The organism is Streptomyces cucumeris (assembly GCF_024295805.1).
Classification (GTDB): Bacteria; Actinomycetota; Actinomycetes; order Streptomycetales; family Streptomycetaceae; genus Streptomyces; species Streptomyces cucumeris.
In genome coordinates this window covers 1-53,900 of the sequence record NZ_JANCLX010000047.1, presented here as the reverse complement: position 1 = coordinate 53,900, position 53,900 = coordinate 1, and the positions used below count along the sequence as shown (strand labels likewise).

Annotated in this window: 54 protein-coding genes, 1 tRNA gene and 1 pseudogene; 28 read left to right on the top strand and 28 right to left on the bottom strand. The window is 70.8% G+C overall.

Translation table 11 applies throughout. From position 1 onward, the window contains the following. Window positions 1-127: pseudogene (locus NMK44_RS38550) on the top strand (IS481 family transposase); the annotation flags it as partial. Window positions 128-399: 272 nt separating this feature from the next. Here NMK44_RS38550 and NMK44_RS38545 read toward each other — a convergent pair. Continuing rightward, window positions 400-828 (bottom strand): MarR family winged helix-turn-helix transcriptional regulator, encoded by a 429-nt coding sequence (locus NMK44_RS38545; protein WP_254752272.1) that lies wholly within the window; start codon window positions 826-828, stop codon window positions 400-402. 101 nt (window positions 829-929) lie between these two features. Here NMK44_RS38545 and NMK44_RS38540 point away from each other — a divergent pair, with 101 nt between their 5' ends. Continuing rightward, complete coding sequence (locus NMK44_RS38540; protein ID WP_254752270.1) at window positions 930-1,949, top strand: NADP-dependent oxidoreductase; 1,020 nt, start codon at window positions 930-932, stop codon at window positions 1,947-1,949. A 314-nt stretch (window positions 1,950-2,263) separates the two neighbouring features. Further along, window positions 2,264-2,812: an IPT/TIG domain-containing protein gene (locus NMK44_RS38535; protein ID WP_254752268.1), complete on the top strand. Its 549-nt coding sequence runs from the start codon at window positions 2,264-2,266 to the stop codon at window positions 2,810-2,812. A gap of 126 nt (window positions 2,813-2,938) precedes the next feature. On the opposite strand, the gene NMK44_RS38530 is transcribed toward NMK44_RS38535, so the two are convergent. Continuing rightward, a complete protein-coding gene (locus tag NMK44_RS38530; protein ID WP_254752266.1) occupies window positions 2,939-3,679 on the bottom strand; it encodes a hypothetical protein in 741 nt (246 codons plus the stop codon). Window positions 3,680-3,830: 151 nt separating this feature from the next. Here NMK44_RS38530 and NMK44_RS38525 point away from each other — a divergent pair, with 151 nt between their 5' ends. Then, window positions 3,831-4,739, top strand: a complete 909-nt coding sequence (locus NMK44_RS38525; RefSeq protein WP_254752264.1) for a Vgb family protein — start codon at window positions 3,831-3,833, stop codon at window positions 4,737-4,739. Between the two features lie 69 nt (window positions 4,740-4,808). Then, on the top strand, window positions 4,809-5,624 hold the full coding sequence (locus NMK44_RS38520) for an EI24 domain-containing protein (RefSeq protein WP_254752262.1): 816 nt from the start codon (window positions 4,809-4,811) through the stop codon (window positions 5,622-5,624). Here the strand turns inward: NMK44_RS38520 and NMK44_RS38515 are convergent. Then, a complete protein-coding gene (locus tag NMK44_RS38515) occupies window positions 5,621-6,916 on the bottom strand; it encodes a pyroglutamyl-peptidase I (protein ID WP_254752260.1) in 1,296 nt (431 codons plus the stop codon). The genes NMK44_RS38520 and NMK44_RS38515 overlap by 4 nt on opposite strands. A gap of 63 nt (window positions 6,917-6,979) precedes the next feature. On the opposite strand from NMK44_RS38515, the gene NMK44_RS42290 reads away from it, so the two are divergent. The 4 genes from NMK44_RS42290 (at window position 6,980) to NMK44_RS38500 (ending at window position 9,676) form a co-directional block, all read left to right on the top strand. Beyond that, window positions 6,980-7,105 carry a hypothetical protein gene (locus tag NMK44_RS42290; protein WP_302889117.1) on the top strand — a complete coding sequence of 42 codons (126 nt, stop codon included), beginning with the start codon at window positions 6,980-6,982 and terminating at the stop codon, window positions 7,103-7,105. Between the two features lie 94 nt (window positions 7,106-7,199). After that, a complete protein-coding gene (locus NMK44_RS38510; RefSeq protein WP_254752258.1) occupies window positions 7,200-7,640 on the top strand; it encodes a hypothetical protein in 441 nt (146 codons plus the stop codon). Between the two features lie 64 nt (window positions 7,641-7,704). Then, complete coding sequence (locus NMK44_RS38505) at window positions 7,705-9,021, top strand: alpha/beta hydrolase family protein (protein ID WP_254752256.1); 1,317 nt, start codon at window positions 7,705-7,707, stop codon at window positions 9,019-9,021. A gap of 157 nt (window positions 9,022-9,178) precedes the next feature. Beyond that, window positions 9,179-9,676, top strand: a complete 498-nt coding sequence (locus NMK44_RS38500) for a DUF6299 family protein (protein ID WP_254752254.1) — start codon at window positions 9,179-9,181, stop codon at window positions 9,674-9,676. A 108-nt stretch (window positions 9,677-9,784) separates the two neighbouring features. On the opposite strand, the gene NMK44_RS38495 is transcribed toward NMK44_RS38500, so the two are convergent. Then, entirely contained in the window at window positions 9,785-10,723 is a 939-nt protein-coding gene (locus tag NMK44_RS38495; protein WP_254752252.1) for an SGNH/GDSL hydrolase family protein, read from the bottom strand. A gap of 326 nt (window positions 10,724-11,049) precedes the next feature. Between NMK44_RS38495 and NMK44_RS38490 the strand changes: the two genes are divergently transcribed. Both NMK44_RS38490 and NMK44_RS38485 read left to right on the top strand, forming a co-directional pair. Beyond that, complete coding sequence (locus NMK44_RS38490) at window positions 11,050-11,544, top strand: DUF3145 domain-containing protein (protein WP_254752250.1); 495 nt, start codon at window positions 11,050-11,052, stop codon at window positions 11,542-11,544. Window positions 11,545-11,578: 34 nt separating this feature from the next. After that, on the top strand, window positions 11,579-12,475 hold the full coding sequence (locus NMK44_RS38485) for an NAD(P)-dependent oxidoreductase (RefSeq protein ID WP_254752248.1): 897 nt from the start codon (window positions 11,579-11,581) through the stop codon (window positions 12,473-12,475). Window positions 12,476-12,557: 82 nt separating this feature from the next. Here the strand turns inward: NMK44_RS38485 and fabF are convergent, their stop codons facing one another. The 5 genes from fabF to NMK44_RS38460 all read right to left on the bottom strand — a co-directional run bounded on the left by fabF (window position 12,558) and on the right by NMK44_RS38460 (window position 17,496). Continuing rightward, window positions 12,558-13,820 (bottom strand): beta-ketoacyl-ACP synthase II, encoded by a 1,263-nt coding sequence (gene fabF / locus NMK44_RS38480; RefSeq protein ID WP_254752246.1) that lies wholly within the window; start codon window positions 13,818-13,820, stop codon window positions 12,558-12,560. A gap of 68 nt (window positions 13,821-13,888) precedes the next feature. After that, window positions 13,889-14,137 carry an acyl carrier protein gene (locus NMK44_RS38475; protein ID WP_020871568.1) on the bottom strand — a complete coding sequence of 83 codons (249 nt, stop codon included), beginning with the start codon at window positions 14,135-14,137 and terminating at the stop codon, window positions 13,889-13,891. An 82-nt stretch (window positions 14,138-14,219) separates the two neighbouring features. After that, window positions 14,220-15,230 carry a ketoacyl-ACP synthase III gene (locus NMK44_RS38470; RefSeq protein WP_254752244.1) on the bottom strand — a complete coding sequence of 337 codons (1,011 nt, stop codon included), beginning with the start codon at window positions 15,228-15,230 and terminating at the stop codon, window positions 14,220-14,222. Continuing rightward, window positions 15,227-16,222 carry an ACP S-malonyltransferase gene (locus NMK44_RS38465; RefSeq protein WP_254752242.1) on the bottom strand — a complete coding sequence of 332 codons (996 nt, stop codon included), beginning with the start codon at window positions 16,220-16,222 and terminating at the stop codon, window positions 15,227-15,229. Before NMK44_RS38465 ends, NMK44_RS38470 begins: the two co-directional genes overlap by 4 nt. Before the next feature lie 89 nt (window positions 16,223-16,311). After that, window positions 16,312-17,496, bottom strand: coding sequence for a PucR family transcriptional regulator (locus NMK44_RS38460; protein ID WP_254752240.1), 1,185 nt, complete (start codon window positions 17,494-17,496; stop codon window positions 16,312-16,314). 98 nt (window positions 17,497-17,594) lie between these two features. On the opposite strand from NMK44_RS38460, the gene NMK44_RS38455 reads away from it, so the two are divergent. Further along, a complete protein-coding gene (locus NMK44_RS38455) occupies window positions 17,595-18,275 on the top strand; it encodes a pirin family protein (protein WP_374215402.1) in 681 nt (226 codons plus the stop codon). Window positions 18,276-18,349: 74 nt separating this feature from the next. Here the strand turns inward: NMK44_RS38455 and NMK44_RS38450 are convergent, their stop codons facing one another. After that, window positions 18,350-19,168: a serine hydrolase domain-containing protein gene (locus NMK44_RS38450; RefSeq protein ID WP_254752236.1), complete on the bottom strand. Its 819-nt coding sequence runs from the start codon at window positions 19,166-19,168 to the stop codon at window positions 18,350-18,352. A 128-nt stretch (window positions 19,169-19,296) separates the two neighbouring features. Between NMK44_RS38450 and NMK44_RS38445 the strand changes: the two genes are divergently transcribed. Continuing rightward, window positions 19,297-19,755: a MerR family transcriptional regulator gene (locus NMK44_RS38445; protein WP_374215401.1), complete on the top strand. Its 459-nt coding sequence runs from the start codon at window positions 19,297-19,299 to the stop codon at window positions 19,753-19,755. Between the two features lie 86 nt (window positions 19,756-19,841). Here NMK44_RS38445 and NMK44_RS38440 read toward each other — a convergent pair whose 3' ends face one another. The 7 genes from NMK44_RS38440 to NMK44_RS38410 form a co-directional block, all read right to left on the bottom strand. Next, window positions 19,842-20,030: a hypothetical protein gene (locus NMK44_RS38440; RefSeq protein WP_254752234.1), complete on the bottom strand. Its 189-nt coding sequence runs from the start codon at window positions 20,028-20,030 to the stop codon at window positions 19,842-19,844. Then, window positions 20,017-21,216 carry an alpha/beta hydrolase gene (locus tag NMK44_RS38435; protein WP_254752232.1) on the bottom strand — a complete coding sequence of 400 codons (1,200 nt, stop codon included), beginning with the start codon at window positions 21,214-21,216 and terminating at the stop codon, window positions 20,017-20,019. The genes NMK44_RS38440 and NMK44_RS38435 overlap by 14 nt, the downstream gene beginning before the upstream one ends. A gap of 429 nt (window positions 21,217-21,645) precedes the next feature. After that, window positions 21,646-22,329: a response regulator gene (locus NMK44_RS38430; protein ID WP_254752230.1), complete on the bottom strand. Its 684-nt coding sequence runs from the start codon at window positions 22,327-22,329 to the stop codon at window positions 21,646-21,648. Continuing rightward, window positions 22,326-23,690 carry a sensor histidine kinase gene (locus NMK44_RS38425; protein WP_254752228.1) on the bottom strand — a complete coding sequence of 455 codons (1,365 nt, stop codon included), beginning with the start codon at window positions 23,688-23,690 and terminating at the stop codon, window positions 22,326-22,328. Before NMK44_RS38425 ends, NMK44_RS38430 begins: the two co-directional genes overlap by 4 nt. 106 nt (window positions 23,691-23,796) lie before the next feature. Continuing rightward, window positions 23,797-24,720 carry a DUF4429 domain-containing protein gene (locus tag NMK44_RS38420; protein ID WP_254752226.1) on the bottom strand — a complete coding sequence of 308 codons (924 nt, stop codon included), beginning with the start codon at window positions 24,718-24,720 and terminating at the stop codon, window positions 23,797-23,799. 74 nt (window positions 24,721-24,794) lie between these two features. Beyond that, entirely contained in the window at window positions 24,795-26,000 is a 1,206-nt protein-coding gene (locus NMK44_RS38415; RefSeq protein WP_254752224.1) for an alpha/beta hydrolase, read from the bottom strand. A 94-nt stretch (window positions 26,001-26,094) separates the two neighbouring features. After that, entirely contained in the window at window positions 26,095-26,766 is a 672-nt protein-coding gene (locus NMK44_RS38410) for a TetR family transcriptional regulator (RefSeq protein WP_254752222.1), read from the bottom strand. A gap of 150 nt (window positions 26,767-26,916) precedes the next feature. On the opposite strand from NMK44_RS38410, the gene NMK44_RS38405 reads away from it, so the two are divergent. Both NMK44_RS38405 and NMK44_RS38400 read left to right on the top strand, forming a co-directional pair. Continuing rightward, window positions 26,917-28,521, top strand: coding sequence for an MFS transporter (locus NMK44_RS38405; protein WP_254752220.1), 1,605 nt, complete (start codon window positions 26,917-26,919; stop codon window positions 28,519-28,521). Between the two features lie 221 nt (window positions 28,522-28,742). After that, a complete protein-coding gene (locus tag NMK44_RS38400) occupies window positions 28,743-29,120 on the top strand; it encodes a peptidase inhibitor family I36 protein (RefSeq protein ID WP_374215400.1) in 378 nt (125 codons plus the stop codon). A 76-nt stretch (window positions 29,121-29,196) separates the two neighbouring features. Here the strand turns inward: NMK44_RS38400 and aceE are convergent, their stop codons facing one another. Continuing rightward, window positions 29,197-31,926 (bottom strand): pyruvate dehydrogenase (acetyl-transferring), homodimeric type, encoded by a 2,730-nt coding sequence (gene aceE / locus NMK44_RS38395; protein WP_254752218.1) that lies wholly within the window; start codon window positions 31,924-31,926, stop codon window positions 29,197-29,199. Between the two features lie 469 nt (window positions 31,927-32,395). Between aceE and NMK44_RS38390 the strand changes: the two genes are divergently transcribed. The 6 genes from NMK44_RS38390 (at window position 32,396) to NMK44_RS38365 (ending at window position 36,923) form a co-directional block, all read left to right on the top strand. Further along, window positions 32,396-32,836, top strand: coding sequence for a DUF3052 domain-containing protein (locus NMK44_RS38390; RefSeq protein WP_254752216.1), 441 nt, complete (start codon window positions 32,396-32,398; stop codon window positions 32,834-32,836). 114 nt (window positions 32,837-32,950) lie between these two features. Further along, window positions 32,951-33,409 carry a peroxiredoxin gene (locus NMK44_RS38385; protein WP_254752214.1) on the top strand — a complete coding sequence of 153 codons (459 nt, stop codon included), beginning with the start codon at window positions 32,951-32,953 and terminating at the stop codon, window positions 33,407-33,409. 163 nt (window positions 33,410-33,572) lie between these two features. Continuing rightward, window positions 33,573-34,148 (top strand): TerD family protein, encoded by a 576-nt coding sequence (locus NMK44_RS38380; RefSeq protein WP_254752212.1) that lies wholly within the window; start codon window positions 33,573-33,575, stop codon window positions 34,146-34,148. 160 nt (window positions 34,149-34,308) lie between these two features. Beyond that, window positions 34,309-34,884, top strand: a complete 576-nt coding sequence (locus NMK44_RS38375) for a TerD family protein (RefSeq protein WP_254752210.1) — start codon at window positions 34,309-34,311, stop codon at window positions 34,882-34,884. A 51-nt stretch (window positions 34,885-34,935) separates the two neighbouring features. Next, a complete protein-coding gene (locus tag NMK44_RS38370; RefSeq protein ID WP_254752208.1) occupies window positions 34,936-36,087 on the top strand; it encodes a DUF475 domain-containing protein in 1,152 nt (383 codons plus the stop codon). A gap of 110 nt (window positions 36,088-36,197) precedes the next feature. Continuing rightward, window positions 36,198-36,923, top strand: coding sequence for a TerD family protein (locus NMK44_RS38365; protein ID WP_254752206.1), 726 nt, complete (start codon window positions 36,198-36,200; stop codon window positions 36,921-36,923). Between the two features lie 37 nt (window positions 36,924-36,960). On the opposite strand, the gene NMK44_RS38360 is transcribed toward NMK44_RS38365, so the two are convergent. Then, a complete protein-coding gene (locus NMK44_RS38360) occupies window positions 36,961-38,034 on the bottom strand; it encodes a TerD family protein (protein WP_254752204.1) in 1,074 nt (357 codons plus the stop codon). Between the two features lie 256 nt (window positions 38,035-38,290). Here NMK44_RS38360 and NMK44_RS38355 point away from each other — a divergent pair, with 256 nt between their 5' ends. The 4 genes from NMK44_RS38355 to NMK44_RS38340 all read left to right on the top strand — a co-directional run bounded on the left by NMK44_RS38355 (window position 38,291) and on the right by NMK44_RS38340 (window position 43,876). After that, on the top strand, window positions 38,291-39,478 hold the full coding sequence (locus NMK44_RS38355; RefSeq protein WP_254752202.1) for an HpcH/HpaI aldolase/citrate lyase family protein: 1,188 nt from the start codon (window positions 38,291-38,293) through the stop codon (window positions 39,476-39,478). Window positions 39,479-39,499: 21 nt separating this feature from the next. After that, window positions 39,500-42,136, top strand: a complete 2,637-nt coding sequence (locus NMK44_RS38350) for a phosphoribosyltransferase (RefSeq protein ID WP_254752200.1) — start codon at window positions 39,500-39,502, stop codon at window positions 42,134-42,136. Beyond that, window positions 42,133-42,993 carry an HAD family hydrolase gene (locus tag NMK44_RS38345; RefSeq protein WP_254752198.1) on the top strand — a complete coding sequence of 287 codons (861 nt, stop codon included), beginning with the start codon at window positions 42,133-42,135 and terminating at the stop codon, window positions 42,991-42,993. Before NMK44_RS38350 ends, NMK44_RS38345 begins: the two co-directional genes overlap by 4 nt. Before the next feature lie 268 nt (window positions 42,994-43,261). Further along, window positions 43,262-43,876: an O-methyltransferase gene (locus tag NMK44_RS38340; protein ID WP_254752274.1), complete on the top strand. Its 615-nt coding sequence runs from the start codon at window positions 43,262-43,264 to the stop codon at window positions 43,874-43,876. Here the strand turns inward: NMK44_RS38340 and NMK44_RS42830 are convergent. The 3 genes from NMK44_RS42830 to NMK44_RS38325 form a co-directional block, all read right to left on the bottom strand. Continuing rightward, window positions 43,851-44,792 carry a DUF4383 domain-containing protein gene (locus tag NMK44_RS42830; RefSeq protein ID WP_254752196.1) on the bottom strand — a complete coding sequence of 314 codons (942 nt, stop codon included), beginning with the start codon at window positions 44,790-44,792 and terminating at the stop codon, window positions 43,851-43,853. The two genes, NMK44_RS38340 and NMK44_RS42830, sit on opposite strands and share 26 nt — an antisense overlap. A 132-nt stretch (window positions 44,793-44,924) precedes the next feature. Continuing rightward, a complete protein-coding gene (locus NMK44_RS38330; protein ID WP_254752194.1) occupies window positions 44,925-45,158 on the bottom strand; it encodes an FmdB family zinc ribbon protein in 234 nt (77 codons plus the stop codon). 51 nt (window positions 45,159-45,209) lie between these two features. Then, window positions 45,210-46,508, bottom strand: a complete 1,299-nt coding sequence (locus tag NMK44_RS38325; RefSeq protein ID WP_254752192.1) for a hypothetical protein — start codon at window positions 46,506-46,508, stop codon at window positions 45,210-45,212. A gap of 163 nt (window positions 46,509-46,671) precedes the next feature. On the opposite strand from NMK44_RS38325, the gene NMK44_RS38320 reads away from it, so the two are divergent. Together NMK44_RS38320 and NMK44_RS38315 are read left to right on the top strand one after the other, a co-directional pair. Further along, a tRNA-Val gene (locus tag NMK44_RS38320) sits at window positions 46,672-46,746 on the top strand. Window positions 46,747-47,252: 506 nt separating this feature from the next. Next, window positions 47,253-48,395 (top strand): acyltransferase family protein, encoded by a 1,143-nt coding sequence (locus NMK44_RS38315; protein WP_254752190.1) that lies wholly within the window; start codon window positions 47,253-47,255, stop codon window positions 48,393-48,395. 87 nt (window positions 48,396-48,482) lie between these two features. Here NMK44_RS38315 and NMK44_RS38310 read toward each other — a convergent pair whose 3' ends face one another. Together NMK44_RS38310 and NMK44_RS38305 are read right to left on the bottom strand one after the other, a co-directional pair. Beyond that, complete coding sequence (locus NMK44_RS38310; RefSeq protein ID WP_254752188.1) at window positions 48,483-48,869, bottom strand: hypothetical protein; 387 nt, start codon at window positions 48,867-48,869, stop codon at window positions 48,483-48,485. Between the two features lie 42 nt (window positions 48,870-48,911). After that, window positions 48,912-49,346, bottom strand: a complete 435-nt coding sequence (locus NMK44_RS38305) for a hypothetical protein (protein ID WP_254752186.1) — start codon at window positions 49,344-49,346, stop codon at window positions 48,912-48,914. Between the two features lie 166 nt (window positions 49,347-49,512). Between NMK44_RS38305 and NMK44_RS38300 the strand changes: the two genes are divergently transcribed. Then, window positions 49,513-50,325 (top strand): VWA domain-containing protein, encoded by an 813-nt coding sequence (locus NMK44_RS38300; RefSeq protein ID WP_254752184.1) that lies wholly within the window; start codon window positions 49,513-49,515, stop codon window positions 50,323-50,325. A gap of 15 nt (window positions 50,326-50,340) precedes the next feature. Here NMK44_RS38300 and NMK44_RS38295 read toward each other — a convergent pair whose 3' ends face one another. The 4 genes from NMK44_RS38295 to NMK44_RS38280 all read right to left on the bottom strand — a co-directional run bounded on the left by NMK44_RS38295 (window position 50,341) and on the right by NMK44_RS38280 (window position 53,647). After that, window positions 50,341-51,132, bottom strand: coding sequence for an ABC transporter permease (locus NMK44_RS38295; protein ID WP_254752182.1), 792 nt, complete (start codon window positions 51,130-51,132; stop codon window positions 50,341-50,343). Further along, window positions 51,129-52,154: an ATP-binding cassette domain-containing protein gene (locus tag NMK44_RS38290; protein ID WP_302889113.1), complete on the bottom strand. Its 1,026-nt coding sequence runs from the start codon at window positions 52,152-52,154 to the stop codon at window positions 51,129-51,131. Before NMK44_RS38290 ends, NMK44_RS38295 begins: the two co-directional genes overlap by 4 nt. 42 nt (window positions 52,155-52,196) lie before the next feature. Further along, the gene (locus NMK44_RS38285; RefSeq protein WP_254752178.1) at window positions 52,197-53,033 is read right to left on the bottom strand and encodes a DUF4097 family beta strand repeat-containing protein; all 837 of its coding nucleotides are present in this window, start codon (window positions 53,031-53,033) and stop codon (window positions 52,197-52,199) included. Window positions 53,034-53,128: 95 nt separating this feature from the next. Then, window positions 53,129-53,647 (bottom strand): toxin-antitoxin system HicB family antitoxin, encoded by a 519-nt coding sequence (locus tag NMK44_RS38280; RefSeq protein WP_254752176.1) that lies wholly within the window; start codon window positions 53,645-53,647, stop codon window positions 53,129-53,131. Window positions 53,648-53,900 lie beyond the last annotated feature (253 nt).

Sequence of the window (53,900 nt, the reverse complement as noted above, 5' to 3'; positions counted from 1 at the left end):
CAACGACGAACGCAGCGCAGCCCTGGCCGACTTCCTCCACACCTACAACTACCATCGCTGCCACACCGCACTCGGAGGTCAGCCACCGATCAACCGTGTGAACAACCCTGCGGGCCAATACACCTAGCGCCTGCCCCGAGCCCTGTCCGGCGGACCACTGCGGATCGGTGAGGATCGGTGAGGAGCGGTCCGCGCGTCCGGCGCACGGCGGATGAGGCGGCCACCGCCGGCCCGCCGGGATCCGTACGACGGACCTGACAGAGCCGACGTGGCAGACGGCTCGGACGGGCCCGACGGCCCGACACACCCCACGGCCCGGCCCAGCACGCCCCACGGTCCGGCCGGGCAGCGGCCGGCGGCCCCGGCAGGGCCGGACCCGTCGAACCGGCCCGACAGGGCCTACGGCTCGATGCCGAGCATCCTCCGCAGCAGATCCCGCAGTGCCGTGCGCTCGTCGGCCGAGAGCTCGGCCAGCGGCTCACGGGCGAAGTCGAGCGAGCCGCGCAGCCGCTCGGACGTCTCCTTGCCCGCCTCCGTGGCCGCGGCCAGCTTGACCCGGCGGTCGGCCGGGTCGAGACGGCGCTCGACCAGCCCCCGGGACTCCAGCCGGTCCACGATCCCCGTGACGTTCGACGGCTCACACTTGAGCTGCTGGGCTATCCGCCGCATCGGCGTGGGCCCCCGGGAGAGCAGCCCCAGGACACGGGCCTGTGCTCCGGTCAGCGCGTGCTTGGCCGCCGCCTCCTCGTATTCCTCGTGGTAGCGGGCCACGACGGTGCCGATGAGCTCGACGACCTCGAGGGTCAGCGGATCGATGCGGGATGCCATGGGCACCAGGGTACCCACTTACTTGACAACATGAAATATCCAGGCGCATTATTGTTTCACCTACTGAAGTATTCCTACCGCTTTGAGGGAGGCTTCTCCTCATGTCCGTCATCCCCGCCACCGGCCGCGAATGGCATCTCGTCGCCCGCCCGGAGGGCTGGCCGAAGCCGGAGGACTTCGCGCTGCGCGAGGCCCCCGTCGCCGAGCCCGGCCCCGGTCAGGTCCTGGTCCGCAACCTCTACATGTCGGTGGACCCGTACATGCGCGGCCGGATGAACGACGTGAAGTCGTACGTGCCGCCGTTCCAGCTCGACCAGCCCATGGAGGGTGGCGCGGTCGGCACGGTCCTCGCCTCCGACGTGGACGGCATCGCGGCCGGTGACCACGTCCTGCACTTCGGCGGCTGGCGCGAGTACGCCGTGGTCGAGGGCAAGAGCGCGGTCAAGGTCGACCCGGAGATCGCCCCGCTCCCCGCCTACCTCGGCGTGCTCGGCATGCCCGGTCTCACCGCGTACGCGGGTCTGCTGGAGGTGGCGTCCTTCGAGGAGGGCGACGCGGTCTTCGTCTCCGGTGCCGCGGGCGCCGTCGGCAGTGAGGTCGGCCAGATCGCCAAGCTCAAGGGCGCCTCCCGGGTGATCGGCAGCGCGGGTACGGATGAGAAGGTCCGGCTGCTGGTCGAGGAGTACGGCTTCGACGCCGCGTTCAACTACAAGAACGGCTCGGTCACCGAGCAGTTGAAGGAGGCCGCGCCCGACGGGATCGACGTCTACTTCGACAACGTCGGCGGGGACCACCTCGAGGCCGCCATCGACCGCCTCAAGTTGCACGGCCGGATCACCGTCTGCGGCATGATCGCCCAGTACAACGAGACCGAGCCGCCCGCCGCCCCGCGCAACCTCGCGCTGATCATCGGCAAGCGGCTGCGGATGCAGGGCATGCTCGTCTACGACCACCAGGACCTCCAGCAGCAGTTCTTCGAGGAGGTCGGTGCCTGGATCCGCGAGGGCAAGCTGCACTACCGCGAGACCGTGGTGAAGGGTGTGGAGAACGCGGTGGACGCATTCCTCGGCATGCTGCGCGGCGACAACATCGGCAAGATGATCGTCTCCTTCGAGGGCTGAGCGGCAGCGGACACGGCCGCACACCGCTGGGCGGAAACGGTGGCCCCGGGGCGTTCCCCGGGGCCACCGGCGTATTCCGGCGCGCTGCGCTTTCCGGGTGAACCGGTGTCAACTTCCTTGTGGCGTAGGCACACGAATGAGGTACTGGAAACAACCAAACGGTGGGCCGCCCATCCCTCCCGGGGAGCGCGGCCCGCGGATTCCTCCGCTCCTTGCGTGCGGACCGGTCGGGCAGAGTCGCCGTCCCGCTGACGGTGAGGGCCTCCCCGAGGGACCGCGGTGTCCACTCCCGAAACTCAATGAGGAGACACCTCATGTCCTCACCCGTGTCCCACCAGGACGTCGCGCTCGCGGTCGGCGCGCCGACGATCCTCCTCGTCGTGCCGAGCTCCGGGCCCATCGGCGGCGGCAACCCCGTCGTGCTGATCGGAACCAACCTGGACACCGTCACCTCGGTGACCTTCGGTGGTACCGCCGCCCCGATCGTCGCGCAGACCGCGAGCGTGCTCGTCACCACCGCCCCCGCGCACGCGGCGGGCGCGGTCCCGGTCGTCGCCACCAACCCGTCGGGTGCCAGCGCCCCGGCCGCCTACACCTACGTGGCGCCGCTGCCCCCGGCCGCCCTCCTCATCACCCCGGTCAGCGGTCCGCCGGCGGGCGGTACGCCGTTCACCATCATCGGCGCCAACCTCACCGGTGCCTCCGTCACCTTCAACGGCGTGGCCGCGACCGGTGTCACGGTGGCCGCGGGTGGCGCGGTGCTGACCGGTGTCACCCCCGCGGGTACGGCGGGCCCCGCCACGGTGGTCGTCACGACCCCCGGTGGAACCGCCACCGTGCCGGGCGGGTTCCTGTACGTCTGAGTGTCCCCCGGGTGTCCCCGGAGGTCGCACACCTCCGCGGACACACGCGGACACACCGGGCCGTTCGCACCGGCCCGCCGTTCCCCGTCCGCTCCATCCGGGCGGGGAACGGCTGTGTCCGGCCCCTCACACCTCAGGGCGGCCGGATCCCCGGGGGGTGAGGGGCCGGGGCGCACCGGGCACGGCGCCCGCGCGGCGGGCGGTCTCCACGGCGGCGGACACCTCCAGCGCGTCCCGCAGGCGTGTGCCGACGCTCTCCGTGAGCAGCGGTCCGGTGAGGGTGCGGGAGCGGACATGGCGGACGACGGTCTCGGCGATCGTGCGGAAGTGTGCCGCCAGCGCCTCCTCGTCGTCCTCCTCCCCGTCTCCGCGGGTGTCGTCAGGCCATGCGGAGTCGCACAGCGTTCCGGTGAGGTCGTCCAGGACCCGGTCCAGGTCCGCCGACAGCAGGGCGGTGGTGGCCAGTCCGTCGTCCTTCAGGTCCTCCGGGTACGGGGCGCGGGCCCAGCCGAGGTGCTCCTCCCACCAGTAGACGAAGCCGAGTTCACAGCCGCTCTCCAGGTCGAGCAGGGTGTCCCAGGGCAGCCAGTCGGGGCCGCCGCGCAGGAAATCCACCGGCGGGGTGTGCCACTTCCCCTTGCTGGCCTCGCTGTCCTCTCCGTAGAGCACGGCGGGCCCGCCCTCGACGAGGGCCAGCCGCCACCAGTTGCCGCCCCCGTCGTCGACGCGTACGCCCCGGTGGCCGACGGTGTTCGCGTCGAGGCCGCCGACGAGGTCGGCACACACGACCCGGGCGGTTCCGGCCGCCCAGAGCAGTTCGGGGTGCGGCAGATCCTCGGGGCGGCCGGGGCGGTGTCCTGCGCTCATGTGGTCCCGTACTCCGTGCTGTTGGTGCGATGTGTGTCGCGACTGAGGACGCGCCGCGCGCCGCGCGCGGTTGCGAAAAGACGTTGCACACCGGGGCCGGCCGGATGAAGGGTGTGCTGCGATCCGCACCCGGCTCCCAGGAGGTACCCCCATGCCAGACCGCGACCAGCCGACGGTCCATGAGTTCACCGTCGGCCGCCCGGGGGCCGGGCCGTACGGCATCACGGCGGGGCCGGACGGCGCCCTGTGGCTCACCCTGGTGCACTCCGGGGAGATCGCCCGGCTGTCCGTCACCGGCGACGGGACGGCGGAGACCACCGTCCGGCCGCTGGACTCGGGGGAGTGCGGTCCGATGGTCATCACCACCGGTCCGGACGGCGCGCTGTGGTTCACCCGCTCCCGCGACGGCCGGATCGGGCGGATCACCACGGACGGTGAGATCACCTCGTTCGCCCTGCCCGCCGCGGACAGCGCCCCGTACGGCATCACGGCGGGGCCCGACGGTGCCCTGTGGTGCACCCTGATGAACCGCGACGCCCTCGCGCGGATCACCACCGAGGGCGAGATCACCGAGTTCCCGCTGCCGGTCGAGGGGGGTTTCCCGTCGGCCGTCGTGACGGGTGGCGACGGGGCGCTGTGGTGCACCCTGAACCAGGGCAACGCCATCGGCCGCCTCGCCCCGGACGGTGACACCACCCTGTACGAGCTGCCCACACCGGGTGCCGGACCGGTCGGGATGACGCTCGGCGGCGATGGCGCGGTGTGGTTCGTGGAGATCATCGCGGGCCAGATCGGGCGGATCACACCCGATGGCCGGATCCAGGAGTTCCCGCTGCCGGACCGCACCGCCAAACCCCATGCCATCGCCCCCGACCCGGCCGGGGGCTGCTGGTTCACCGCATGGGGCACCGGACGTATCGGCCATGTCGACGCCACCGGTGAGGTCCGCGAACACCCGCTGCCCACACCCTCCTCGGAGCCGCACGGCATCGCGGTGACCGCGGACGGCACGGTGTGGGCGGCGCTGGAGTCGGGCAGTGTGGCGCGGCTGATCCCGTAGGCGTGCGGGCATCGCAGCGGATGCCACCGCCGTCGTTTTCGCGCCACATCCGCCGAGTAGGCTTCGCCCATGCGTGATCTTGCGACCGGTTTCGGTTACCTGATGAAGGGGCAGCGCTGGGTGGCCCGGCACGGGCGGTGGTGGGGGATAGGGATGCTGCCCGCCCTCATCACCCTCGTCGGCTACGCGGCGGCGCTCGTCGCACTCTTCTTCTGGACCGACGATGTCATTGCGTGGGCCACTCCGTTCGCCGACGACTGGTCCTCACCGTGGCTGGCCGTCTTCCGCGGTTCCCTCGCGATCCTCTTCGCCGCCGCCTGTCTGTTCCTGGCGATCATCACCTTCACGGCGGTGACCCTGCTGGTCGGGCAGCCCTTCTACGAGTCGCTCTCCGAGGCGGTGGACCGCTCCGAGGACGGCCACGCGCCCGAGTCGGGACTGCCGCTCTGGCGTGAGCTGTGGATCGGACTGCGCGAGGCCATCGCCCTGGTGGTCCGCGTGACGCTGTGGACTGTGCTGTTCTTCGCGCTCGGCTTCATTCCGGTGATCGGCCAGACCGCGATCCCCGCGCTCGCGTTCTGCGTGACCGGATTCTTTCTCGCCGAGGAGCTGACCTCGATCGCGCTGCTGCGCCGCGGGGTGCTGCTGAAGGAGCGGCGGCGGATGCTGCGCGGCCGCCGTCTGCTCACCCTCGGCTTCGGTGTGCCGCTCGCCCTCGCCTTCCTGCTGCCGCTGGTGGCGGTGGTCCTGATGCCGGGCGCGGTCGCGGGCGCGACCCTGCTGGTACGCGATCTGACGGGCGAGGCCGCGGCGTCGGACGGCGGGGACGCGGGTCACCCGGCGGACATGGCGGCGGGCGACCCGCCCCCGCCCCCGCTCGGCTAGCCACGCGCGCGGGGGCGAACGAAACGCCCCTGGCCCGCCGCCACGGTCAGTACGGACCGCACCTGTTCCGTGATGGCGAGACGCTCGCGCACGAACTCCGGGTCGGTCACCTCACCGGTCGCCGGATCGGTGTTCCCGGGGCCGAACCGCAGCACCGGCGTGTGCAGATGGCCACCGGGCGCCTTCAGCCCGACCGCGTCGCGCAGCAGCGTGGCGCGGTAGGCGATCTCGTTGGACAGATAGTCCCCGCCACCGCCCGCACGCGCCGTCGAACCGGGTGTCGGCCCGTCGGGACGGACCACCGGGCCGCCGCCGCCCGCCGGGATCTCGGTGACCTCGGTGTGGTCGTACACCGGGAACGGCCCGGTGCCCGCCGCCACGATCCGCCCGTACGGAAGGGTGGTGGTCGTCCACTGCGGCTGTGGCGCCGGGGTGGGCACCCCGGGGATGAGCGGCACGGTCCCGGTCTCCGACGCGTTGGCGTTGTCGGGATAGCCGCCCCGCCAGGCGCCGTTGGTGCGCTCCACGTCGAACCGGCCGACCCGGCCCTGGCTCACGGTCATGAAGACATCCGCTTGCCGCGGCCCGGACCGGAACGACGGCAGCAGTGTCTTCTCCACGGTCCCGTCCGCGAAGTCCGCCCAGCGCACGGGGAACACCGCGGTCTCGATCCGCGCCGGACCCCGCTCGGTGCTGATCGTGGTCCCGTCCAGCGCGAGCGCCGCGGCCCCCGAGGGGTTGGACCGGCGTGGATCCGCGTCGAGCTGGAACGGGTCGAAGCCGGTCACCACGATCCGTCTGACCTCCGGGCCCGCGGGCAGATCGATGGAGTCCTCACCGCGCGACCGGCGTTCCAGCGTGCCGAGCAGCGCGGCCCGCCGCGCGTCGGACAGCGGGAACCCGGGCCGCCACTCGCCCAGCGCCCGTGTCATCCCCAACCGCGCCCAGTACAACGGCCGGTCGTCATCCCGGCTGAGGTCACCACCCGCGGGCCCGCGCCCCTGCGCCCGGTCCACCGCCCGCCGCCACAGCCGCATCCCCTCGCGCGCCACCACGGTCTCCGCTTCCGCGACGGACCGCACCCCCGCCAGCGCCCGCGCGAACTCCGGCGCCACCGTGTCGAACCCGCTGCGCCGCAGGATCTCCCGCGGCGCCGCCAGCCCCAGCCGCCCCTCCTCCACGGTCGGCCCCCCGACCCGGGCCTCCGCCACCCCCGGCCCGGCGAACACCAACGGCACGGCAGTGAGCAACGCGGCCCCGAGGAGGGCCAGACGGGCACCAGTGGGTCTCATACGGAGTCCTTTCTCCCGGCCCGGCAGTCTAGGACGCACCCGCCCCGAAAACAGGAGGGCGTCATGGCCGAAGGGTTCGGGACCGTGGCCGCGCGGCAGGGGCTCAACGGTGTGATCATCAGGTGCATCGGGCAGGCCGTGGCGGGTCTGTCTGCCAAATGGCTCGAACCGCCGCGCCCGCACCCCTGATCGGTCTAAGCGGCCGTGTCGGAGCCGCCACCCGTCGACGTGGGCCGGAAGTCTGCACGCAGACATTCGTGTACGAGTGAGGGAAAGGTGACCGATGAGACGAGCGATGCGAGCGGTGGCCGTGGGCGCCTCGGCGTTCTGTGCTGTGGCCTTCGGCGGAGTCAGCGTGGCCCAGGCGCAGTCGGGGCCTTCGGGTGAGGCGCTGCTCGCCTCTGCCCTGGGCGGAACGTTCCAGGAGAACCACTGCAGCACCCAGTACGGCGGGGGCTACCTGGACGCCGCCGTCGCCGGTGCGACCGGGGACACCAACGTCGGCAGCAAGTGCTCCAACGTGAGGGTCCGCAACAACCCGGAGAAGAAGCACGAGCGCAGCGACTCGTCCCACGCGGGGATGTCCGGGATGAACCGCCCGGCCATGCAGCAGGGTCCGGCCATGGGGGACCGCGCGGCCGTGCCGCAGGTCTCGGTGCCGCAGATCTCCATGCCGCAGACCTCGGCGCCGCAGGCGTCGACCATGCCCGCGCAAGCCGGCTAGGTCATGTCGAAGGCCTGACTTTCGGCAGTGTTCCCGTGCCCCGGTCCTCCGAGAGGGTCGGGGCATGCGAATGTCACGACGTCAACTCCTGGGCGGACTGGCCGCCACCGGCGCCGCCGTCACCCTCACCTCCGTCGCCATCGCCAACGGGGGCGAGGACACCTCCCGGTCCCGTGCCGAGCGGGGCCGGCCGGACACGGAACCCGTACGGCTCGAACTGCCCCGGCCCACCGGGCCGCACCCGGTCGGTGTCACCGAACTGCACCTGGTGGACCGGACCCGGCGCCAGCCGGGCTGGAGCGGAGCGGGGAAGCAGTTCCGGGAGTTGATGGCCGGGGTGTGGTACCCGGCCGCCCGGGACGGTGACGCACCGGCCGCGCCCTATATGGCGCCCCGCGCCGCCGCCGTGTTCGGGGCGGGCGCGGCGAAGATACTCAAGCTGGAACGGGGGGACATCGACTGGGCCGGGTTCACCACCCACGCCCGCACCGGCGCGGACGTGGCGCCCGGCCGTACCCGCAGGCCGGTGGTGCTCCACGCCCCGGGGATGTACAACGAACGCACCCTGGACACCACCGCCGTCACCGAACTGGCCAGCCATGGCTATGTCGTGGTCACCGTGGACGCCCCCTACGAGACGCACGCCGTGGAGTTCCCCGGTGGCCGGGTGGTCGAACCGGCGCCCGGTCTCGGTGCCATCGAACCGGTCTCGCGGCGCAACAAGGCCGCCCTGGATGTCCGCATCGCCGACATCCGCTTCGTCCTCGACCGGGTGGAGGCCCTCGCGCGTGGCCGGACACCCAAGGAGCCGCACTCCCTCCCGCGCGGGCTCGCAGCAGCCCTCGACGCCTCTCGTATCGGCATGTTCGGGCATTCGCTCGGCGGGATGGCCACGGCCGAGGCGATGCGGCTGGACCGCCGGATCCGGGCGGGGGTGAACCTCGACGGGCCGCTCGGCTACGACTGGGCCGACCCCGGGGAGCTGCTGCCGGTCGCCCGCACCGGACTGGACCGGCCCTTTCTCCAGATGGGTGCCTGGCTGACGACGGACGACAGCCGCCGTCCGCACACCCACCGCCACTCCCCGTCCTGGCGGGCCATGTGGCGCAACTCCACCGGCTGGAAGCGCGACCTGTGGACCGAGGCCGCCGAGCACAACTCGTTCACCGACTACCAGACGATGCTGCCCGGTCTCGACGAGCGGTTCACCCTGCCGGACGGGCTAACGGCCAACATGATCGGCGGGGTTGACCCCCGGCGGTTCACCGCGAGCCGGCGGGCCTATCTCACCGCCTTCTTCGAACAGCATCTGCACGGCCGTCACCAGCGGTTGTTCGACGGCCCTTCGTCCCGCCACCCGGATGTGCGGTTCATCGACTGACCCCGTCGCCGCGTCCCCGGAGGGTCAACCCGCCGCCCTGGAGACACCCGTTGGGCGGCGCGGGACACGCCGCCCGGCGGGTGAGGGTCCCGCCGCGCGGTCCGCGCGCCCGGTAGCTCTACAGGAATCCGCTCCCCGCACACGGAGGATTCCGTTCATGCGCAATTGTCATCGCGTCCTCGGCGCCATCGCCGTCCTGCTCATCTCGGCCCCGGCCGCGCACGCCACGTCGGCCGGCGCCCCCGAGAGCCGCGGCGTGCCCCCTCGGGCCGCCGACGCCATCTCCCGTCCGGCCGTGCCCCTGCCCTGGGGCGACAGCCTGTCCATCGACCGCACCGGGTACGTCAACCGGGGCGGCACCGTCACGGTGTACGGCACCTACCGCTGTGCGTACGACACGATGGACTCCCCGCGCGCCAGCATCGTCGTCACGCTGACGCAGGGCGCCGAACGCGACAGCCTCGGCTCCGCACCGGCCATCTGTGACGGCCGGCAGCACCGCTTCTCCGTCGACGGCAGCGGGTACTTCGTCGACGGCGCGGCCTACGCCGAGGCCCGCATGGTGAAGTACGGCGACCGCGGTGACTTCGTGCCGATGCCGCGCACCGTGGCCGACACCGAGCACTCGATCATGCTCGTCAACCCGATGCGCTGATCCGTGCGGGGCGGGGCGGTCCGGGTGACCGGGCCGCCCCGCCCCAGTCCTCCGGCTCCTCCGAGCCCCCATCAGCTCCCGCCTCCGGGACCGCCGCGGCCCGCGCGGCTACGGCGCCGAGATCCTCCGGTAGGCCATCGCGGCCAGCCGCTGCTGACCGGCCTTGCTGGGGTGGAACCAGTCCCACTTGCTCAACTCACGCGTGGTGAAGCGGTAGTTGTGCACGGCGGGATCGTAGCGGCACAGCTCGTCCCGGCCGCATACATCCTTGAGCACCTTGTTGTAGCTCTTCACCCGCTGCGCCACCTGGCGCCGCCGGTCCATCGAGGCCGCGTCCAGGGCGTCGGAGTCCTTGAGCATCGAGGGGCAGATGCCCAGCTTCCAGATCTGCTTCCCCAGGACGTTCTTCCGCCCCTCCGACCACAGCCGCTTCAGATCGGGCACGCTCGCCACGTACACCTGGGTCTTGGGCAGCTCACGCCGGAGTTTGGTGAGGGCGGAGGTGAAAGTGGTGCGGAACTCCTCGGGCGAGGTCATATCGGAGACCGAGGCCCGGCAGGCGTCATTGGCGCCGATCATCACGGTCACGAGCTGGGGCTTGCGCGCCACCGCCGCCGTGACCTGGGCGGGCAGATCGTCCATCACCGCGCCGGTCTTGGCGAAGTTCCAGCTACTGGTGGTCGAGCGCAGCCGCTGGGCGAGGCTGTTCACCTCCTTGCCGGTGGACCAGGACACCTCCGGGCAGTCGGAGAGCACCGAGCAGGCGTCGAAACCGCGGGTGATGGAGTCGCCCAGCGAGGCCAGGGAGTCCGGGCTGGTGTTCCAGACGACCCTGGGTTTGGCGTGCGGCGACTTCCCGCCCCGGGAGGGGCCCTGCCGGGACGGACTGTCCGAGCTGCTGAAGCAGCCCGAGACGCTCAACACGGCGGCCGTGGTGAGGAGCGCGACCCCCGCGCGCGCCACGGGCCGCACGGTCGGACGCACGGCAGCACGCCCGGTCATGGACGCGGTGGCCGACCGCTTCCGGCGTGTCGCGCTGGCCCGCATGGTTGTTCCCCCTCCGACTGATGGGTGATATCTATCCGGGTCCGACGGTACGTCACTCCTCCGACTGGTCCGCGCGGTACTTTTTTCTTGTGACAGATGCGCTTCCGGCCAGTGTCGAGGGGCGCTGTACGGTACGGCCACCTTACGCCGCGTCACATCGTGTCCCTTTTCTAGAGAATTCTGCACGATAAATTTCACTGCAGGTAATGTCGGGACTGGTGCAGAGGTGATCACTAGGGCAGAATGTCGGGTGGTGTCCCGGACACGACCGGTACGGACATGAGGCCGCTGGGGAAGGCGCACCTCGAACCGCACAGGAGGTCCCGGTGACGACACGTGGAGTTCTGTATGTGCACTCCGCACCGCGCGCGCTGTGCCCGCATGTCGAATGGGCCGTCGCGGGCGTCCTCGGCGTGCGCGTCACGCTCGACTGGATCAAGCAGCCCGCCGCCCCGGGCAGCTGGCGCGCGGAGTTTTCCTGGCAGGGCGAGGTCGGTACGGCCTCCAAACTGGCGTCCGCGCTGCGCGGCTGGCATCTGCTGCGCTTCGAGGTGACGGCCGAACCCTGTGCCACCGCCGAGGGTGAGCGCTACAGCTCCACTCCTGACCTGGGCATCTTCCACGCCGTCACCGGTATGCACGGCGACATCCTGATCCCCGAGGACCGGCTGCGGGCCGCCGTCGCCCGCTCCGCGCGCGGTGAGAGCGAACTCGAGGGGGAGATCGCCAAACTGCTCGGCAAGCCCTGGGACGATGAGCTGGAGCCCTTCCGTTACGCGGGTGAGGGCGCCCCCGTCCGCTGGCTCCACCAGGTCGTCTGACCTTCCCGCGCCCCGCCGGGACTAGCGTGGCGGCATGACCGAAAAACTCCCGGCACGCTCCGTCGCCGTGCTCGGCACCGGCATCATGGGCTCCGGTATGGCCCGTAACCTCGCCCGGTCCGGACTGGACACCCGCGCGTGGAACCGCACCCGCGCCAAGGCCGAACCGCTCGCCGCCGACGGGGTGCGCGTCACCGGAACCCCCGCCGAGGCCGTCGACGGCGCCGATGTGGTGCTCACCATGCTCCATGACGGCCCCGCGGCCCTGGAGACGATGCGCCAGGCCCGGGACGGGCTGCGCCCCGGCACCGTATGGGCCCAGGCGACCACCGCGGGGCTGGAGGGGCTCGAAGCCCTCGCAGCGTTCGCCCACGAGACGGAGCTCGTCCTCGTCGACTCCCCGGTGCTGGGCACCCGGCAGCCCGCCGAGAGCGGCCGACTGCTGGTGCTGGCCGCGGGTCCGGCCCCGGTGCGCGCCGCGGTATGGCCGGTTTTCGACGCCGTCGGCAGCCGTACGGTCTGGGTCGGCGAGAACGGGGCGGACGGCGCGGCCACCCGGCTGAAGCTGGTGCTCAACAGCTGGGTGCTCAATGTCACCCACGGCGCCGCCGAGGCGCTCGCCCTCGCCAAGGGGCTGGGCGTGGACCCGCAGGGGTTCTTCGACGCCATCGCCGACGGACCGCTGGACAACGGCTATCTGCGGGTCAAGGCGGGCCAGCTGCTCAGCGGCGACCTCGCACCCAGCTTCGCGACCAGGACCGCGGAGAAGGACGCCCGGCTGATCGTGGCGGCGGGGGAGCGCAGCGGGGTGCGGCTGGACGTGGCCGCTGCGGGCGCCGAACGGTTCCGGCGCGCCATCGCCCAGGGCCACGGCGACGAGGACATGGCTGCCTCGTACTTCGCCAGCTTCGACGACGACGGCCGGGCGTAACCGCAACGCCCCACCACGCACCGGTGGCCCGCCCCGGCTCAGAGAAGCCGGGGCGGGCCACCGAAGGTGAGCCGAACGACCGTCAGACGGTGCGGAAGGCCAGTACCACGTTGTGCCCGCCGAAGCCGAACGAGTCGTTCAGCGCGGCGATGGTGCCCTCGGGAAGCGCCCTCGGCTTGTCGCGCACGACATCCGCGTCCGCCTCCGGGTCGAGGTTCTCGATGTTGATCGTCGGCGGGGCGGTCCGGTGGTACAGCGCCAGCACGCTGGCGACCGTCTCCACACCGCCCGCGCCGCCCAGCAGGTGGCCCGTCATGGACTTGGTGGCGGACAGCGCCATGTGGTCCACATCGTGGCCGAACACCTTGCGCAGCGCCTTGATCTCGGCGACATCACCCTGCGGGGTGGAGGTCGCGTGCGCATTGATGTGCGCGATCTCGGCGGGCTTGAGGTCGCTGGAGTCCAGCAGGTTCTGCAGGGCGTGCGCGATGCCGTTGCCGGACGGCTCGGGCTGGGTGATGTGGTGGGCGTCGGCCGAGATGCCCTGGCCGACGGCCTCCGCATAGACCCGGGCGCCGCGCCGGGCGGCGTGCTCGGCCGACTCCAGGACCACGACACCGGCGCCCTCACCGAGCACGAAGCCGTTGCGGTCGACGTCGTAGGGGCGGGAGGCGCCCTGCGGGTCGTCGTTGTTCTTGGACATCGCCATCATGTTGCCGAACGCGGCGATGGGCAGCGGGTGGATGGCCGCCTCGGTGCCGCCCGCGACGACCACGTCGGCACGGCCGGTGCGGATCATCTCGATGGCGTAGCCGATGGCCTCGGCGCCCGAGGCACAGGCGCTGACCGGGGTGTGGACACCGGCGCGGGCGCCGACCTCCAGACCCACATTGGCCGCCGGGCCGTTGGGCATGAGCATCGGCACCGTGTGCGGGGAGACCTTGCGGACACCCTTCTCCCGCAGCACGTCGTACTGGTCGAGCAGGGTGGTGACCCCGCCGATACCGGAGGCGACGACCGCGCCCAGCCGGTCGGGGTCGACCGAACCGTCCTCACCCGCCTTGGCGGTGAAGCCCGCGTCCGCCCATGCCTCACGGGCCGCGATCAGCGCGAACTGCGCCGAGCGGTCCAGTTTGCGGGCCTGCGGCCGGGGGATGACGGTGGCCGGGTCGACCGCGATACCCGCGGCGATCCGGACCGGGAGCTCGGCCGCCCAGTCCTGCTCCAGGAGGCCGACGCCGGAACGTCCGGCGAGCAGGCCCTCCCAGGTGGACGAGGCGTCGCCACCCAGCGGCGTCGTGGCACCAACACCGGTGACGACCACGGTGCGATTGGTCGAGTTCACAGGAATTCTTACTCCACGTGTAGAGGGTGCTGGACCTGCCACCGCATGGGTGGCGACGAGCCCTCGGCTCAGCCCTGGTGCTTCAGGATGTAGTCGACGGCGTCACCGACGGTCTTGAGGTTCTTGACGTCGTCGTCCGGGATCTTGACGTCGAAGCGCTCTTCGGCGGCGACGACGACCTCGACCATGGAGAGCGAGTCGACGTCCAGGTCGTCCGTGAAGGACTTGTCCAGCAGGACGTCCTCGGTCGGGATACCGGCGATCTCGTTGACGATCTCGGCGAGACCCTCGAGGATCTCTTCCTGGGTGGCGGCCATTGCGGCGCTCCTTCTTCGGTGTGTTGCGGTGGGTGCGCAGCGTCCGAGTCGTACGGGGCTGCGTGGATATGGACTATGGAGCCTAAGGGAGGGTAACGACCGTCGCTGCGTAGACGAGACCGGCCCCGAATCCGATGACGAGCGCGGTGTCGCCGCTCTTCGCCTGCCCCGTCGCCAACAGCCGCTCCATGGCGAGCGGAATGGAGGCGGCCGAGGTGTTGCCGGTGGTCTCCACATCACGGGCGACCGTGACATGCTCCGGCAGCTTGAGGGTTTTGATCATCGAGTCGATGATCCGCAGATTGGCCTGGTGGGGGATGAACGCGTCGAGCTCGTCGGCGGTGATCCCGGCCTCGTCCAGCGCCTGCTGGGCGACCTTGGCCATCTCGTACACGGCCCAGCGGAAGACCGCCTGGCCCTCCTGGCGCAGCGCGGGGAAACGTACCTCCTCGCTGCTCCGTTCGCGGTAGACGTCCCAGGGCAGGGTCTGGCTGATGGTGTCGGACTTGTCGCCCTCCGAGCCCCAGACGACCGGGCCGATCGCGGGCTCCTTGGACGGGCCGACCACCACGGCGCCCGCGCCGTCACCGAACAGGAAGGCGGTGGCCCGGTCCTCCAGATCGGTGAGGTCGGACAGCCGCTCGACACCGATGATCAGCACATGCTCGGCGGTGCCGTCGGTGACCATGCCCTTGGCCAGGGCCAGTCCGTAGCCGAAGCCCGCACAGCCCGCCGAGATGTCGAACGCGGCCGGCTTCTTGGTGCCGAGCAGATGCGCGATCTCGGTGGCGACCGCCGGGGTCTGCTTGAAGTGCGAGACGGTGGAGACGATCACGGCGCCGATCTGCTCGGGCGTCAGCCCGGCGTCGGCGATGGCCTTGCCGCCGGCCTCGACCGACATCTGGGCGACCGTCTCGTCCGGTCCGGCCCAGTGGCGGGTGGAGATGCCCGAACGGCTGCGGATCCACTCGTCCGAGGAGTCGATGTGCTTGAGGATCTCCTCGTTGGGCACCACCCGGGTCGGACGGTAGCCGCCGACACCGAGGATGCGCGCGTACGGTGCGCCCTTGCTGGACCTGATCTTCGCGGTCATGCGTCTCGGAGCTCCTCTTCGGCCGGTGTGTCGTCGGCGGGGTCGGCATGCTCGGCGATCAGCGCACGGGCCGCGTCGAGGTCGTCCGGCGTCTTGAGCGGCACGTTCGCCACACCCGGCAGCGCGCGCTTGGCGATACCGGTGAGCGTTCCGCCCGGGGCCAGCTCGATCAGCCCGGTGACACCCAGCTCCTGGAACGTCTCCATGCACAGGTCCCAGCGGACCGGGTTCGACACCTGGGCGACCAGCCGTTCGATCACCTCGGCACCGGAGCTCACCACCTTGCCGTCACGGTTGGAGACGTACGCGGTGCGCGGGTCGGCGACCGGGACACCCGCGACCAGGGCCTCGAGCGTGGCGACCGCCGGGGTCATATGGTCGGTGTGGAAGGCACCGGCCACCTTCAGGGGTACGACGCGGCGCACACCCTCCGGCTTGTCCTCGGCCAGCGCCGCAAGCTGCTCGGCGGTGCCCGCGGCCACGATCTGCCCGGCGCCGTTGACATTGGCCGGGGTCAGTCCGTGCTTGTCGAGGTGTGCGACGACCTCGTCCTGCTCACCACCCAGTATGGCCGCCATACCGGTCTCGGCGCGGCTCGCGGCGTCCGCCATGGCCAGGCCGCGGCGGCGGACCAGCACCATGGCCGCCTCGTCGGTGAGCACTCCGGAGACCGCGGCGGCGGTGATCTCACCGACGCTGTGGCCCGCGGCGGCGCCCAGACGGTGCGCCGAGGCGGCCGGACCGGCGGGCACGCCGGTGCCGTCGGAGAACAGGGCGTGGGCGGCGACGAGACCGGCGGCCACCAGCAGCGGCTGCGCCACCGCGGTGTCGCGGATCTCCTCCTCGTCGGCCTTGGTGCCGTAGTGGATCAGGTCCAGGCCGGAAACGGCCGACCACCAGGTCAGTCGTTCGGTGACACCGGGAAGGTCGAGCCAGGGGGTGAGGAAGCCGGGCTTTTGAGCGCCCTGGCCGGGAGCGACGAGTACGAGCACTCTCACACTCTCTCTTGTGGGTGGTCCCGCTCGCCCGTGAGGACAAGGACGAAGAACCGTCAGGGGAATTGTTGGAGTCCAACAAAGGGTCAGGGCAGCAGGTCTCCATCAGCGAGACGTCCGAGGATCAGGGCTATGCGCAGCGTAAACGCCGACCTGACGTCGGAAGGTGACCATCCGGTGACGTCGGTCACACGTCGTAGCCGGTAGCGGACGGTGTTGGGGTGCACGAAGAGCATCCGGGCCGCGCCCTCCAGACTGCTGGCCTGTTCCAGGTACACACTCAGCGTTTCCAGCAGCGCGGAGCCGGCTTCCTCCAGCGGTCTGTAGATCTCCTCCACCAGTTGCTCGCGGGCGGCCGGATCCCCGGCCATCGCCCGCTCCGGCAGGAGATCGTCCGCCAGCACCGGCCGCGGCGCGTCCGGCCATGCGGTGCACGCCTTGAGTCCGGCCGCGGCGGCGCCCGCCGAGCGGGTCGCGGCCAGCAGATCGGAGACCACCGGACCGGCCACCACCGGCCCCGGGGCGTACGGGCCGATCAGGGCCTTCGCCGCCTGGAGCGGATTGTCCGAACCGCCCGCGACCACCACCAGACGGTCGCCGAGCACACCGGTGAGCACCTGGAGCTTGGCGTGCCGGGCGGCCCGCCGGATCGCCTCCACGGTCAGTTCGCTGTCCCCGTCCGGGGCGGTGCCCAGCACCACGCATACGCATTCGGGCGCGTTCCAGCCGAGGGCGGCGGCACGGGACAGCGCCCCCTCGTCCGCCTCACCCGACAGCACCGCGTTGACCACCAGGGACTCCAGCCGGGCGTCCCAGGCACCGCGTGCCTCGGCCGCCTGCGCGTACACCTGGGCGGTGGCGAAGGCGATCTCCCGCGCGTACACCAGCAGCGCCTCGCGCAGCACCGACTCATCGCCCGGTGCCGCCACCTCGTCGATGGCGGACTCCATGACCTCGATGGTGGTCCGCACCATCTCCACGGTCTGCCGCAGGGTGATCGCCCGGGTCAGCTCGCGCGGGGCGGTGCCGAAGACATCGGTGCTGATCGCCTGGGGGGCCTCCGGATGCCGGAACCACTCGGTGAAGGCCGCGATACCCGCCTGTGCCACCAGCCCGATCCAGGAGCGGTTCTCGGGCGGCATCGCCCGGTACCACGAGAGCTGCTCGTCCATGCGCGTGATGGCGGCGGCGGCCAGCTTCCCGGATGACTTCTCCAGGCGGCGCAGGGTGGCACTGTGGGGATGAGGGAGGTTCGCGGCTGGTTCAGGCACGAGGACAAGACTGCCTTATCGGGTGGAGTACGCGGGGGGCGGGGAGCTACGGGGTGGTAGGGGACGGGGCGGCGGAGCCGGAAGGGGAGCGCACTACCGTGGACCGGGTGAAGTGGATACAGCGGTCCGGTGCACGGTATCCGGGCGGGGACGGGACCGGCATCGAGACGCGCCACGCCTTTTCCTTCTCCGGGCACTACGACCCGGAGAATGTGCGCTTCGGACTGCTCGTGGCCTGCAACGAGGAGCGGCTCGCGCCCGGCGCGGGCTTCGCCGAGCACCCCCACCGCGATCTGGAGATCGTGACCTGGGTGGTGGCCGGCGAGCTCACCCACGAGGACTCCACCGGCGCCCGGACCGTGGTCCGCCCCGGCGATGTGCAGCGGCTCAGCGCGGGCAGTGGAGTGCGTCACACCGAGCGGAACGCGGGCCCGGAACCGCTGGTCTTCGTACAGATGTGGCTGGTCCCCGGCCCCGGGGCCGCCACCGAGCCCGGGTACGAGGTGGTGCGCGGTATCGCCGACGGCACCCCGTACGCGCTGGAGCGCACCGAGGCGGTGCTGCACATCCGGCGGCTCGTCGACGGTGAGCGCACCGCACTGCCCGACGCGCCCTGGCTCTACGTCCACACGGTGCGCGGCACGGTGCGGATCGGGGACGGCACGCTGGGCGCGGGGGACGCGGCCCGGGTGCGGGACGCGGACGGGCTGGAGGCGTGTGCGGAGGGTCCTGCGGAGCTGCTGGTGTGGGAGATGCACGCCGAACCGGTGTACGGCTGAGGTCGTGACCGGTCCGGGGGTCCCGCCGCCCGGTTCAGGGGTCCTGTCCGGTCCGGGCCCTGCCCGTCCGGCGGTCAGCGGGTGCGCAGCTCCGTGAGGACCGCGTCGGTCAGGGCGGGCCAGACCTCCACGGCCCAGGGGCCGAAGGGCCGGTCGGTCAGGACCGCACAGGCCGCCCCGGCCTCGGGGTCGACCCACAGGAAGGTGCCGGACTGGCCGAAGTGGCCGAAGGTACGCGGCGAGGAGGAACCGCCGGTCCAGTGCGGGGACTTGCCGTCGCGTATCTCGAAGCCCAGTCCCCAGTCGTTGGGGCGCTGGTGGCCGTAGCCGGGCAGCACCCCGGTCAGCCCCGGGTGCACCACGGAGGTCGCCTCGGCCAGCGTCTGGGGCGCCAGCAGCCGCGGGGCCTGGAGCTCGGCGGCGAACCGCACCAGGTCGTCCACGGTGGAGACGCCGTCCCTGGCGGGGGAGCCGGGCAGATCGGTCGCCGTCATACCGAGCGGCTCCAGCACCGCCTGGCGCAGATACTCGCCGAAGGGGATGTCCGTCGCCTTGGCGAGGTGGTCGCCCAGCACCTCGAAGCCCGCGTTGGAGTACAGCCGTCGGTTGCCGGGGGCGGCGACCGTGCGGTGCTCGTCGAAGGCCAGTCCGGAGGTGTGTGCGAGCAGGTGGCGGACGGTGGAGCCCTCGGGCCCGGCTGGTTCGTCCAGCTCGACCGCGCCCTCCTCGACGGCGACCAGTACGGCGTAGGCGGCGAGCGGCTTGGTCACCGAGGCGAGCGGGAAGCGGCGGTCGGCCGGGCCGTATGAACCGGTCCGGGTGCCGTCCGCCGTGACGACGGCCGCCGCCGCCGTGGGGACCGGCCAGTTCTCGATCATCCGCAGGCTCTCCATGGCCCTGAGCCTAGTCCCCGCCCGATCCGGCCCCGGAATCCGCTTGCTTGGAGTGCACTCGAACTCCATAGCGTTGTCCCGGGAGTGGTACGCGCACACAGCAGCGATGGGCGAGAGGGTGTTTCGGCATGACCGTGATGGAGAGCGCTCCGGTTCCGGCGAAGCCGCGGGTCTGCGCGGAGGACCACGGGTATCCGCGTCCGACCGGCCAGGACCGCTACACGATCAGCGAGGTGGCGGCGCACACCGGGCTGACCGCGCACACGCTGCGCTGGTACGAGCGGATCGGGCTGATGCCGCATGTGGACCGCACCCACACCGGGCAGCGCCGGTTCACCAACCGCGATCTGGACTGGCTGGAACTGGTGGGCAAGCTGCGGCTGACCGGGATGCCGGTGGCGGACATGGTGCGCTACGCCGAGATGGTCCGCGCCGGTCAGGAGACCTTCGGGGAGCGCGAGGAACTGCTGACCGAACACCGGGAGAACGTCCGGGCGCGGATCGCGGAGCTCCAGAGCACGCTGGAGGTCATCGACTACAAGATCGGGATCTACTCCGACGCGCGGCGCCGGGCGGAGGGCGCCTGACACAGGACCCTGCGCGTCCGGAGTGGCTGCGCCGCCCCGGCCGCGCAGCCACTCCGCCACTCCGCTGCTCAGCCGCTCAGCCGCTCTCAGCCATGGAGGGCCGTCAGCGCCACCGTCACACCCAGCACCACGAACGCGACGGCGGCGCGCACCAGGACGGCCCGCCCCGTCCCCGCCCCCTCCCGACGGGCCTCGGGGCGCTCCCGGCCGTCCAGGGCGAAGAGCCCGGCACAGAGCACCGCGAGCGCGGACGGCCGGGGGTCATATGAGGTCATGGCGGCAGTCCTGGGCGCCTTCGGCGCGGTCGGCGCACCGGATCCCGCCGAACCGTCCCAGGGTGATCCGGGCGAAGTTGCGCAGCGAGTCCGTACCGGGGGCGAAGTAGCCGGTGTGGCCCTGGGCGCGGTCGGCGGAGACGACCCGGGCGCCGAAGGACCGGTCGGTCGGGTCCTCGCCGTGGCCGACGCCCAGGAACGCATAGCCCGTCACCCGGCGTATCCAGTCGGTGCTGTCCCGCGCCGCCCACACCCGGGCGGGCGTGTGCAGTCCCCCGGCGCTGTCCGCGCGCATCCCGGGACTGCCCAGGACCACCAGATCGGAGACCCGGGTACGGTCCATCGCGGAGGCGGCGAGCCCGCAGAGCACCGAGCCGTAGCTGTGGCAGAAGACGGTGGGTGGCGACTCGGCGGTGGCCGCGGTGGTCACCGCCAGGCCCGCGAGGAACCGGTCGAGACGCGGCGCCCCCGCCTCGGCCAGCCTGCTGGTCGCGGCGTCCGGGCCGAGCCCGGCGGGGGTGGTGTAACCGACCCAGGCCACCACGGCGGTGGGGGTGTCCGGCGCCTCCCCGGCCATCCGGGCCCGCAGCGACCGTGCCATCCCGACGGGTGTGCCGAACCGGTCGTGATCGCGGTCGAAGACGTTCAGATCGATATCGGAGCCGGGCACCACGACGGCCGTGCGCCGCGCCGCCGCCAGATCGCCGAACACCTCGGCCACCTGGCCCCGGCCGCGCGGATCGAAGGCGAGGATCTGACGGCCCGGGGAGAGCAGGGTGGTGTAGCGCCGGACGAGCGGGCTGTGCGGGTCGGCGGTGCGCTCCTCGGCGCGCGCGGCCCTGATGGCGCGGGCGTTGGCCGCGTAGCGCAGGGCGAGCGGCGCGCCGTCGAGATTGCCCACCACCTGGGGATGGCGGACGGCCAGGGTCCGCTGCTGGGCCGCGCCGAGCCCGGCGAAGAAGCGGGCGATCCGGGCCGGGGAGGCGGTGGCCGGGTCCGGAAGCTGCCGCGCGGCGCCCGGCAGCGAGTGATCGGCGCGCCAGGCGGAGGTGCCGGGCGGCGGCCCGGTGATCGCCTGCTCCTCATGGGCGACGGTCCATCCGGCCGTCGCGGCCACGATGGTGACGGTGAGCGCGGCCGTGATCAGACGGCGGGCGTAGTGCCTGGGTCGGTGCGTCTGGGACATGGCCGCGGGTTCCCTCTTCCGTTCGGTGGCGAGGGAAACGTAGGGAGCCGGTGGGTGGCCGGGCGTCACACCGCGGTGCCAAGTCGGACGTCATACCGGGGTAGGGGGTGGTTCAGCCGAACGGCCCCCGGGCGGCGGGGTGTTCACCACGCCGCGGCGGCCCGGCCGGAGCAGACCTCGGGCCGGTCGCGGTGGTCCCCGCCTGAACCGGGAGGGCGATGGCCGTGACACGGCGCTGCGGGAACCGCGCGCGTATCCGCGGAGCGTCGGAGCACCGGCCACCATCCGGGGCGGTGTGGTGCGCACGGGCCGCACCGTGGACGTGGCCGTCCGGCCGGTCACCACCCGGGTGCCCCCGTCCCGCTCGGTCGGCACAGGGGCCGGCCCGTGTGTGACCCGAGGACATCCGGCCGTCCTCGGCGCGTTCCCCTACTGACCGCCGGGCGACACCAGCCCCGACTCATAGGCGAAGATCACCGCTTGGGCCCGGTCCCGCAGTTCCAGCTTGGCCAGCACCCGGCCGATATGGGTCTTCACCGTCTGCTCGGCCAGCACCAGCGTTTCGGCAATCTCCTGGTTGGACAGTCCGCGCGCGATCAGCTCCAGCACCTCCGTCTCCCGCGGTGTCAGCCCGCCGCGGCGCAGCGCGAGGGCGTCCTGGCGGCGGGACGCCGGGCGCTGCCGGGCGAAGTCGGCGATCAGACGGCGGGTGACGGAGGGGGCGAGCAGCGCCTCGCCCGCCGCCACCACCCGCACCGCGGAGATCAGATCGGCGGGCGGGGCGTCCTTGAGCAGAAAGCCGCTGGCCCCGGCGCGCAGCGCCTCGTAGACGTAGTCGTCGACGTCGAAGGTGGTGAGCATCAGCACCTTGGGGCGGTGGATCACCCCGCGCGGCGGGTCGAGCAGCCGGCGGGCCGCCTCCAGCCCGTCCATCTCCGGCATCCGGACGTCCATCAGCACCACATCGGGGTGGGTGCGCCTGCTGACCTCCACACCCTGCCGTCCGTCGGGCGCCTCGCCGACGATGTCGATATCGCTCTGCGCGGCGAGCAGCGCGGCGAACCCCGCCCGCACCATCGCCTGGTCGTCGACGATGATCACCTTGATGGTCATGTGTCCGTCTCTTCGAGCTCTACGAGGGGCAGCCGGGCGGCGACCCGGAAGCCGCCGCCGGGCAGTGGGCCGGTGTCGAGCATGCCGCCCACCAGCCGGACCCGCTCGACCATGCCGACCAGACCGTGGCCGGTGCCGGTGGTCTCCAGCGGGGTGGTGGGCACACCGGTCGGCGGCCCGTTGACGATCAGGACGGTGAGCGCGGCGGGATCACCGGCGGCCGAGACCGAGACCTGGGTGGCGGCGCCGGGTGCGTGGCGCACCACGTTCGCCAGCGCCTCCTGCACGATCCGGTACGCCGACAGCTCCACCGCCTGGGGCAGCGGACCGAAGTCGAGGACGGCGTCGGCGACGGTCAGCTCGGTCGGTATCCCGGCCCGCACGGTGGCCTCGACCAGCTGCGGCACCTGGCGCAGCCCCGGCTGCGGTGCCCGCTCACCACGGGTCTCCTCACTGCGCAGCACACCCAGCAGCCGGCGCATCTCGGCGAGGGACTCCCGGGCGGTGGCCGCTATGGAGCCGAACTCCCGCTCCGCGTCGGGCGGGAGGCCGCCGATCCGGTAGGGCGCGCTGTCCGCCTGCACGGTGATGACGGACATATGGTGGGCGACCACGTCATGCAGCTCACGGGCGATCCGGGCGCGCTCCTCCAGCAGGGTGCGATGGGCGCGTTCGGCCTCGCTGATGGTCTCCTGCTCGGCCAGCCGCCGCTGGACGTCGCCGCGTTCGCGCAGCGCGCCGCCGATCAGCAGCACCACACCGCTGAGCACGAAGAGCAGCACCCCGCTGCTGTCGGCCTGGCTGTGCACGCCCGTGCCGAGCGCGAGTCCGGCGCCGCCGGTGACCAGCCACACCGCCACCAGCGTGGGCCGCGGTTCGCGCAGCGCGAGGGCCAGCATCAGGAAGAGGTAGCCCACGATCCCGGCGGGCAGCCAGGGCCAGATCTGGTGCTCCATACCGGGGTTGAGCACCATCACCGCGCCCAGCACATCGCTGATGATGGTGATCCACCACGCCTGGAGGGGGCGGGTGACGGCGAGCAGCAGCGGGGTGACCTGGGCGACGGCCAGCAGGATGGCGGATTCGCCGCTCTCCCCGTAGTCGTTGGTCAGCACCTGGGCGGAGACCGGGACCAGTATCGCGGTGAGCACCATCGCCACCCCGTACGGGACCCCGCGCAGCCAGCGCCGGTGGGAGGTGGAGAACAGCGGGATGGCCGGGTAGCTGGGGGTCACCAGGGCGCGGAACAGACCGCCCACCTGCCGCCGGGCGGCCTTGAACAGGCTCTCGTGCGCGGTGGACGGGGCGTCGGCGGACAGGGCGCCAGAGGTGGCGGCGTCGGCGGAGGAAGTGCTGGACATGGCGGCTTCAGCGTAGGGTTCCGCGGCGTTTCCGACGTCATACCTGGGAGTCGGATACAGGTCATACCTGGGTATGGGTGCGGCCCGGGTGGCGCATGGCCGCCGCTTATAGCTCCGCCAGCAGTTCGGCCTTCTTCGCGCTGAACTCCTCGTCCGTCAGCAGCCCCTGGCTGTGGAGCTCGCCGAGATGGCGGATGCGCTCGGCGATATCGGCGGGGTCACGGCGGGTGTCGGTGGCACGGGCCGCGGCGGGGGCGGTCTCGGTGCCCTGGCCCGGGTTCCCGGCCCGTACGGCCTCCAGTACGGCGGCGGCGAACGGCAGCGACTGGTGGACCAGGCCGTAGCCCATCCCGAACACCACGGCCGCGGGGTCGTGGTCGGCCCGGCCGGCGGGGCGGTCCTCGGTGGCGCGCTCGACCAGCCGCAGATGGCCGTTGCCGTTCTTGGCGGCGCCCTCCTTGGGGGCGGCGCCCGCGGAGCCCTTGCTCTCCGGGGAACACCACTCCACACCGCTCAGGTCGTCGATCCGGAAACGCTGGTCCCCGGCCTTCCACTTGGCGGAGGAGGCGCCGGTCCAGAACCAGCGGAAGGAGACCTCCTTGCCGTCGAAGGACGCCTTGCCGTCGTACGCCTTGAACGACATCGGCGGCACGGGGGCGTTGACCAGGTGGGTTTCGGCGGGGGCGGCGGCATCGGGGGCGAGCGCACCGCGTATCTCGTCCGCGTAGTACTCGGCCAGCGTCTCGCGCTCGGCGGGCAGCACCAGCCGGTACGGGTCGTACGCCTCCTTGAGCTGGCCGTCCGCGACGTCCATCAGAGGGTCGGCGCCGGGTCTGGGCACGGCACGCAGCACCACGGTGCCTCGTTTGCCGGGAGCGAGCTCCACCGCGGACAGCGCCTCGAAGGGGACGCGGCGTTCGCCGAGTGCCTGGAGCAGCTTCGGCGTGCGGATCCCCCGTTCGAAGCGGATGAGCACGGAGTCGGTGTCGAACTCCCAGACGGTCTGAAAACCGGCCAGCACATCACCCATGCGGCTCATCGTATGCGGCGGTGGCCCGCCCGTCCCCCCTTGAGCGCTACGCGCGTCGCGTCTGTGGTGTGCGGTCAGGTCAGCCCGGCGGTGCATTCGTCACCGTCCGCGCAGCTCACGGACTGGACCGCGCCGACGCCCACCCGCGCCAGGTTGTCCAGGCTGGTCGTACCGGGCTCGAAGTACCCCGCGTGACCGTCCGCGCCGTCGGCGGAGAGCCTGCGAGCACCGAAGCCGGAGGAGTACGGATCGGCGCCGTGGCCGAGTCCGCCGACCTCCAGATGCGGAATGTCCTCGATCCAGTCCCCGGAGTCGCGCATCGCCCAGACCCGGGCGCTGGTGCCCAGGTCGGAGGCGTGGTCGGCGCGCATTCCGGGGCTTCCGGCCACCGCGATATCGGTGACGCTCGGCGGCAGGTCACGTGCGGCGACACCGCACACCACCGAGCCGTAGCTGTGGCACATCAGGGAGACCCGGGAGGGCGCGGGCAGCGCGTTGACCAGGCCCCGCAGCCGCAGTGCGCCCTGGGCGGCCAGCTTGCCGGTGGCGGCGTCCATGCCGATGCCCGCCGGGGAGGTGTAGTCGGCCCACGCGATCACGGCGCTACGGGTCTCCGGGGCGTCGGTCCGCTCGTTCCGGTAGAGGGCACGGGCCATACCGACGGTGGCGGAGTACGGCTTCCCGGTCTTCTGGAAGGTGAGGATGTTGGTGTCCACGCCCGGCACCACGATCGAGACCCGGCCCGCGTGCGCGAGGTCACCGAAGACCTCGGCGGCCCGGCCCTGGCCGGCGGGGTCGAACGCGAGGATCTGGCGGCCGGGGCCGAGCAGGTCCTGGTAGCGGTCCATCCTGCGGGTGGCGTCGGTGCGGCCCAGCGGGGTGAGTCTGCTGTCGTGCATCCGCTGCCGCTCCACGGCCATGGCCTGGCGCAGGGCGACCCGGTTGGCTCGGTAGCGCAGGTCCACGGGCGCACCGTTGAGATTGCCGACGACGAGCGGGAAACGGCGGACGAGCCGGTCGGTCCCGGCCTTGTCCAGCGCGTCGAACCAGCGGCTCAGCCGCCGCGGCGAGGAGTACGGGTCGGGCAGCGGGTGACCCTTCAGGGTGGCGTGGCGCCAGGCGTCGACCGACGCGGCCAGCGGGTCCCGGTCGCCTCTCTGGGCCCGTACGGCCGTCCAGCCGGTGGTGGCGAGCAGGACGAACACCACCGCCAGCGCGAGCAGGGCGCGCCAGGCGGCGGAACCGGGAGAGGGGGAGCTGAGCTCCGGGAAGGAAGTCACCGCGGGACACACTAGGAGAAGTGCGGTGGTGGTCGCCAAATGCCGTGAGTCATATCACGTTTGGCAACCGTCCAACGTGGGAGCTATGTCCGATTTAATGGTTTTTGCTCCAATGTTCGGCGAGAGCCGGTCCCACATAGTCGAGTTGATGGGCGGCGATGTCCCGCAGCGCCGTCGTGCTGAGGTCGTCCCGCTCGCCCCACAGCTTCCCGGTGACCCGGATCACTCCGCCGAACATCGCCACCACCAGACGCGGCCGGGGGTCCTCGTCGATGTCCAGCCCCTCGCGGCGGGCGATCTCCCGGGCCAGCCGCTCCTCCATCTCCATCGTCCGGCGCAGATGGACCGCGAGCAGGGTGGGCGTCGACTCGATCACCCGGTACATCCGCAGATGGAGTTCGGTCGGCACCAGCTCCTCGATGGTCTCGCCCATCCGGTCCCAGGCGTCCAGGACCGCGGTGCGCAGCGCCGTCAGCGGCGCTTCGCCGGTCGGCCGGGCGCACAGCGAGTCGAAGCACAGTGCCTCCGCGGCCCCTTGGGTCGCGAAGGCGACCTCCTCCTTGTTGGCGAAGTAGCGGAAGAAGGTGCGCTGGGAGACATCGACCGCCTCGACGATCTCGTCGATGGTGGTCTCGTCGTATCCCTGGCGGGTGAACAGTTCGAAGGCGGTGCGCACCAGGGCGCCCCGGGTGCGCTGCTTCTTCCGCTCGCGCAGTCCGGTCGGCGCGGCCGCCGCCGCGGTCGCCGCCGCCTCGTCCGTTGTCACCTGTCGGCTCGCTTCCTGTCCGGATCCGGCTGCGATCCGTATCGTGCTCGGGCTGCGTTCGGGCTGCTCAGAATACCTGTGGGGAAGTAGACAGCAACCCGCGGATGAATCCATTTGTCAAATGTCAGAGGCTGACATTAGCCTCCGGACATGACGTCTTCGACCACCGTCGCCGACCAGGCGGCGGAACCTCCGCCCATATCCGACTCCCGCAAGGGGCTGCGGGGTCATCCCTGGCTGACGCTGCTGACCGTCGCCTTCGGCGTGGCGATGGTCGCCCTCGACAGCACCATCGTGGCCATCGCCAACCCGGCCATCGCCCAGGACCTCGGCGCCTCGCTCGCCGACGCCCAGTGGATCACCAACGGCTATCTGCTCGCCCTGGCCGTCGCGCTGATCACGGCGGGCAAACTGGGTGACCGCTTCGGCCACCGGCAGACCTTCCTCATCGGCGTGGTCGGCTTCGCGCTCTCCTCCACCGCCATCGGCTTCTCCTCGACCGTGCCGCTGGTGGTGTCCTTCCGGGTGCTCCAGGGCCTGTTCGGCGCACTGCTGATGCCCGCGGCGCTCGGTCTGCTGCGCGCCACCTTCCCCGCCGAGAAGCTCAACATGGCCATCGGTATCTGGGGCATGGTCATCGGTGCCTCCACGGCGGGCGGACCGATCGTCGGCGGACTGCTCGTGGAGCACGTCAACTGGCAGTCCGTCTTCTTCATCAATCTGCCGGTCGGTCTGCTCGCCCTGGTGCTGGGGCTGTTCATCCTGGTCGACCACCGTGCGGTGAAGGCGCCGAAGTCCTTCGACATCCCGGGCATCCTGCTGCTCTCCGGCGGGATGTTCTTCCTCATCTGGGCGGTCATCAAGTCCTCGGAGTGGAGCTGGGGCGACCCCAAGACCCTGCTCTTCCTGGGACTTGCGGCCATCAGCTTCGTGGCGTTCGCCTTCTGGGAGAACCACACCGCCGAACCGCTGATCCCGCTCGGCATGTTCCGCTCGGTCCCGCTCTCCGCGGGCACCGTGCTGATGGTGCTGATGGCCTTCGGCTTCATGGGCGGACTCTTCTTCGTCACCTTCTATCTCCAGAACGTGCACGGGATGAGCCCGGTCAAGAGCGGGCTTCATCTGCTGCCGCTGACCGCGATGATGATCGTGTCCTCGCCGGTGGCGGGCGCCGTCATCACCAAGATCGGGCCGCGGGTCCCGCTGGTGGTCGCCATGTCGCTGACCGCCGTCGCGCTGTTCGGCGCCTCCACGATGGATGTGGACGCCTCCACCCTCGAGATGTCGCTGTGGTTCGGTCTGCTCGGCCTCGGCCTCGCCCCGGTGATGGTCGGTGCCACCGAGGTCATCGTGGGCAATGCGCCGATCGAGCTCTCCGGTGTCGCCGGAGGTCTCCAGCAGGCGTCCATGCAGGTTGGCGGAAGCATCGGTACGGCCGTCCTGGGCGCGGTGATGGCGGCCAAGGTGGACGACGACCTGCCCGCCAAGTGGTCCGGCGCCAAACTGCCGCCGCTGACCGGTGAGCAGATGTCCAAGGCGTCCGAAGCGGTGGAGGTCGGCCGGGCGCCGGTCGCCAAGGGCACTCCGCCGGAGCTCGCGGGCAAGATCACCAGCGTGGCGCATGACACCTTCGTCTCGGGGATGAGCCTGGCGTTCGTGGTCGCCGGAGTGGTCGCGGTGGTCGCGGCGGTGGTCGCCGCCTTCACCAAGCGCGGGACCAACGCGGAGGCGGGCGCCGGGGCGGGACACATCTGAGCCCTGACGGGCGTGTTCGCGGTGTCCCGCCGGGTCCGCGCGTCCCACCGGGTCCGCGACGCCCGGCGAGCCCGGACGCGCCTGACGGGAAACCGGTTGCGGGATCCGGGTGGGACACCCCCTATCAGGGTGGCTCCCGCCCGACTCCGTGGTGGACAGCGGGAGTCGGCCGACAGGCTGACTCCCGTTTCTGCTGTACTCACACGGGGAGTCCGTTCACCATGCGCCCATCGCGCGCCATCGTCACCACGACCGTCACCGCGGCCCTCGCCGCCCTCGCCCTCACCGCGATGGCGCCGGCCCAGGCCGCGCCGCCACCACTCGGCGACTGCGACGCCGGACAGCTCTGCCTGTGGCATGGAACCGGCTTCACCGGACCGCGCCAGGTCCATGAACTGACCGGCACCGATATCGAGAGCTGTATCGCCCTGCCGTCCGGAGGCTCCGCCGCCTCGCTGGCCAACCGCACCGGACGGCCCGTCACCGCGTACCAGAGCGCGGAGTGCGCCGAGACCGCTGAGTTCCGCACCTATCCCACCGGTAGCTGGTCGCCGGAAACCGCTTACCGGGTACGGGCCTTCAAGATCTGGGAGCGCTGAGCGGCACCGGGCATACGACGGGGCCCCGGCCGGAATCACATCCGGCCGGGGCCCCGTTCGCGTCAGAAGGGGACGGCTACGCGTCGCCGCCCGCCGGGCCGGGGTCGGCCGCGGCTACGTCCAGAAGCTGGTAGCGGTCGATCGCCTGCTTCAGCACCGAGCGGTCGATCTTGCCTTCCTTGGCCAGCTCCGTGAGCACCCCGAGCACGATCGACTCGGCGTCGATGTGGAAGAAGCGGCGCGCCGCTCCCCGGGTGTCGGCGAAGCCGAAGCCGTCGGCGCCCAGCGACTGGTAGGTGCCCGGCACCCAGCGCGCGATCTGGTCCGGAACGGCACGCATCCAGTCGGAGACGGCCACCTTCGGGCCCTCGGTGTCCGCCAGCTTCCGGGTGACGTACGGAACGCGCTGCTCCTCCTCCGGGTGGAGCAGGTTGTGCTCCTCGGTCTCCACCGCGTCACGGCGCAGCTCGTTCCAGGAGGTCGCCGACCAGACGTCCGCCTTGACGTCCCAGTCCTCGGCCAGCATGCGCTGGGCCTCGACCGCCCACGGCACCGCGACACCGGAGGCGAGGATCTGGGCCGCGTGCGCACCCTTCTCGCCCTGCTTGTAGCGGTACAGGCCCTTGAGGATGCCCTCGCGGTCCACGTTCTCCGGCTCGGCCGGGTGCTGGATCGGCTCGTTGTAGACGGTGAGGTAGTAGAAGACGTCCTCACTGTTCTCGCCGTACATCCGGCGCAGGCCGTCCTGCACGATGTGGGCGATCTCGTAGCCGAACGCCGGGTCGTACGCGACGACCGCGGGGTTGGTCGAGGCCAGCAGCTGCGAGTGGCCGTCGGCGTGCTGGAGGCCCTCACCGGTCAGGGTCGTACGACCGGCGGTCGCGCCCAGGACGAAACCACGCGCGAGCTGGTCGGCCATCTGCCAGAACTGGTCGCCCGTGCGCTGGAAGCCGAACATCGAGTAGAAGACATAGACCGGGATCATCGGCTCGCCATGGGTGGCGTAGGCCGAGCCCGCCGCGATCAGCGAGGCCGTACAGCCCGCCTCGGAGATGCCGTCGTGCAGCATCTGTCCGGTCGGCGACTCCTTGTACGCGAGCAGCAGCTCACGGTCGACCGACTCATAGGTCTGGCCCAGCGGGTTGTAGATCTTCGCCGAGGGGAAGAGCGAGTCCATGCCGAAGGTGCGGTACTCGTCCGGTGCGATCGGCACGAAACGCTTGCCGATCTCCTTGTCCCGCATCAGGTCCTTCAGCAGCCGGACGAACGCCATGGTGGTGGCGATCGACTGCTGGCCGGAGCCCTTCCGCACCGCGGCGTACGTCTTGTCGCCCGGCAGCGCCAGCGGCTTCGCGCGCACGACCCGGGTCGGCGCGTAGCCGCCCAGCGCCTTGCGGCGGTCGTGCATGTACTGGATCTCCTCGGAGTCCCGGCCCGGGTGGTAGTACGGCGGCAGGCCGGACTCCAGCTCCTTGTCCGGGATCGGCAGGTGCAGCCGGTCGCGGAAGCCCTTGAGGTCGTCGACGGTCAGCTTCTTCATCTGGTGGGTCGCGTTGCGGCCCTCGAAGTTCGGACCGAGCGTCCAGCCCTTGACCGTCTGCGCCAGGATCACGGTCGGCTGGCCCTTGTGGGCCTTGGCCGCCGCGTAGGCCGCGTAGATCTTCCGGTGGTCGTGACCGCCGCGGCCCAGGTGCAGGATCTGGTCGTCGGTCATGTGTTCGACCATCGAGCGCAGCCGCTGGTCGTCACCGAAGAAGTGCTCGCGGATGTAGGCGCCGGTCTCGGTCGCGTAGGTCTGGAACTGACCGTCCGGCGTGGTGTTCAGCTTGTTGATCAGCAGACCGGTGCGGTCCTGGGCGAGCAGCGGGTCCCAGCTCCGGTCCCATACCAGCTTGATCACGTTCCAGCCGGCGCCGCGGAACTGCGACTCCAGCTCCTGGATGATCTTGCCGTTGCCGCGCACCGGGCCGTCGAGCCGCTGGAGGTTGCAGTTGACCACGAAGGTCAGGTTGTCCAGACCCTCACGGGCGGCCAGCGAGAGCTGGCCGAGCGACTCCGGCTCGTCCATCTCGCCGTCGCCGAGGAACGCCCAGACATGGGAACCGGAGGTGTCGGCGATACCGCGCGACTGCATATAGCGGTTCATCCGGGCCTGGTAGATCGCGCCCAGCGGGCCCAGACCCATGGAGACGGTCGGGAACTCCCAGAAGTCCGGCATCGACCGCGGATGCGGGTAGCTGGACAGGGCGTGACCGGCCTTGGACTTCTCCTGGCGGAAACCGTCCAGGTGCGCTTCGCTCAGGCGGTCCAGCAGGAAGGCGCGGGCGTAGATACCGGGGGAGGCGTGCCCCTGGAAGAAGATCTGGTCGCCGCTGTCGTTGTCCTTGCCGCGGAAGAAGTGGTTGAAGCCCACGTCGTACAGCGAGGCGGAGGAGGCGAAGGTGGCGATATGGCCACCGACCCCGATACCGGGGCGCTGCGCCCGGGAGACCATCACCGCCGCGTTCCAGCGGGTGGCGTTGAGGATCTTGCGCTCGATCTCCTCATTGCCCGGGAAGAACGGCTCGTTCTTGGTGGCGATGGTGTTGATGTAGTCCGTGCTGCGCATCTCGGGCACGGCCACACGCTTCTCGCGGGCGCGCTCGATCAGGCGAAGCATCAGGTAGCGGGCACGTTCCCGGCCACGCTCATCGACGGCTGCGTCGAGCGAGTCGAGCCATTCCTGGGTTTCCTCGGGATCGAAGTCCGGGACCTGGCTGGGAAGGCCGCCAATGATGATCGGGTTGCGATCGGATCCGGAAGCCACGCTATTCCTTCGCTTTTCGGTCGTGCTGTGCACGGACATGGATTCGTGCTCTAGGGGTCGCGCCGGTCTCCATCGTGTACCTCGGGTACGGGATACGTCATCTCTACTGGTTGGTAACCGCCACCAGGCGAGATGGGCGCTGCGGGCCGGTCGGGTGGGACGGCCAAATCGCAACCATACGCCCACGACGGAGGGGATCTGCGTACGACCGTTCGGCTCCGGGTCGGCGTAGGGTGGCGATACACATACGTAAGCCGGACATAATGGGGCAATCTGCATGGCTTCCCGCTGGTTCGCGCCGCTCTTCCCTGATGGGAGTTGCGGCGAGACGTCAACGTTTGGGCGGGATCGCTGGCCGGGTACTTGCGCGATCCGCCCGGCCCGTGTGGACTACGCCCCATGAACCCTCGCGTACGCGCGCGGGGTCACCCGAGCCGAAGAGTGAACGAAAGATGACAGGAGGCAATCCGTGAGCGCGACCGCGGACCACGCGGAGGAGCAGACCAACCTGGCCGCGAGGCTGGGTTTCCAGCCCGAGCAGGTGGTCCAGGAGATCGGCTACGACGACGATGTCGACCAGGAGCTCCGCGAGGCCATCGAGGAGTCCACCGGCCAGGAACTCGTCGACGAGGAGTACGACGACGTGGCCGACGCCGTGGTGCTGTGGTTCCGAGAGGACGACGGCGATCTGACGGACGCGCTGGTGGACGCCCTCCAGATGATCGACGACGGCGCCCCGGTGTGGCTCTTCACGCCCAAGACCGGCCGCGACGGCTATGTCGAGCCGAGTGACATCAACGAGGCCGCGACCACCGCGGGCCTCTCCCAGACGAAGAGTTTCAGCGCGGGCAAGGACTGGACCGGCAGCCGCCTGGTCACCCCGAAGGCCGCCCGCGCCAGCAAGCGCTGAGACCGGGAAACCACACGTCCGAGCCCCCCTCCGTTCGCTTTCGGAGGGGGGCTCGGCGCGTAGGGTGGACGCCACGCACGTGATCACATGAGCGAGAGAGCGAAGGGACATCCCATGGCGATAGAGGTCGGTTCCAAGGCCCCCGACTTCGAGCTGAAGAGCCAGCACGGAGAGACGGTCAGGCTCTCCGACTTCCGCGGCGAGAAGAACGTCGTGCTCCTCTTCTACCCGTTCGCCTTCACCGGCGTGTGCACCGGCGAACTGTGCGCCCTGCGCGACGAGCTGCCGACCTTCGTCAATGACGATGTGCAGCTCCTCGCGGTCTCCAATGACGCGCCCTTCAGCCTGCGCGTCTTCGCCGAGCAGGAGGGTCTGGAGTACCCGCTGCTGTCGGACTTCTGGCCGCACGGCGAGGCCAGCCGCGCCTACGGCGTCTTCGACGAGGAGAAGGGCTGCGCGGTGCGCGGCACATTCGTGATCGACAAGGAGGGCGTGGTGCGCTGGACCGTGGTCAACGGTCTGCCCGACGCCCGGGACCTGAACGACTACGTGAAGGCCCTGGAAGCCCTCTGAGCCGCGGGCGCGTCCGCGCGCCGCGAAACCCTGTGGCCACCGGGAACCGCTCACTAGGATCGACGCGTTGATCCTTACGGGTTCCGCAAGGCTCACCGAAGGTATCCGCATCCACCATGAGGGGGCACGCAGTGCTCCTGACGAACCTTTTTTGGGAGGACTCGTGGGAGTCAGCCTCAGCAAGGGCGGCAACGTCTCGCTGACCAAGGAAGCCCCGAACCTGACCGCGGTCATCGTCGGTCTGGGCTGGGACGCCCGCACCACCACGGGCACCGACTTCGACCTCGACGCCAGCGCCTTGCTGACGAACCCCGAGGGCAAGGTCGCCAACGACCAGAACTTCGTGTTCTTCAACAACCTCAAGAGCCCCGACGGCTCCGTCGAGCACACCGGTGACAACATCACCGGTGAGGGCGAGGGCGACGACGAGCAGATCAAGGTGAACCTGGCCGGTGTCCCGGCCGATGTCGCCAAGATCGTGTTCCCGGTGTCCATCTACGACGCCGAGTCCCGCCAGCAGAGCTTCGGCCAGGTGCGCAACGCGTTCATCCGCGTCGTGAACCAGGCCGACAACCAGGAGCTGGCCCGCTACGACCTGTCCGAGGACGCCTCGACCGAGACCGCCATGGTCTTCGGTGAGCTGTACCGGAACGGGGCGGAGTGGAAGTTCCGCGCCATCGGCCAGGGGTACGCCTCGGGGCTGCGCGGTATCGCGCAGGACTTCGGCGTCAACGTCTGACCGTCGCCACGGCCCTCCGTGGACCGCGTGTGCGCACCACCGGTGGGCACACGCGGCCCACGGCGGTACCACCGCGTTCCGGCGCCGCATCCCTGTACCTGGCAGGAGTGCGGCGCCGGACGCGCTCAGCGCACGCAACACCCGGGGAGGAACCAGGATCATGGGCGTCACGCTCGCCAAGGGAGGCAATGTCTCCCTCTCGAAGGCCGCGCCGAACCTCACACAGGTGCTCGTCGGTCTGGGATGGGATGCGCGCTCCACCACCGGAGCGCCGTTCGACCTCGATGCCAGCGCGCTGCTGTGCCAGAACGGGCGGGTGCTCGGCGATGAGTACTTCGTCTTCTACAACAACCTCAAGAGCCCCGAGGGCTCCGTCGAGCACACCGGTGACAATCTCACCGGTGAGGGCGAGGGTGACGACGAGTCCCTGCTGCTCGATCTGTCCGCGGTGCCGCCGCAGGTCGACAAGATCGTCTTCCCTGTGTCCATCCATGACGCCGATGCCAGGCGTCAGACGTTCGGGCAGGTCAGCAATGCCTTCATCCGCGTGGTGAACCAGGCCGACGGCCAGGAGCTGGCCCGCTATGACCTGTCCGAGGACGCCTCCGGCGAGACCGCGATGATCTTCGGTGAGGTCTATCGCTACGGGGGCGAGTGGAAGTTCAGGGCCGTGGGACAGGGGTACGCGTCGGGACTGCGCGGCATCGCTCTAGACTTCGGGGTCAACGTTTCGTAAAGCCGCGTACAGCGCGCGGGGGAGACCTTACGAAGAAGGATTGGGTTGCCTGTGCTCCTCAAAACCTTTGGTTGGTCGTTCGCCGTAACGGCGGGCGGTCTGGCCTTGGCCGGCGTCCTCTGGGGGTGGAAGGGGCTCCTGATCGTCGGGATGCTTTCCATCCTGGAGATTTCGGTCTCGTTCGACAACGCGGTCATCAATGCGGGCATTCTTCGCAAGATGAATGCCTTCTGGCAGAAGCTCTTCCTGACCGTCGGCATCCTGATCGCCGTCTTCGGTATGCGGCTCGTCTTCCCGGTGCTGATCGTCGCCATCACCGCGAAGCTCGGGCCGATCGAGGCCATCGACCTTGCGATCAACGACAAGGAAAAGTACGAACACCTGGTCACGTCGGCCCATCCGTCGATCGCCGCGTTCGGCGGGATGTTCCTGCTGATGATCTTCCTCGACTTCGTCTTCGAGGAGCGTGACATCAAGTGGCTGTCCTGGCTGGAGCGGCCGCTGGCCAAGCTGGGCAAGCTGGACACGCTCTCGATCGTGGTCGCGCTGGGCGTCCTGCTGGTCACCGCGACCACCATGGCCACCGATGTCGCCCACGGGGGCGGTGACAAGAGCGCCACGGTGCTCCTCGCCGGTGTCGCCGGTGTGCTCACCTATCTGATCGTCGGCGGTATCTCCGGCTACTTCGAGGACAGGCTCGAGGAGGACGAGGAGGACGACGAGGACGAGAACGAGGGCGACGAGAAGGCCGTGGCCGCCGGGAACGGCGGCCGGCGCGGTGGACCCACCGTGGTGGGCCTGGCCGGCAAGGCCGCGTTCTTCATGTTCCTCTACCTCGAGGTCATCGACGCGTCCTTCTCCTTCGACGGGGTCATCGGCGCCTTCGCCATCACCAACGACATCTTCGAGATGGCGCTGGGTCTGGGTATCGGCGCGATGTACATCCGGTCCCTGACCGTCTACCTGGTCCGCAAGGGCACCCTGGACGAGTACGTCTACCTGGAGCACGGCGCGCACTACGCCATCGGCGCGCTCGCTCTCATCCTGCTGGCCACCATCAAGTTCGAGATCAACGAGGTCATCACCGGCTCGGTGGGTGTGCTGCTGATCGGTGCCTCGTACTGGTCCTCGGTGGTCCGCAACCGCCGCGAGACCGCGGGCGACGGAAGCGGGGAACAGACGGAAGTCTCCTCCGGAGTGTGACCGGGGGGCGTTTGAGGAACGCTCTGAGCGGGGCGGCCGAGAGTTTCAGCTCCCGGCCGCCCCGCGGCAGTTCACGCAGGCGGGAGCCATGAAGGGTGGGGGTGTGCACGATGGCGTTCTGGAGCAACTGGGGGCGGGCCGCGTGGCGCGAGTTCGACAGCGGTGACGCGTCCGGAGTGGTCGAGCTGACCAAACGGCACTCCATGATCTCCCTGACCAAACAGGGCGCAGCCAGCGGCAACCTCCGGATCAATCTCTCCTGGCAGATGCGGACCTCGGATTTCAACGAGTCCGGCCGCGGCTCGCTGCGCCATCCGCTGCGGATGTTCAAGCCGCAGGTGGTCCAGGCCCAGGGCCCCGCGATGGTCAACGTGGACCTCGACCTGGCGGTGATGTACGAGCTGAAGAGCGGCACCAAGGGTGTGGTCCAGCCGCTCGGCAACTTCTTCGGCAATCTCAATGAGCCGCCGTACGTCAAGCTCAGCGGGGACGACCGGTTCGGCTCGGGCACCGGCGAGACGATCTACATCAACATGGACCACAAGGACGACATCAAGCGGCTGCTGGTGTTCGTCTACATCTACGACGGCACCCCCGCCTTCGACCGCACCCACGGCATGGTGACGCTCTACCCGAGCAATGGCCCCCGGGTGGAGATCGCCCTCCATGAGCGGGCCCCGCAGGCCCGCTCCTGCGCCGTGGTCATGATCGAGAACGTCAAGGGCGAGATGCTGGTGCGCCGCGAGGTGAAGTACGTCTACGGCTTCCAGGCGGAGCTGGACCGGCTGTACGGCTGGGGGCTCCAGTGGGGCCGGGGCTACAAGGCCAAGGTCTAGGCCCGCGGGGCCGAGGTCCGGCCCCGCGTCCGCCGCGCTAGCGGTTCTGGAACTGCGGCCCCTGCGGCGGCAGCGTGAAATTGGGGTCCGGCACCGGCGCGGGCAGCGGCGGCGGGGGCGGTACCGCCCCGGTGGGCTGCACCTGCTGCGGATAGCCGTACGCGGGTGGCTGCGGGTAGCCGTACGACGGCTGGGCGTAGGGCTGCTGTCCCGGGGCCGGATAGCCCGGGGGCGGCGGAGGCGGTGAGGAGGGCTGGGGCGGCACATAGCCGTACCCGTCGCCCTGTGCCGCGGCCGGGGGCATCCGCTGCGGCTCCCACGGGTCCGGCGTCGGCCCCTGGGGGCGCGGCTGGGGCTGCGGCGGCGGAAAGCCGTATCCGGTCCCGGGCGTGGGCACCTGCGGCGGCAGCGCCTGGGTCTCGGCCTGCGACGGGGTGGGCGAGGACGGCGGCGGCGGGGTCGGCGCGGAGGACGGCGGTGGCGGGGTGGTGGACGCCGACGGGGGCTCGGCGGCGCTCTCCGGCCCGTCCGGCTCCGCCGGCGCGGACGCCGCGCCCCCGCCCTCACCGTCGTCCACCGAGATGCCGTACTCGGTGGCCAGGCCCATCAGACCGGACTCATAGCCCTGGCCCAGTGCGCGGAACTTCCAGGCGTCCTTCCGCCGGTACAGCTCCCCGCAGATCAGCGCGGTCTCCGCGCCCGTCTCCGGCTGCACCTCGAAGACGGCGATCGGATCCGCGTCCGCCGCGGCCGTGGCGTCGTACAGCAGCAGGCTCAGATCCCGCACCCGCCCGAACGGGCCGCCGTCCGCGGACGCGGCCAGCACCACCCGGTGCACCCCGGACTCCAGACCGGCCAGCTCGGCCTCGATGGTGTCGGTCAGCCCGTCCTGCGCCCGCTTCTTCGGCAGGTGGCGGACCAGGCCCGAGGGGTGGCGCGGCTGGTTGTAGAAGACGAAGTCCTCGTCCGAACGCACGCGGTCGTCCCCGGCCAGCAGGAGTGCCGAGGCGTCGACATCGGGTACGTCGGTGCCGGGGGTCCAGCGCAGTACCGCCCGTATCACCGTGGTCTCGAGCGGGATGTTCGATCCCTTCAGCATCGCGTGCGTCATGACCGCAATCCTGCCCTCCCGGACTGCTCCGGGACAACGCAGGGTGCGGGGGCGGAGGCGGTGCGCGTCCGGTGCGCGGGGGCGCGGGACCGTTTCGGGGGCCGGTCGGGGGGAGGAACGGACATGGATCCGACCCCGATGAGTTACGCGATTTTCACGGTCTTGGGGAACTTTTGACCCTTCCCCGCACGTACGATTATCGGCCAACCGGGGGTCGGCACGGCCCGTACCGGGTAGCGGTAATACGGGGAGATACATGAGGCATTTTGGACACCTGCCGGATGAGGTACGGTCGGGCCTCTTTCACCGGGAGCCCGGTGAATTCACCGTGGCCTCGCCCGCCAGAACCCTGGCGGTCGCCCTCGGTGCCACCCTGTACTCGCCCGCCACCCGGCCCCGCCTCGCCGATGACATCGTCAAACAGGCAGGTCGCGGTGTGGTGTCCATGGTGCTCTGCCTGGAGGACTCCATCCATGACGCCGAGGTCACCGGCGCCGAGGAGAACCTCGTGCAGCAGCTCGGCGCACTCGCCGCACGCGGTGCGGAATCCGCGCTGCCGCTGCTGTTCATCCGCGTCCGCACCCCGGAGCAGATCGTCGACCTGGTCCGGAGGCTGGGTCCGACCGTCCGGCTGCTGTCCGGATTCGTACTGCCGAAATTCACCGAGGAACGCGGCGCCGCCTTCCTCGAAGCACTGATCTCCGCCGAGACCGCCGAGGCCACGGCCGCTCTCGGCGGACGGCGGCTCTTCGCCATGCCGGTCCTGGAATCCCCCGAGCTGATGCACCGGGAGACCCGCACCGAAACCCTCAGCGGTATCGGCCGGATCGTGGACAAGTACCGGGACCGGGTGCTGGCACTGCGGCTCGGCGTCACCGATCTGTGCTCCACGTACGCGCTGCGCCGGGCGCCCGATATGACCGCCTACGACGTCCAGATGATCGCCTCCGTGATCGGGGACGTGGTGAACATGCTGGGCCGGGCCGACGGCACCGGCTTCACCGTCACCGGACCGGTGTGGGAGTACTTCAAACAGCATGAGCGGATGTTCAAACCGCAGTTGCGGCTGAGCCCCTTCAGCGGCCGCGCGGAGGCGCTGCGCACCGCGCTCATCGAGCACGACATGGACGGTCTGCTGCGCGAGATCGAACTGGACCGGGCGAACGGCCTGATGGGCAAGACCTGTATCCACCCCACCCATGTCGCCCCGGTGCACGCGCTCTCCGTCGTCAGCCACGAGGAGTTCAGCGACGCGGCGGACATCCTGGAGCCCGAGCGGTACGGGGGCGGGGTGCTGCGTTCCTCGTACACCAACAAGATGAACGAGGTGAAGCCGCACCGCGCCTGGGCCGAGCGCACCATGCTGCGCGCCGAGGTGTTCGGTGTCGCCCGCGAGGACGTGAGCTTCGTGGAGCTGCTGTCGGCGAGTGTGCGGACGGCCTGAGATCTTCTGAGCATGAGCGGAATGAGCGAGAGAGACGAGGCGTACGGCGTGGTGTGGTCGGGACAGTGGGTCGCGGACCGGCTGGGGGTTCGGCTCGACGGCGGTGCGGAGCTGACCGGGTTGCTGGGGCTCGCGCTGCGGCGCAACCCCAAGCGCGCCCATCTGCTGGTGTCGAACGTGCTCGGCAAGCACGTCCCGCAGCGGCCCGGTACGGTCCACGGCGCGGGCGTGGCGCTCGGCCACCGGGTCCGGGAGCTGCTGGGCGACGAGGCCGCGGCGCGCGCGGTGGTGCTCGGGTACGCCGAGACGGCCACCGGCCTCGGTCACAGCGTCGCGGACGGAATCGCCCTCGCGCCGTACCTGCACTCCACCCGCCGTCCGGTCGACGGTGTCGCGACGGTCGGCGGTTTCGAGGAGGAGCACAGCCACGCCACCTCCCATCTGCTGCTGCCGGAGGACCCCGGGCTGCTGGGCGGCGACGGTCCCCTCGTCCTGGTCGACGACGAGTTCTCCACCGGCCGTACCGTGCTCAACACCATCGCCGCCCTGCACCGGCGCTTCCCCCGCGAGCACTACGTGGTGGTCGCCCTGGTCGATATGCGCTCGGCCGAGGACCGCGCCCGGCTGGAGACGTTCACGGCCGAACTCGGCGCCCGGGTGGACCTGATCGCCGCGGCGACGGGCACCGTCCACCTCCCCGAGGGCGTGCTGGAGCGCGGCCGGCACCTGGTGGCCGAGCACGAGCCCGCCGATGAGCCGGAGCTCGCCGGGAAGTTCACCCCGCCCGCCGTCCCGCGGGTCGAACTGGCCTGGCCCGAGGGGCTGCCCGACGGCGGCCGCCACGGCTTCACCCCCGCCCACCGCACCCGGCTGGAGTCGGCGCTGCCGCAGATGGCGGCTCGGATCGCCACCGCGCTGCCGGTGCCCGCGGACGGCGCCCGCCCCCGGGTTCTCGTCCTCGGCTTCGAGGAGTTGATGTACGCACCGCTGCGGCTGGCCGAGGCGCTGGACGACGCGGTCGAGGGGGCCGAGGTGCGGTACTCGACGACCACGCGGTCGCCCGTGCTCCCCGTCGACGACCCCGGCTACGCCATCCGCACCCGGATCGCCTTCCCCGCCCATGACGACCCGGCCGACGGCCCCGGCCCGCGCTTCGCGTACAACGTGGCGCCCGGCGGAGACCCCGCGCGCCGCTTCGACGCGGTCGTCGCGGTGGTGGACTCGGCCGCCGACACCCCCGCGCTGCACGCCCCCGGCGGACTGCTCGCCCGGCTGGCGCCGCACACCGACCGGGTGCTGCTCGCCGTCGTCCCGTCGTACGTCCCCGCCGCCCCCGCCGCCGGGCCCCCCTCACCACCCCCCGTCACCCGCACCGAACGACAGGCCCCCCGTATGCCGCAAGCCCCGCACGAGCCCCCGCACGAGCCCCTGCGCGGACCCGATTTCTCCTCCTACGCCCCCGAAGACGTCGGCTGGCTGCTCCAGGACTTCTCGCACGTCACGCTGGAGGCCCCCACCGAGGAGCGCGAGGAGGCGATCCAGAGCGGCGGTGCGCACTACGCCGAGTCGCTGCCGCAGGAGTACCAGCCCAGCGAGGCGTACCAGGCGCTGTTCCGCAGTGCGCTGACCGCTTCCGCCGCCCGGATCGCGCGTGCGGTCGGCGCCGTCACCGAGACCGTGCTCGCCGAGCGTTCACCGCGCCCGGTGCTGGTCTCGCTGGCCCGCGCCGGTACGCCCGTCGGTGTGCTGATGCGCCACTGGGCGCGCCATGCGCACGGGCTCGACCTGCCGCACTACGCCGTCTCCATCGTGCGTGGACGCGGTATCGACACCGCCGCGCTGCGCTGGCTGGCGGACCATCACGACCCGTCCGACATCGTGTTCGTCGACGGCTGGACCGGTAAGGGTGCGATCACCCGGGAGCTCGCGGACGCGGTGGCCCCCTACCCGGACATCGACCCGCGGATCGCCGTCCTCGCCGACCCCGGCGGCTGTGTCGAGACCTACGGCACCCGGGACGACTTCCTCATCCCCTCCGCCTGTCTCAACTCCACCGTCTCCGGGCTGATCTCGCGCACCGTGCTCCGCGCCGACCTGGTCGGACCGGATGACTTCCACGGTGCGAAGTTCTACCGCGAACTGGCCGGATCCGATGTGTCCGGACTCTTCCTGGACACCGTCCGCGGCCACTTCGACGAGGTGACGGAGCAGGTCGCGGCCGACGTCAAGCGGCTGGCCGCCGAGGACCGCACCCCGACCTGGGAGGGCTGGGCCGCCGTCGAGCGGATCAGCGAGGAATACGGCATCCACGACGTCAACCTGGTCAAACCGGGCGTCGGCGAGACCACTCGGGTGCTGCTGCGCCGCGTTCCGTGGAAGATCCTCGCCAAGCGCGGCGCGGGCGCGGACCTGGACCACGTACGGCTGCTGGCCGAACAGCGCGGTGTTCCGGTGGAGGAGGCCGACGATCTGCCGTACACCTGCGTCGGGCTGATCCACCCGCGCTACACCCGCGGAGCCACCGGAGCTGACGGAAAAGCGGTCCAGGTCACAGCCGATGGCGCCGAGGTCGGCCAGACTGTCTCCGACAGCCCCGTGGCTGAAAATAATTCATCAGACGAGAACATGGTCGAGAGCAGAACGGCGGACGCAGGATGAGTGTTGTGGTGGCGAGTGACCTCGACCGCACCCTGATCTACTCGGCGGCGGCGCTCGGCCTGGACGTACCGGACCCCGAGGCCCCGCGGCTGTTGTGCGTCGAGGTGTACGAGGGCCGTCCGCTGTCGTACATGACGGAGACCGCGGCCGGGCTGCTCGCCGAACTGGCGCGCACCTCCGTCTTCGTACCGACGACCACCCGCACCCCCGAGCAGTACCGCCGGGTCCGGCTCCCCGGCCCGCCGTCCCGCTTCGCGGTCTGTGCCAACGGCGGCCATCTGCTGGTCGACGGCGAATCCGACCCCGAGTGGCACAGTGGTGTGCGGGCCCGCCTGGACGGCGAATGCGCCCCGCTCGCCGAGGTCACCGCCCATCTCGGCGCCACCGCCGACCCCGCGTGGCTGCTCAAGGAGCGGGTGGCGGACGATCTGTTCGCCTATCTCGTGGTCGAACGGGACCGGCTGCCCGCCGAGTACGTCACGGAGCTGACGGAGTGGGCGGAGGAGCGCGGCTGGACCGTCTCGCTCCAGGGCCGCAAGCTCTACGCGGTGCCGAAGCCGCTCACCAAGAGCGCGGCGGTGGCCGAGATCAAGCGCCGTACCGGGGCGGACGAGGTGCTCGCCGCCGGTGACTCGCTGCTCGACACCGATCTGCTGCTGGGCGCCGACCGCGGCTGGCGTCCGGGCCACGGCGAACTGGCCGACGCCGACTGGACCGCGCCGGAGGTGACCGCGCTCGAGGAGCGCGGTGTCGCGGCGGGCGAGGCCATCATCCGCGCCCTGTCCGAGCGTGCCTCGGTCACCTGGGCACGGGCGCGCAGCGAGGTCATCCGCGCCGTCTCCCGCGGCCGGGGCTGACCAGCCGCCGTCGCGTCATACCGTGAGGTCCAACCGGCCCTGGTCCGCCGCCTGTACGGCGTCGGCCGGGGCCGGGCCCGTATGCGGACCGAAGGGGCGCCGCCGCGATCCCGAACACACTCGAATCGCCCGTCGGCTCGGGTTACAGTCGCCGTGACCTGGCCGTCCCGCGCCCTGCGGGCAGTCGAGCGCAGACATGAGCAGACATGAAGGGGGATCCGTGGCCGAGAGCAAGAGCACTCCGATCACACCCGAGCTGTACGAGTACATGCTGCGGCACAATCCGCAGCTCGACCCCGTCCAGCGGGAGCTGGTCGAGGTCACGCACACCCGGCTCCCCCAGTACGCCGGGATGCAGTCGGCGGAGGAGCAGGGTCCGCTGCTGGCCTTCCTGGTCCGGCTGACCGGTGCCCGCCACATCGTGGAGGTCGGCACCTTCACCGGCTTCTCCGCGCTGGCGATGGCGCAGGCGCTGCCCGAGGGCGGCAGGCTGATCGCATGTGACGTCTCCGAGGAGTGGACCGCGTACGGGCGGGAGGCGTGGGCGAAGGCGGGCGTGGCCGACCGCATCGATCTGCGGATCGCGCCCGCGCTGGAGACGCTGAAGGCGATGCCCGCCGAACCGCATATCGACCTCGTCTACCTGGACGCGGACAAGGCGAGCTACATCGACTACTGGGAGGAGCTGGTGCCGCGGCTGAACCCCGGCGGGGTGATCGTCGCGGACAACGTCTTCTTCAACGGGGACGTCACCGATCCGGCGGCGACCGGCAGCGGCGCCGCGATCAAGGTGTTCAACGAGCACGTGGCCGCGGACGACCGGATGGAATCGATCATGCTGACGGTCGCGGACGGACTCACGCTGGCCCGTCGCCGCGGCTGAACCGGTCGCGGAGCCGGCGCCGGGGGCGGTGGTGCTCTCCGGCGGACGGATCTCCGGAACGGTCGTCGGGGTGGTCCATTTTGCCCCACTTGCCGGGGGGCTGATCGGCGCGGGATCCGCTCTCATGTGACCCACTGTCGCGGGATCCGCCGTCGTCCCCGGCCGCCTGCTTCCGTTCGCCTCCGGACTCGGCGGGCCGGTCCAGCTTGCCCCATTTACCGGGCGGCTGACCGGCCCGTTCGCCCCGCTCCTCGCCCTCCGGCCGCCCCTGGACGGCCCCCTGGGTGGCCTCCGCCGTCCCTCCCGCACCGCGCTCGACGGCACGGTGCCGGGTGGTGGTGCCGGACGCGCGCGCCCGGTCCTCGCGTTCGGCCAGGTCGGGGTGGCGGGCCCGCCAGTACGGGTTGTCGTGCGGCAGCTTGCTGCTGACCCGCCCGTACATGCCGAACCACATCAGCATCAGCCCCACCACAAAGCTGAACAGCACGTTCTGGAGACGGAACGCCAGGGGGTTGAACTCCCTCTCCAGCAGGGCGAGATTGACGAATCCGCTGAGCAGGAAGAGGACGCCGAGCACGATGTTGAGCGTCGAGGCGAAGTTGCCGCCGATGACCATGCCGACGAAGAGCAGCACACCGATGGCGATGGACAGCACGCTCAGCGCGCCGTTGGTGTTGAGCCCGGCGACGGTGTTGTCACCGGTGGCGAAGAAACCGATCTTGTCGATCAGACCGAGGATGCCGAAGGCGACCAGGACGAGCCCGGTGAGCCCGGCGCCGACGCGGTAGACCTTGCTGAGCCCGTGATCGACGGGCAGGTGCTCGTCGAGTGTGGTGTGCCCACCGATCCGCTCGGGGAAGTGCCGCGCGATTCCCGCGGGGTGTGCTCCGATGGGGGAGGGGCGGCCCGTAGCCATCTCCGGCCTCCTTCGCTTCGCCGGACCCCGGCGGCGCCGTTCAGGCCGTACGCCGAGGCCGTACCCGCGGGCCGTACCGCACCCGTGCGGGTACGCAGGTACTTCCCAGGATCCGCCCCCGACCGGATCCCCTCAACCGCAGCAGCCACCTCCGCAGCAGCCGCCCCCGCCGCCGCCCTGGGGCCGCGGCGGCGCGGCGGCCGCGCCGGAGGCACCGGCGGTGCCGGTCACGGCCACGGTGGACAGCAGCTTCACGGTGTCGTCATGCCCCTCGGGGCAGGACGCGGGCGCGCCGGACTCGGCCATCGGCCGGTTCAGCTCGAAGGTGGTGCCGCAGGAGCGGCAGCGGTACTCATAGCGAGGCATGCCAGGAGCATAGCCAGCGAAGGCCAGGTCAGGGCGGTGAACCGGGAGTGCTCAGTGCCCGCCGCCGCGCTCGTCACGGATCTCCTGCACCACCCGGCCGACGGTCTGCCGCACCGCCTCGGTCTCGGAGAGGAAGTGCCACCAGTCCGGGTGCCGCCCCTCCAGCCCCGCGACGGCGCGCTCCAGCCGCCCCACCGCGTCGTCCAGCGGGCGCGCATGGCGCGGATCCGGGGTGCTGCGCCCGGCCATGGCCAGCCGCTGGGCGTCGCGGATGGCGAAACGGGTGCGCTCGACCTCCTTCTGGTGGTCGAAGGACACCTCGTCCAGCCGCCGCAGCCGGTCACCGGCGGCGGAGACCGCCTCGTCGGTGGTGTTCAGCAGGGCCCGTACGGTCGTGAGCAGCGCGGTGGCGTCCGGCCAGCGCTGCTCCTCGCGGGCCGTCTGCGCCTCCTTGAGCTTCGCCTCGGCCCGGGCGACGTCCCGCTCGGCCTGCGCGGGGACGGGCTGGAGGTCCTGCCAGCAGGCGGCGCTGTAACGACGGCGCAGCTCACTGAGGACCGGCTCGACCCCGGCGGCCCGGGTGGTGATCGCCTGGGCACGGGTCCGCAGCGACACCAGCCGCCGGTCGATCTCGGCGGCCCGCTCCGGCAGCCGCTCGGCCTCGCCCCGGACGGCCTCGGCCTTGCGCAGCACATCGTCCGCGCGCCGGATGGTGTCCTGCACACCGTGCTGCCCGGCACCCTGGTTGAGCTTGGTCAGCTCGGGGGAGAGGGCGGCCAGCCGCGCCGCGAGATCGTCCGCCCGCAGCCCGGAGGCCCGTACTGCGTCCAGCGCGTTCGTGGCGGCGAGCAGCGCCTGCCGCGCCCGCTCCACGGCGGGCGCCAGCCGCGCGAGCTGCGTCTCGGCCTGCTGCAACTGCGGGCCGAGCCCCTGCGCGAACCGGTCGAGCTCGGCCTTGGTGCGCAGCAGCTCGTCCTTGGCCCGGGTCAGATCCATCCGCGCACGGCCGGCGGTGGCCCCGTCGAGATCGTCCCGGTCGAGGTCATGGGCGTCGACCGCGGTGATGTAGTCATGGCTGACCTGGTCGATCCGCTGTCCGAGCGCGGCGAAGTCCGCGGCGGTGCGGCGGGCGGCGGGGGAGTCGTCCACCGCCGTGATCGTCTCTATCGAGATCCGCAGATCGCGCTGGGCGGTGTCCAGCTCGTAGAACGCGGCCGCGGCCGCGTCCCTGGCGGCCTGCGCCTCGGCCCGCTGACTCTCCCCGCGCCCCCCGAACCAACGCCGCCCGCCCCCGCCACCAGGTGTCGCCGCCACTTCCCTCTCCCAATGGATCGCCCGTGGGATCGCCATGGATCGTCCGTGGGCCCGGATGTCATTCTCCCACCCGTCACTGACGTGCACAGGGGGCCGGGCGGTTCGCGTCGGCCGGGCGGGTCGCGAGTACGCCGGTACCGGCCCGGAAACGGGGATTGCGGGGCCGCCCAGCGGACACTGTAGGCTGACCTCTCCTCCCGGGCGCATAGCTCAGCGGTAGAGCGCTGCCCTTACAAGGCAGATGTCGGCGGTTCGAACCCGTCTGCGCCCACCAGCACGAAGGCCCCCAGCCGATCATGGCTGGGGGCCTTCTGGCGTCCGCGGGCGGTCTCTCCTGCTCCTGTCCCCGGACGTCGAAGCCCCCCGCCTTCGTCCTGCGGCCCCGCACGGTGTCGCTCACGGACCACGCTGCGACAGGGGCCGTCTGTGACCTCGCGGCCTGGATGGTCGGCCGTGACCTCGACACCGAACTCCGTTCGGGCGTCGGCCCGTTGCCGTAACCGGGCCCGTGACCGCCCGATCCGGCGGACTGAGGGCCCCGGCGCTCCGGGACCGGCATTGCGGCGGGCTCCGCGCACGCCGGTTCCGTCGCATCGGCGCGCTATAGGCCATTCGGGTGAAGTGTTCCCTCCCTCGCTATGCCGTGGCGCGCGGCGGTGGGTCAATCGTGGCTATCCGCGTGATGGGCCGCCCAGCTCTCCACGGCCACGGTCGGACAGCCACGTCGATTCCGGGTGACCGGCGGCGTTGGGCCCGGTGCCCATCGGTGGGAGGTCTCGTATGCGCCACATGCTTCAACCGCCGTCCCGCCGTGGTGCCGTGGGCAGCGCCCGTGAGGACGGAGCGGGCTCGCACGCCCAGCGCCTGCCCTCGCTGACCGGTTTACGCTTCGTCGCTGCCGCAGGCGTCGTCTACACCCACAGCTTCCTGCTGATGAACCCTCATGCCGACGAAGAACTGCGGCCCGAAGTCTGGGTGGGAGCGAGTGCGGTATCGCTCTTCTTCATACTGAGCGGCTACGTCCTCACCTATTCCGCCCGTGCGACCGACACCACCCGGGCGTTCCTGCGCCGCCGCGTCGCCAAGATCTTTCCCAATCACGTCGTCACGTGGTGCGTGGTCGTGACCGCCCTGCTGATCACCAGCACGGCGGCGACCACGAGTGCGACCGGAGTCGCGGCGCATCTGTCCAACCTGGTCCTGGTCAACACCTGGATTCCCGGTGAGCGTTTCGTCCTGGCGGGGAATCCACCCTCCTGGTCCCTGGCCGCGGAGATGTTCTTCTATCTCCTCTTCCCCCTGCTCCTGCCCCTGATCAACCGACTCTCGCGCCGCGGCCTTCTCATCGGCGCCGGTACGGCCATCGCCCTCACCTGGACATGGCCGTTGATCTGCGCGCTCATCGTGGGTCCCGACGGCACGGTGTTCTTCAGCTTCTGGTCCGTGTACCTGCTGCCCCTCGCGAGGCTGCCGGAATTCGCCCTCGGCATGATGACGGCCCGTATCGCCCTCGCCGGCATCCGGCTGCCCCGGATCGGCGCCGTCCCGGCAGGGCTGAGCGTCATCGGCGTCATCGTCTTCGGCAGCAGATACCTGCCGCAGACCTGCACCTACGCGGCCGCGACCGTGCTCCCGATCGTCCTGCTCGTCCACGCGACCGCGGAACTGGACCGACAGGGCAAGCCGTCCCTGCTGCGCACCTCACCCGCGGTTTTCCTCGGTGAGATCTCGTACGCCATGTATCTCGTCCACGGCATGATGCTGGCGCTGGTGGTCATGCCCCTCAGAGACCGGGAATGGCATCCCATCGCGATATTTCCCCTGGCGCTTCCGCTGGTCGTGCTGGCCGCGTGGTCGCTGTACCGGGGTGTGGAGAGCCCCTGTATGCGCCGCTTCTCCAGACCCCGCGCCCGCACGGCGTGACGCGGTGCGGGCGCGACGACCGGCGGGGCTCCCCGGCGCACTGGGAGCCCTCATCCTGCTGTCCGTCAGATATCTGTCAGTTATCCGTCAGCAGCCCCGGGATACATGGGTGATGGATCCGGACGCTCCCGTCTGGTACTTCTTCTTGCCCTTCTCGCCCGCTTCGGTCGTCAGACAGTGATTCTGCGGGCCTTCGAGGTCGGTGATCTCAAGGGTGATATTCACCGAATGGCCGCAGTGGTTGTTGAAGTAGACGGTCGTGTTGACGGTGCCGGACTTCCAGGAGAAGTTGGCGGTGTCGCCGGGCGTATTGCAGGCGACGGTGTAGTTCTCGGCCGCGGCCGACACCGTGCCGGACGGCGTGCCGGGTTTCGACTGCTCCGCCGCGCTCGCAGGTCCCGCGAGCATCAGGGTGGAGCCCGCCATCGCTGCGGTGGCGATCGCGGCGATGGCCGGTGCCTTCATCGACCTCATGGTGTTTCCTCCCCGTGGTGTGGTTCTGGCGGTGAGCTGGGGTCAGCACCCCCTGGTCAGGGTGGTGATGTGCTCTCCGCCGACGTACAGGCGCTCGCTGCTCTTCTCGTTGGCGCTCGCCGAGATGCACTTGTCGCTGTCGCCACCGCCACTGACATGAACCGTGACGTTCACATCGTGCGTGCAGTGATTGTTGAAGTAGACATTGGTCGTGGAATTATCCGAAGGGTTGTATCGGAAATTCGCTGTGTCGCCGGCGCTCTCGCAGGCGACGGTGTAACCTCTCCAGTCGCCCGCTGTCGCGGAGTCAGAACGCTCCGCGGCTATGGAGGGACCGGCGGTGACGGCCGTGCATGTTGCCGCTGCGGCAGTGATGACGACTGCCGTCAGGGTTTTCCTGATCCTCATCGTGATCCTCCCGTTGGTGATCGCCGGGGCGATCGCGAAAAACACTACCTCGCCTGTGTCATGGGTCAAGGGATCAGCGGGCGTTACAAATTGAAGAAGCCACTTCCAATTGTGCAGAGTGCTTGTTCGGCAGGGGAGGGCCGCAATTCCCCTATTGCCGTGGGGCGTGCGCTCGCGAGCTGGTTCCGGTCGGAGGGGGGACACACCGCGTCCGGCGGGTGCACAATCTCTGCGTATGGCCATCGACTATCGCAAGCGCCCGCGAATCGACTACCGCAAGCGACCCGGGCCCGAGCCCGCAGGGACGGAGCCGGACGTCCGGGGCGCCGGGGTGAGTCTGGAGAAGGTCGCCGCGCGGGCGCCCGGGCTGGTGAGTCTGTACAAGTCGGCCGCGGTGTCGCTGGCGAAGAACCGGGTCGATGGGCAACGGGCCGCCGTGTACCTGGTGCTGGACCGGTCGGGGAGCATGCGGCCGTACTACCGGGACGGGTCCGTGCAGCATCTGGCGGAGCAGACGCTCGCGCTCGCGGCGAACCTCGATGACGACGGGGTGGTGCCGGTGGTGTTCTTCTCCACCGGTATCGACGGCACCGCCGAGATCAGCCTCGACGCCTACCAGGACCGGATCACTCCGCTGCACGACACGATGGGGCATATGGGCCGGACCAACTACCACGTGGCCATGCAGGCGGTGATCGACCACTACGAGGCGTCGGGGGCGCGGGACCCGGCGTTCGTCGTCTTCCAGACCGATGGCTCGCCGACGTCCAAGACGGCCGCGGAGCATGTGCTGTGCACGGCCGCACGGCTGCCGATCTTCTGGCAGTTCATCGGCTTCGGCCATGATGAGTTCCGCTTCCTGCGCAGACTGGACGAGTTGCCGGTGCCGGACCGGCGCGTGGTGGACAACGCGGGGTTCTTCGCCGCCGGGGCGTCACCGAAGTCGCTGACCGACGAGGGGCTGTACGACCAGTTGCTGGGGGAGTTCCCGCAATGGCTGACCGCCGCCCGGGCCGCCGGTGTGGTGCGGGCGTCGCTCCCGGGGTGATCTACAAGACACGACCTAGCGGCGGATGCCGCGGTTGAAGGTGGTGCGCGCCCAGAGGTAGCCGACGAGGGTGAGGCCGAGGCACCAGGCCAGCGCGATATATCCGCTGCTGCCGATCTCCGTGCCCATCAGCAGCCCGCGCAGGGTCTCGATGAGCGGGGTGAAGGGCTGGTACTCGGCGAACCAGCGCAGCCCGGTGGGCATGGACTCCGGCGGCACGATGGCGCTGCCGATGAAGGGGAGGAACTGGAGCGGCATCGGGATGTTGCTCGCGGTCTCCGGGCTCTTGGCGACGAGGCCGATCCCGGCGGAGAGCCAGGTGAGGGCGAGCGTGAGCAGGATCAGCAGACCGGCGGCGGCGAGCCACTCCAGGGGGGTGGCGTTCGGGCGGAAGCCGACGAGGAGTGCGATGGCCACCACGAACACCAGGCTGATGGTGGTCTGGATGACACTGCCGAGCACATGACCGGTGAGGAACGACGCCCGGGAGATGGCCATCGTGCGGAAACGGTTGACGATGCCCTCGGTCACGTCGACGCAGACACTGATGGCCGTGATCAGGGCCCCGGAGGTCGCGGCCATGAGGATGATGCCGGGCGCCACGTAGTCGATGTAGTCATCGCCGCCGGTGGGCATCCCCTCGATACCGGTGCCCAGCGCCGAGCCGAAGGCGTAGTTGAAGAGCAGCAGCATCATCACGGGCATCACCACGACCGTGATCGGCAGGGACGGATAGCGCAGCGCGTGCTTGAGATTGCGCCGCAGCATCGTCATGGAGTCGCTGATCGCGTAGGACGGTGAGGTCATCGGGCGCTCCCGGAAACGGCACCGGCGGCGTCGCCCGGACGGGGACGGCCGGTCAGGGTGAGGAAGACATCGTCGAGGTCGGGGGTGCGCATGGTCAGCGACTCGGCCACGATGCCGGCGCCCTCCAGTACGTCGAGGACCGCGCGCAGGGTGGGGATGCTGCCGTCGCTGGGGATCTGGAGGGTAAGCGAGTCGGGGTCGCGGGTGACGGCGCCGAAGAGCGCGGCCGCCGCGTCGAGCCGGTCCGGATCGGCGAACCGCACCCGGAGGTGGCCGCCGGGGATGCGCCGCTTCAGCTCCTCCGCGGTGCCCTCGGCGACCAGTGTGCCGTGGTCCAGGAGGGCGATGCGGTCGGCGAGTTGGTCCGCCTCCTCCAGATACTGCGTGGTGAGGAAGATGGTGACGCCGTCACGGGCCACCAGATCGCGGATGATCTCCCACATGGTGCGGCGGCTGCGCGGGTCGAGACCGGTGGTCGGCTCATCGAGGAAGACCACCCGTGGATCGCCGACCAGGGTCATCGCGAGGTCCAGCTTCCGCCGCATCCCGCCCGAGTAGGCGACGACGGGCTTGGCGGCCGCCTCGGTCAGGTCGAAGCGGCGCAGCAGTTCGGCGGAGCGGCGGCGGCCCTCGCGGCGGTCGAGATGGTGCAGATCCGCCATGAGCATCAGGTTCTCCTCGGCGGTCAGCAGGTTGTCCACCGCCGAGAACTGCCCGGTGACCCCGATCGCGGCGCGTACGGCGTCGGCGTCGCGGACCAGGTCATGGCCCGCGATCCGCGCCTCACCCGCGTCGGCGGCGATGAGGGTGGACAGGATCTGCACCGTCGTGGTCTTGCCCGCGCCGTTCGGGCCGAGCAGGGCGAAGACGGTGCCTTCGGGGATGTGCAGGTCGATGCCGTCGAGCACCACCGTGTCCCCGTAGGACTTGGTGAGCCCGGTGGCGGCGATCGCCGGCGGCTTCCCGGCCGCCGACGGGGAAGCGGTCGCGCCGGACACGGTCGTGGAGGGTCCAGCAGGCATGGCGGGCATGTCTGTTCCGCTCTCTTCTCGGGACGGGTGGGATCAGGCGCGGCGCACGTCGATGTTTCCCCAGCGGGTCCGGGCCCGGACCTCGACGGTGTCGTCGGTCTTCTCCGGTGGCGCGGAGCCGGTGAGGGTGTTGCGCACCTGTCCGCGCTCGCAGCTCACGTCGAGCCAGGCGGCCGTGCCCTCGCGTACACCGATCTCGATGGACCCGTAGGAGGTCTCCAACCGGACCGCACCGGAGGCGACTTCGGCGACCCGCAGGGTTCCGTGGGCGGTGGTGGCGGTGACCGAGCTCTCGGCGCGGGCGATGTCGATGTCACCGTGGGCGCCGCGCGCCCGCAGCTCACCGGTCGCGACGCCGACGGTGGTGTTGCCGTGCGAGTTCTTCAGGACGGCGGGGCCGTCGACGACGCCGACGCGCAGGCTCCCGGAGCTGGTGGTGATCTCGGCCGTACCCTCGACCCGGTCGACGGTGATCGAGCTGTGCGACGCAGTCAGCTTCAGCGGTCCGGTCGTGTCGAGGCGGACATCACCCCCCGAGGTCTTCACCTGGGCCTCGCCGAGCCGGCCCTCGCCGCGGACATGGGTCCAGGAGCCGGTCAGATCGACGCGTGAGCCCGCGGGCAGTTCGACCGACACATCGACTGCGCCGGTGGGCCCGATGAGACGGCGTTCCTTCGTCCTGATGGTCAGAACACCGCTGGTGTACATGACGTCGGTCTGTTCGGCGGCCCGTACGTCCTTGTCCCGCGACGGGCTGCCGGGCCGTACCTCGACGACGGTGTCGGGACGGTCGCTCGCGGTGAATCGGATGGAACCGGCGCCCACGTGGGCGTTCACGGAAATCGGTTCGGGGGTGTCGAAAGAAGGCATGGCTGTCCCGTCCTCCTGAGGCTGCAGACCGTCCCCGCTGGTGGGACGTGATGTGGGTGAGGTGGTGCGGACGAGGTGGTGCGGAGGAGGGGCGGCTAGCGCACCCATCCCGTGAAGCTCTGCCCGACGGTGTGGGCCCTCTCCGGCGCACGCGGCCGCGTGCCGCCGTCGACCGCGGCCGACACGGCGCGCACCAGCCATGCGTTGACCGACAGGCCCTCGCGGTTCGCGGCCTCCTCGGCGCGCGCCTTGAGGTGGGCGGGCAGCCGCAGATTGACGCGGGCGGTGCCGCCCTCGTCGGCGTCGGCCGGGGCCGGGGGCATGAGGGGTTCAGCGGGCGCGGTCGGTTCCGCGGGGGCGCCCTCGTCGGCGGGCGGTGGTGTCACCACGAACTCGGGGTCGAGGCCGCGGAGCCGTACGTCGACCGAGCCCGGTGCCAGCTCGCTGGTCACCTCGCCCATGGCGGCCGACAGCGCGTTGAGCAGGGTGAGCCGGGCGGCCGACTCCAGTGGTGCGGTGAGCCGTTCGGCCAGGGCGCGGGCTTCGTCCCCACCGGCGTCCGCGGCGACCGCGAGCTCGTGCCGGAGGTTGTCGACGTAGGGCGTGAGGTCCATAGTGCCATCATGGCACATGGATGGCACTACGTCGATGCCAATTGGCTCACTGTGGCACCAAGTGGCGCTATGGTGGCACCACGGGTGGTCATGGTGGAGCCCGGGACCCCGTGGTGACGGCGGTCCCGTTGAGTTCCTAACGGACGTCAAGCCGTTCGTGGTGATCTCGGGGCCTGTTTCGTAGGGTGGTTCTCGACGGGCCGGTTGCCGGAGCGCTTGGCGACTCCTTCTCGCGCCGGCTCGTCGTCGGGTC

Bases quoted from the DNA above. Each gene is read 5' to 3' on its own strand.
- NMK44_RS38545 (WP_254752272.1), bottom strand. From the start codon at position 828: ATGGCATCCCGCATCGATCCGCTGACCCTCGAGGTCGTCGAGCTCATC.
- NMK44_RS38540 (WP_254752270.1), top strand. From the start codon at position 930: ATGTCCGTCATCCCCGCCACCGGCCGCGAATGGCATCTCGTCGCCCGC.
- NMK44_RS38535 (WP_254752268.1), top strand. From the start codon at position 2,264: ATGTCCTCACCCGTGTCCCACCAGGACGTCGCGCTCGCGGTCGGCGCG.
- NMK44_RS38530 (WP_254752266.1), bottom strand. From the start codon at position 3,679: ATGAGCGCAGGACACCGCCCCGGCCGCCCCGAGGATCTGCCGCACCCC.
- NMK44_RS38525 (WP_254752264.1), top strand. From the start codon at position 3,831: ATGCCAGACCGCGACCAGCCGACGGTCCATGAGTTCACCGTCGGCCGC.
- NMK44_RS38520 (WP_254752262.1), top strand. From the start codon at position 4,809: ATGCGTGATCTTGCGACCGGTTTCGGTTACCTGATGAAGGGGCAGCGC.
- NMK44_RS38515 (WP_254752260.1), bottom strand. From the start codon at position 6,916: ATGAGACCCACTGGTGCCCGTCTGGCCCTCCTCGGGGCCGCGTTGCTC.
- NMK44_RS42290 (WP_302889117.1), top strand. From the start codon at position 6,980: ATGGCCGAAGGGTTCGGGACCGTGGCCGCGCGGCAGGGGCTCAACGGT.
- NMK44_RS38510 (WP_254752258.1), top strand. From the start codon at position 7,200: ATGAGACGAGCGATGCGAGCGGTGGCCGTGGGCGCCTCGGCGTTCTGT.
- NMK44_RS38505 (WP_254752256.1), top strand. From the start codon at position 7,705: ATGCGAATGTCACGACGTCAACTCCTGGGCGGACTGGCCGCCACCGGC.
- NMK44_RS38500 (WP_254752254.1), top strand. From the start codon at position 9,179: ATGCGCAATTGTCATCGCGTCCTCGGCGCCATCGCCGTCCTGCTCATC.
- NMK44_RS38495 (WP_254752252.1), bottom strand. From the start codon at position 10,723: ATGCGGGCCAGCGCGACACGCCGGAAGCGGTCGGCCACCGCGTCCATG.
- NMK44_RS38485 (WP_254752248.1), top strand. From the start codon at position 11,579: ATGACCGAAAAACTCCCGGCACGCTCCGTCGCCGTGCTCGGCACCGGC.
- NMK44_RS38475 (WP_020871568.1), bottom strand. From the start codon at position 14,137: ATGGCCGCCACCCAGGAAGAGATCCTCGAGGGTCTCGCCGAGATCGTC.
- NMK44_RS38470 (WP_254752244.1), bottom strand. From the start codon at position 15,230: ATGACCGCGAAGATCAGGTCCAGCAAGGGCGCACCGTACGCGCGCATC.
- NMK44_RS38450 (WP_254752236.1), bottom strand. From the start codon at position 19,168: ATGGAGAGCCTGCGGATGATCGAGAACTGGCCGGTCCCCACGGCGGCG.
- NMK44_RS38445 (WP_374215401.1), top strand. From the start codon at position 19,297: ATGACCGTGATGGAGAGCGCTCCGGTTCCGGCGAAGCCGCGGGTCTGC.
- NMK44_RS38440 (WP_254752234.1), bottom strand. From the start codon at position 20,030: ATGACCTCATATGACCCCCGGCCGTCCGCGCTCGCGGTGCTCTGTGCC.
- NMK44_RS38435 (WP_254752232.1), bottom strand. From the start codon at position 21,216: ATGTCCCAGACGCACCGACCCAGGCACTACGCCCGCCGTCTGATCACG.
- NMK44_RS38430 (WP_254752230.1), bottom strand. From the start codon at position 22,329: ATGACCATCAAGGTGATCATCGTCGACGACCAGGCGATGGTGCGGGCG.
- NMK44_RS38425 (WP_254752228.1), bottom strand. From the start codon at position 23,690: ATGTCCAGCACTTCCTCCGCCGACGCCGCCACCTCTGGCGCCCTGTCC.
- NMK44_RS38420 (WP_254752226.1), bottom strand. From the start codon at position 24,720: ATGGGTGATGTGCTGGCCGGTTTTCAGACCGTCTGGGAGTTCGACACC.
- NMK44_RS38405 (WP_254752220.1), top strand. From the start codon at position 26,917: ATGACGTCTTCGACCACCGTCGCCGACCAGGCGGCGGAACCTCCGCCC.
- NMK44_RS38400 (WP_374215400.1), top strand. From the start codon at position 28,743: ATGCGCCCATCGCGCGCCATCGTCACCACGACCGTCACCGCGGCCCTC.
- NMK44_RS38385 (WP_254752214.1), top strand. From the start codon at position 32,951: ATGGCGATAGAGGTCGGTTCCAAGGCCCCCGACTTCGAGCTGAAGAGC.
- NMK44_RS38375 (WP_254752210.1), top strand. From the start codon at position 34,309: ATGGGCGTCACGCTCGCCAAGGGAGGCAATGTCTCCCTCTCGAAGGCC.
- NMK44_RS38365 (WP_254752206.1), top strand. From the start codon at position 36,198: ATGGCGTTCTGGAGCAACTGGGGGCGGGCCGCGTGGCGCGAGTTCGAC.
- NMK44_RS38360 (WP_254752204.1), bottom strand. From the start codon at position 38,034: ATGACGCACGCGATGCTGAAGGGATCGAACATCCCGCTCGAGACCACG.
- NMK44_RS38355 (WP_254752202.1), top strand. From the start codon at position 38,291: ATGAGGCATTTTGGACACCTGCCGGATGAGGTACGGTCGGGCCTCTTT.
- NMK44_RS38350 (WP_254752200.1), top strand. From the start codon at position 39,500: ATGAGCGAGAGAGACGAGGCGTACGGCGTGGTGTGGTCGGGACAGTGG.
- NMK44_RS38345 (WP_254752198.1), top strand. From the start codon at position 42,133: ATGAGTGTTGTGGTGGCGAGTGACCTCGACCGCACCCTGATCTACTCG.
- NMK44_RS38340 (WP_254752274.1), top strand. From the start codon at position 43,262: ATGCTGCGGCACAATCCGCAGCTCGACCCCGTCCAGCGGGAGCTGGTC.
- NMK44_RS42830 (WP_254752196.1), bottom strand. From the start codon at position 44,792: ATGGCTACGGGCCGCCCCTCCCCCATCGGAGCACACCCCGCGGGAATC.
- NMK44_RS38330 (WP_254752194.1), bottom strand. From the start codon at position 45,158: ATGCCTCGCTATGAGTACCGCTGCCGCTCCTGCGGCACCACCTTCGAG.
- NMK44_RS38325 (WP_254752192.1), bottom strand. From the start codon at position 46,508: ATGGCGATCCCACGGGCGATCCATTGGGAGAGGGAAGTGGCGGCGACA.
- NMK44_RS38315 (WP_254752190.1), top strand. From the start codon at position 47,253: ATGCGCCACATGCTTCAACCGCCGTCCCGCCGTGGTGCCGTGGGCAGC.
- NMK44_RS38310 (WP_254752188.1), bottom strand. From the start codon at position 48,869: ATGAGGTCGATGAAGGCACCGGCCATCGCCGCGATCGCCACCGCAGCG.
- NMK44_RS38300 (WP_254752184.1), top strand. From the start codon at position 49,513: ATGGCCATCGACTATCGCAAGCGCCCGCGAATCGACTACCGCAAGCGA.
- NMK44_RS38295 (WP_254752182.1), bottom strand. From the start codon at position 51,132: ATGACCTCACCGTCCTACGCGATCAGCGACTCCATGACGATGCTGCGG.
- NMK44_RS38290 (WP_302889113.1), bottom strand. From the start codon at position 52,154: ATGCCTGCTGGACCCTCCACGACCGTGTCCGGCGCGACCGCTTCCCCG.
- NMK44_RS38285 (WP_254752178.1), bottom strand. From the start codon at position 53,033: ATGCCTTCTTTCGACACCCCCGAACCGATTTCCGTGAACGCCCACGTG.
- NMK44_RS38280 (WP_254752176.1), bottom strand. From the start codon at position 53,647: ATGGACCTCACGCCCTACGTCGACAACCTCCGGCACGAGCTCGCGGTC.